Below are 50,029 nucleotides of genomic sequence, written 5' to 3'. Positions count from 1 at the left end.
CAGTAGGTCCAGTTACGCCAGTAGGTCCGATCTCACCAGTAGGTCCAGTCACGCCAGCAGGCCCAATCGCTCCGGTAGCCCCAGTAGGCCCAGTCACGCCGGCAGGCCCGATACCGCCAGTAGCCCCAGTAGCGCCAGCCGGTCCAATTGCACCAGTAGGTCCAGTCACGCCGGCAGGTCCAATAGCGCCAGTAGGCCCAGTCACGCCAGCAGGTCCAGTAGCCCCAGTAGCCCCTGTAACACCTGTAACACCTGTCATACCCGTAGGTCCAGTTGGTCCTGTAATACATCCAGTAGGACCGGTAGGTTTTACCGGCCAAATTGGACAACCTGGTATAGGCCCTGTTTTACAACAACAGGGAAAGGAATGGCATTTATTACAAACTCGATCTAGAAATTTCCCAAAATGCATAGTTTCACCTCCTCTCTCAAGTATCGTATTCTGTGAATGAGAGAGGAGGTAGACACATAACTACTTATTCCCTTTAAAACATAGAGTTATTTTTAAAACTTCGAGAGTTATTTTTAACAGCATGTATTCTACTAGAATGCTTAGCTACAATTTGCCTAAATTTCTTAAGTTAGAGTATCTAGTGTAATTTAGATATCGTCTAGTCCATTAGCTAAAATACTTTCGAAATACCTTTTATTGTGTAAAATTTTAGGGTCATTCGGAATGAAGGAGCTAGCTAATTCATTGTGTGCATTTGCTAATTCGTATTGTTGCAAACGGTCATAAAGCACACAAAGCTGTAAGTGGGGGAGCCAAGTAGTATAGCTTTTATTTTGAAAAGGAGCGTTTGTTTTTTGTTTAATGACAAGTGCTTGTTCGTACCAAAAAATGGCTTCATCATTTCTATTTTGCTCCATGAAATGATAACCTAATCGGCAGCAAGCTTCAGGGCGAGGTACATCATATTCAAAGCTTCGTAAAATAGCACTGAAGTTTTTTTCTGTATCGTTTAAATGAGAAAAGCAATCTGCTAATTTGAAACAAGCTCGAATATTATCTTCCACCCAGCCTAATTTTGAGGTTAAAAATAATTCGTAATAATGAATGGCTTCTTCATAATAACCATGATCTAGTAATTCATTGGCAAAATAAAATGTATCTCGTGGTGATAATGTTTCTCCAGATTCGACTAGTTGCTTATAAATTTCAATATTACGTGTATGATCATGCGTTAATGGTAAGTGACTTACGGCGACATCACTATCAAACAGCATTCCACCCACTTCTAAATATTCATGCACTGCTCCAATCCACTGAAATTTCTTATCTCTTCTTACAAGGCGATATCTTCTTATTAAGGCGTCTACATTACCTTCATGATCAAAACTTAAATGATAATTCATTGAAATAGCATCAATATCAGAAGTCAGTGATTCTTTTAGCGCCTTAAATTTTTCTCGATCTTCCTCTAATAAAACATCGTCCGCATCTAGCCAGAGAATATATTCCTTTGTTGCTTGCTGAAAGGAAAAGTTCCGTGCAGCTGCAAAATGATGAATCCATTTAAAGTCAAAAATTCGATCTGTAAATTGTGCAACGACTTGTTTCGTGCTATCTGTTGAGCCTGTATCAACGATATTAATTTCATCTACTAAATCTTTAACGGATTCAAGACATCTACCAATAACATCTTCTTCATTTTTTACAATCATACATAAGCTGATGGAAATCATGTTATACCTCCTTACCATTATCTTAGTACTATATGTAACAAAGAAAAAATTGGTTAGATGATTGAACGGAGGGAATCGACGCAAAAAATGTGAAATGTATTTTTATGGTTTGTCATAAATTCACCTTCCAAGTTTCACCCGAATTTCACAATTGTGAAGTATAGTAGAGGGGCAGAGGTGATAAAGTTGAAAAAATGGGCATTCTTCATTTTTTCGTTACTACAAATAATATGGTTAGCGGGTTGCGCTGAAAAATCATATGAACCCATTGAGAGAGATCGGAATTTTATAGCTTCATTAAACATACAAGAACCATCATTAGATTTTATTGATGAGGATGGGAATGTTTTTGCAACATGGTTATTTGATAAAGCTTATTCGGGGGCAATACTATTAGGAAATGATCAAATATTATTGTATGGACACCAATTAAATAATATTGACGTCTATACAATATCAACCGGAGAAAAGCTCTATTCAAAAAAAGTAGAGATAGGTACAACAAATGTATACTATGATGACAACATCCAACAATTTTTTATAACAAATAGTAAAACCAATACAGTGACAAGCTTTGATCGAGAAGGAAATGAGCTTGGTTCACAGCAGCTTGGCAATTATCCTATGTCTATGGCATCGTATCAAGATAAACTGTATGTTATAAATTTTAAAGATACAAAATTATCGGTGTTAAATATGAAGGATTTGTCCATTGAACAGGAATGGCCCATTCAAAAATCCTCACATGGAATAGCCATTCTTGAAGAAACACATGAGCTGTGGATTGGTGGACATGGAGAAGGCAGTAAGCCAAATAGTTCTGTTAAAAAATATGATTTATCTACTGGCCAACTGCATGGAGAGATTGACATGCCTCTGATGCCTGTAGGATTAAAAAAGACAAAAGATGCTGTCCTTGTTGTTAGTCATGGTCATAATGAGTTATATGTTGCTAGTTTTGATGGCCATATCAAATGGCATCAAGAGGTTGGCGCAAATCCATTTGTAGTAAACCAGTTTAAAAACTATATTGTTGTCGCTGGCTATGATGATCATACATTGTACTTTATAAAGGACGGCCAGAAGGAAAAAACAGTTGATGTAGGAAAAGGTGCTTTTCAGCTGTTAGTAAGGGAGGAACAATGATGACAACTGTATTAATAGTCGATGATGAGCAGGATATGCGTAAATTAATAGAAATGATGCTCAATAACTCCGATATTGAGACATTTACAGCCGCAAATGGTACAGAGGCATATGATGTGATCGTACGAGAAAAAATTGATTTAGTATTGCTCGATGTCATGATGCCCCATGAGGATGGCTTTGTTGTTTGTCAAAGTATTCGTGCGATGTCCAATGTACCGATTATTTTTCTAACAGCACGTGATGCCAATGAGGATAAGGTAAAAGGCCTTACACTTGGTGGAGATGACTATATAGTTAAGCCATTTACACATGATGAACTTGTAGCAAGGATTTATGCTGTTTTAAGAAGAAGTGGGGCGAATATTACAGAGCTACAGCAAAAGTACGTAATTTTTGGTCCTATTAAAATAGACGAGATTGCACGTAAAGTATCTGTTGATGGTAAGAGTATTCCACTTACTTTAAAGGAATTTGAATTGTTGCATTTATTTATGAAAAATCCGGGTAATGCCTATACAAGAGAGCAATTATTAGAACGTATTTGGGATATTGATTATGTAGGTGGTACGCGCACCGTTGATACCCATATCAAAACTTTACGAATAAAGCTTGGAAAGGATGCGGCTGCGCATATTCAAACCGTTTGGGGAGTGGGCTACCGCTTTGATCCTGGCGAATGAAAAAGATTGCTACTCGCATTTGGTTGTTGATTTTCGCATTTCTCATCATTACCGTTGTCTTTATGTACGTTCTCACAAATTTTTTGTATCAACGTTTATATGTCCAAGATACTGAAGAGACAATGGTGGAAGTTGGCTTGAAGCTACAGACAATGTATAACAATGGCAAGGTTACGGATGAATTTATTGCAGATATTGAACAATTTAACGATTATTCAAATTTAAATATATTTGCAGTAAGAAATCCTCGGGAGTTAAGTGCCTGTGTTCCGTTTGATATAGATTATGAGACACTGATTGGACCAGAAGAAAGACAGAAATTATTATCAGGAAAATACGTGCAAAAAATTGGCTATGAGCCCAGGTTTGATCGACAACTAATTTCAGTAGTGATACCACTCGTAGATCAAAATCGATTAGAGGGTATTATTTATATTTACTTCCCGCTAGCTAAAATTAGTGAGTTAGCTAATAGTGGAGTTATTCTCCTGTTCATTAGTGCCTTTATATTTTTAGTGGTAGCTAGCTATTTGATTTATAAAGGTATTCGACATATTATGCGACCATTAAACGATTTACAACGTGCAGTAGAACAGATGTCCCACGGGAATTATGAGACACGTGTACCTGTCAATTCACGGGATGAAATCGGTAAATTATCTAGTACCTTTAATAAAATGGCAGAGTCGATTCAGCTAGAGGATGAAGCCCAAAAAACATTTCTGGCAACAGTTTCGCATGAATTACGGACACCAATAAGCTATGTTAAAGGCTATAGTGAAGCTATGCAAAATGGCATTATTACAGAAAGCCAAAAAGAAGAAACTATTCAGTTGATTGTCCGTGAGGCGAATCGAATGGAGAGGTTAACAAACGAATTACTTCAACTAGCAAGAACAGAAAATGAACAAACCGACATTGCTTTATATCCTATTCCGCTTGGTGAGACTTTAAGGGAAGTTCAAAAAATACTAACACATCAAGCAGATAAAAAGAACATAACATTACATGTGGATGTAGATGATGCGCTAATTATTGAAGCTGATGAAGTAAAGCTAAAGCAAATTTTTATTAACATTATTGAAAATGCGATTAATTACTCATATGAAAATTCTATTGTGGAAATTGTTGCTGTTGAAAAGACGGGGAGTGCACTCATTACCATTAAGGATTATGGTATCGGTATCCCGTCCGAGGATTTAGCACATGTCACAGAGCGATTTTATCGAGTTAACAAAGCAAGGAGTCGTGCAGACGGTGGTAGTGGATTAGGATTATCCATTGTTGAACAGCTACTAAAGCAGTTACAGGGATCGTTAGAAATTGAAAGTGTTGTAGAAAAAGGCACAACTGTTAAGATACAGTTGCCATTAATGGAGGATTAAAAGATGAAAAGATGGTTATTCGCACTAATTGCAGTACCTACATTATTAGTAGGATGTGGAGAAAAAAAAGAGGCTTTACCAGAACCAGAAGTGCCGCAAATTCCAGATGTAGAAATTTTAACACCAAAAGAAGTATCGCTTAATGAAACAATTGAGCTGGCAGCACATGTAGAACAAGGTGGGCAAAATGTTGATGATGCTGTGGTAGAGTTTGAGGTTTGGGAATCAGGGAAACGTGATGAAGGACAAATGATTAATGGGAAATTAGAAAAAGATGGTGTTTATAAAGCATCGACAACATTTGATCATGACGGTGTTTACTATATGTATGCACATACTACAGCAAACGGTGTTCATAATATGCCAAAGCAACAAATTATTGCTGGAAGCCCTGATATGACACAGGTTTTACCAGAGGATGAAAAATCCAATAACAGCATGGATAATAACATGATGAATCATAGTAATAATTCGTCAGATAATACAGAACATGAAGACGAAAAAAAAGATGAAAAAAATCATCATTAAACGCTTGCTTTTTTTATAAAATAGGAATATGATAATGACCAGATGACCGAAATGGTTTTCTGGTCATTTTTATGAAGTGTACGTTAGATGTACATAACCCAACAAGAAAGGATGTTACTAATGGATCGTAGGCAGGAAATTATTGAAGCAGCTGCAAAATCTTTTACATTGTTTGGCTACAAGGCTACGACGATGGAGCAAGTGGCGAAAATTGCCAATGTCGGTAAAGGTACGATTTATACATTCTTTGCAAATAAAGAAATTTTATTTCAAGAGATTGCAATGTCACTTGTACGTGAAATGAAGGCGGAAGCGGATGCAGTGTTGGATGCATCAGCAAGCTTTATGGATAATGCGCATAATGCTTTAATGAAAATGCTACAGTTCCGTGAAAAACATCTTTTATTTGCAAAGCTTATCGAAGAAGAAAAAGAATTACGAACACCAGCTGTTAAACAGGTGCTACTACAGATAGAGACAGAAATTTTATCGTATGTTGCAGAGTTAATACAAAGACGTATTAATAAAGGTGAAATTAGAGAATGTGATGCAGAGCTTGTTAGTTACTTATTGTTAAAGGCATATCTTGCTTTTGTTGTCGATTGGCATGAGTTACACGGTGATGTGATTCCTGAAGAGAAGATTCTTAATCTTTTTAAGGAAACCATTTTTCGAGGCTTAATCGTAAATTGATTCGATTATTAACAGATAAAGAAATATTGAATCCAGTAAGTTTTTGCAAAATTGTTGAGGTTGATTATTTTTTTTGAATGAAAATGACCAAATGACGTTTTCGGTCAAATAGTTTAGGAGTGAGGATATTATATGATTAAAGCTGAATGGCTGAAGATCTTTAAAACGAGAAAAATGCTTGTCTCAATCATTGCTGTGCTCTTTATCCCAGTAATGTATGCAGGTATGTTTTTATGGGCGTTTTGGGATCCTTATGCAGGGCTGCCTAATCTACCAGTAGCTGTTGTAAATGAAGATACTGGTGCTGAGATGGATGGCGTTAAATTAGATTTAGGGAACACCTTAGTCGATAAGTTGATGGATAGCGAACAATTTAACTTTATAGAAGTTTCAAAGGATGAGGCTGAAAAAGGTTTAAATGGTCGTGATTATTATATGATTCTAGAAATTCCAACAAATTTCTCTGAACATGCTACAACGCTATTAGATGACAAACCATCAAAATTAGTGATGAATTACATTCCAAACGAGGGACTAAACTTCCTTGGTGCTCAAATTGGTGAAACAGCCATGGATCGTGTACGGGCAGAAGTAAATGCACAAGTATCAGCGACTTATGCTGAAAAATTATTTGACTCTATTGCAACACTTGGAGATGGCTTTACAGAGGCGGCAGATGGCTCCCATAAGCTAGATGAGGGTGCACAAAAAGTAGCAAATGGTGCAAAAGATTTAAAAGGGTACTTAGAGCAATTGGCATCAAGTACAGTTGAATTATCTAATGGAACAGATAAACTAACAAAAGGTGCTGGAGATGCTGCAAAAGGTGCGAATGATTTATCTAGTGGTTTAGTCAAACTACAAGATGGTACTGTTCAATTACAACAAGGTGCACAGCAAGCGGCAAATGGTGCTTCTAGTCTAGAACAAGGGTTATCGCAATACACACAAGGTGTTGCAAAAGTTGGTGCAGGTTTAAATACTTTAAACGACAAACAACAACAAATTAGTGCAGGGGCAGCATCTATTGCTGAAAATGCAGGTGCCTTAAACGGTGCAGCAAATCAACTTACAGCTGGTTCTGCAAAAGTTGAAGAAGGTATTACAGCTCTAGCAAATCAATTACAAGGTATGATGGCTTCAATGCCTGAAGAGCAAGCAGCTGTATTAAAACAAACATTAACAGAACTACAAGCAGGAAGTGCTAGTGTGCATAATGGTTTATCATCATTATCTGCTGGAACAGAAAAACTTCAAGCGGGTGCTAATCAAGTAAGCTCTGGTGCAAGTCAAATTGCAGCAGGTCAAGCAGAAGTATTAGCAGGGGCTAATGCATTAACAGCGAAAAGCAGTGCTTTAATGGAAGGTGCCAAAGGCTTACAAGCAGGTAATGCGACATTAGCGGCAAAATTAGGTGAATTACACGCTGGTGTGAATACGGCTGTAACAGGTTCAAAAACGTTAGCATCAGGATTAAATGAATTAGCGAGTGGTACAACAACATTAAATCAAGGTACTTCTACACTTGCGTCAAAATCTGGTGAGCTAGCACAGGGTTCAGCAACACTTGCAGATGGTTCTACTGAATTAGCAGATGGTACATCTACTTTATCTGGCAAATTAGGTGAAGCAAGTGAAAAAGCAAATGAAGTAAAAGCAAATCAAGACACTTATGATATGGTAGGTAGTCCAGTTGAAGTTGAAAAAGAATCTGTTAACCATGTTCCTAACTATGGTACAGGTTTCGCACCATACTTCATTTCTCTTGGCTTATTCGTAGGAGCATTATTAATTTCGATTGTGTTCCCACTTGTTGAACCAGCAATTCGCCCAAAAAATGGAGCAACTTGGTTTACAAGTAAAGTAACTGTATTAGCAGTTGTAGGTTTAATACAAACATTGTTAACGGTAGTTATTGTTAAATGGGGTCTAGGACTTGAAGTGAATAACATGGGCTACTTTATCGTAACAGCATTATTAACTAGCTATGTATTCTTAGCTTTAATTCAAATGCTAGTTTCAATTTTTGGTGACCCTGGACGTTTCATGGCAATTGTCGTGTTAATTTTACAATTAACAACAAGTGCAGGTACGTTCCCACTAGAATTAATCCCATCACCATTACAAGTATTTAACAAGCTATTACCGATGACATATACGGTTCAAGCATTTAAATCAAGCATTTCTACTGGCGATACATCATTCTTAATGCAAAACTATGGTGTTCTAGCTGGATTCTTAGTAGCATTCTTAGCGATCACTTTCGGTTACTTCATGCTACTTCACAATAAACGTTACTCTAAAGTAGCAGAAGAAAACTAATTCATAAAGCACTCACCAAAGTTGGTGAGTGCTTTTTGTTCATGTTAAAGGATTGTCATTGAATCTTATCGACAACATAAAACACCAGCTGATATGAGCGTATCAGCTGGTGTTTTGTAAGTGTAAGAGATTTAATTAAGGGTTCATCAAAATATGATGAAGGGTGTCAATATTGCTACGTGTGGGGCACGTATATGACAATTACAGAATAGGCAAATGCTTATAGGTGGTTACATTTTTCACAAGTGTTGCTGTAGCATTCGCTTTGTTCTTCCATCTTTTCACCGCACTCAGTACATTGCTTTGCAGGTAAATTCTTGAAAAATTCAACTACGTTTTCTAACATTGTGGACTCCTCCTTTAAGTTCATCTGTACTATTACTGTTTCTATATTTTCTAGTGTATTATAACAGATGCGTTTCGTCAACACAAAATGCCTAATTTACGTTAAAATTAAAATGGATATTTTGTGAAGGAGGAAACGTAAACTATGATTTTCGTTGATAATAAAGGGATCCATGATCCACGTATTAATCTTGCTATTGAGGAGTATTTGTTAAAAACAATGGACGTTGAGAAAGAGCCTGTGCTTCTTTTTTACATCAATCAACCGTCCATCATCATCGGGAAAAACCAAAATACAATTGAGGAAATCAATACAGACTATGTAGAGGACAATGGCATTATTGTAGTGCGCCGTTTATCAGGGGGAGGAGCTGTTTATCATGATTTAGGGAATCTTAACTTCAGCTTTATTACAAATGATGATGGCAATAGTTTTATGAATTATAAAAAATTCACACAGCCAGTGGTAGATGCTCTAGCAAAAATGGGTGTCAATGCAGAGCTTTCAGGACGCAATGACATTCTTGCAGAGGGGCGTAAAGTTTCTGGAAATGCTCAGTTTTCTACAAGAGGGCGTATGTTCAGCCACGGCACATTGATGTTCGATACAGAAATTGATGCGGTTGTCTCTGCATTAAAAGTCAAAAAGGATAAGATTGAATCGAAAGGTATTAAATCTATACGTTCCCGAGTAGCAAACATTTCAGAGTTTTTAAAGGAGAACATGACGATAGAAGAGTTTCGCCTTGAGATTTTGAAATCCATTTTCGGTGGAGAAGAAAATATTCGTTATTATGAGTTAACAGAGGAAGATTGGGCAAATATTCACAAGCTATCAGCAGAGCGTTATCAAACATGGGAATGGAACTTTGGGAAATCACCGCGCTTTAACATTCAAAAAACACATCGTTTCCCAACAGGTGGTATTGACATCCGCCTAGAAGTGAACCATGGAGTAATTGAAGAAGCACATATTTTTGGTGATTTCTTCGGTGTAGGTGATATGGCTGATATAGAGCAGCGCCTAATTGGGACAAACTATGATCGAGCGGCCATTGCTAATGTATTAGCAGACATTGATATTCCTACATATTTTGGTGGAATATCAACTGAGGACTTTTTACAATTAATTTATTAAGGAAAATTCGGTTTCGTGTACTATTTTAGCCTAAAGGTTCGCTGACAATTATGTCGTCGAACCTTTTTTTGATACAATATAGAAAGAAAGGAGTGTTGATATGGAAAAACATCGAATATTCATAGTCGAAGATGATGTTAAAATTGCATCGTTACTAGCGGAAACGCTTAGAAAATATCAATACGAAGTTGCAACAATTCAAGAATTTGATCATCTTATTGAAGAATTTACAGCATTTAATCCACATATGGTGCTGCTTGATATAAATTTACCAGCCTATGATGGCTACTATTGGTGTCGTCAGCTACGCCAGCATACAACGTGCCCAATTATTTTTATTTCTGCTCGCTCAGGAGAAATGGACCAAATTTTCGCACTTGAAAATGGGGGAGACGATTTCATTACAAAGCCGTTCAACTATGAGATTGTTTTAGCTAAAATTCGCAGTCATCTACGCCGTACATATGGTGAGTATGCAGCAAGGCAAGAGGAGCGGACAATTAAGCAAGGACAGCTTGTACTTCATTTAGAAAGAATGGAGCTACATAAAAATGATTTAGAAATTCCACTTCAGAAAAAAGAATGTATCATTCTAGAATTACTGATGGGGAATGCGCCAAAAGTCGTGACACGTGAGCAACTTTTAGAGGAGCTGTGGGACGATCAGGCATTTGTTGATGAGAACACATTGAATGTTAATATGACCCGAGTACGTAAAAAATTAACCGATTATAACATATCTTCAACTATTGAAACCGTACGTGGCGCTGGTTATCGATTTATATTAAGTGCGGGTGAACTGTAGTGGGCTGGAAATTATTTTTACGTGATTATGCTTCATTTATAGTGTTCCAGCTTTTATTAGTTGGCTTTATCATGGTCATCTATGGACTAGACGGTTTCCGAAATATTGATACGGCTATATATTCCTTTTGTATTAGCCTTGTACTATTAGCTTCCTTTTTACTTGTCCGTTATTTAATGCGACAACGATACTTAGTGAAAATAACCCAGCTTCCAACAGCGATGGAGGATGTGCTCCAAAAAAATGCGAAGACCCCAGAAGCTATGCAAACTGAGAAATATATGCATGAATTGTATCGTCTTTATCAGCATGAGCTACATGCATTATATGCCAGTCAAAAGAGACATGATCAGTTTATGAATCAATGGGTACATCAAATGAAAACACCAATTTCTGTAATGGAGCTATTATTACAGGATGACCGACCTCTTGATAAAAAGAATATACAGGAGGAAATAGATCGCTTGCGTAGAGGCTTGGACATGGTACTAGTCAATGCGCGTTTAGAAAATTTTGAGGACGATATGCAAGTTGAGCAGGTTGTGCTTAAAGCAATTGTTACTGCAACTGTTAATGAAAATAAACGTTTATTTATTACGAAAAGAGTTTTCCCAGAAATTCATATAGACGATAATCTTATTGTTGCGAGTGATTCAAAATGGCTTCGCTTCATTCTAGGACAATTTATTACAAATGCTGTGAAATATACCTTTGAAGCCAATAAAAAAATTACAATTTCTGCCATAACGAAGGATGACTTTGTACAGCTAGCCATTTGTGATGAGGGAATTGGAATTCCAGCTTCCGATCTGTCACGTGTGACGAAGGCCTTTTTTACCGGGGAAAATGGGCGAAAAACAGGGGAATCTACTGGGATGGGCCTGTATTTAGCCAAAGAAATCTGTGAAAAACTAGGACATGATTTGGCTATTACGTCAGAGGTAGGAAAAGGGACGATTGTGACTGTTACATTTACAAACTAGGGGGCGCTAGAATGGTAGAAGTACGTATTGAAGATTGGGTATTAACGATTGATAAGGAGAAAACAAAAGCTCTTTATATGACTCATATGCAACATGGAGATACATTAGCTTATCAAAATTTCCTCATAGCAAATGAAAAGCTAGGCGTAGAACTACTGCATTTTTCAAATATGCTTGGGTTAAACTTACAACAACCGACATTATTGAATGCATTTCCTGTCGAAGGTCAAAAGATTATGTACAGTGGGTATTATACGGTATGTGGTGAGATTGTAGATGGAGAAATGGATGCTTGGGATGTCATTATTGGAGAACATTGCTTTAGTTTGGTAGAGGAAGAGTCCGTAATGGCATTGATAGAGCCTCATTTTCAAATTGGCTTTGAGGTAGTATTAGAGTGGCTTTTACCACAGCCATTAGAATTAATGAAGAAATAAGGTGAATGAAGGATGCCTATTTTACAAATTAAAGATGTGACGAAAGTGTATGAAGGTAAGGTCACGCACCGTGCTTTAAATCAATTGAGCTTTGATGTTGAAGAAGGTGAGTTTCTAGCTGTTATGGGGCCTTCAGGAAGCGGTAAAACAACATTACTGAATATTATTTCAACCATTGATGAACCGACAAGTGGAGAAATCATACTGGATGGAATGAATCCACATAAGCTGAATGCAACAGAGCTTGCTTACTTCAGAAGAAGACAGCTCGGTTTTGTCTTTCAAGATTTCAATCTTTTGCATATGCTGACGGTTGAAGAAAATATCGTGCTGCCATTAACTTTAGATCAGCAGCCGCTAGAAGTAATGGAGGGACGTCTAGCTAGTATTGTTGAAAAGCTAGACTTAACTTCTTTTCTTCATAAACGTCCAAATGAAATTTCTGGTGGACAGGCACAAAGAACTGCCATTGGGCGAGCACTTATTCATAATCCTAGCCTTATTTTAGCAGATGAGCCAACGGGTAATTTAGATTCGAATTCTTCACGTGATGTGCTAGAACTTTTAACGAAAGTTAATCGTGAGAAACAAACAACGATTGTGATGGTCACGCATGATCCGATTGCAGCAAGCTATTGTGATCGAGTGTTATTCATTAAAGATGGTGAATTTTTCAATGAAATTTATCGTGATGATCGTCGTCAAATGTTTTTCCAACGCATATTAAATGTTTTGAGCTTACTAGGAGGAGGGCAAGTAGGTGACCTTTCGACAATTCGCTTACCGTAATGTCGTGCGGAACAGCCGTATCTATGGTGCCTTTTTCATGGCAAGCTTTTTTTCGGTGGCTGTATTTTTTATCTATTCCATGTTAATGTTTCATCCAGATATTGAACGAGGGATATTAGGCGAAGTATCCCTGATAGGAATGGTGGGTGCAGAAATTGTACTCGTCCTCTTTACATTATTCTTTTTATATTATTCCATGAGTGCCTTTTTAGAGGCTAGATCCCAAGAATTCGCCATTTTATTGCATTTGGGAATGGAAAAGCGCCAGATGAATCGACTTGTTTTTTTAGAAACAATGATCATTGGATCTGGCTCCATCATTGTAGGGATTGTGTTTGGCTTCTCGTTTTCTAAATTCTTTTTTATGATTGTACGAGAAATTTTGCATTTAGATGATTTACCCCTTTACGTTTCCTGGGAGCCATTTTTACTGACAATTGGAGTGTTCACAAGTGCGTTTGTAGTAATTTCATTTATTAGTGTGTACTTCACACGAGAGCGAAAATTACGTGATCTTTTAAAAGGTAGTGATTATTTAAATAGCCTAGCTACCTATTCAAAAATCCGAGCTGTCTATGGTGTTGCTTTAATTTTAACGACATATATTTTAGCGTTTGTTGTAGGACATACTTCTTTGATCGGTTTAACCCTGTTAATCCCATTTTCCGCAACATTTGGAACATATTATTTTTTTAGTGATTCCGTTCCTTGCTTTTTAGATTTAGCCCGGGGAAAACGCAAATATCATTGGCAGCGGTATCGTCTACTATCTCTTGCTGAACAAACTCATATTATGATGGATAATGTAAAAATGTTTTTCGTTGTAACGATGGTATCAACCCTTGCATTTTTATCTGTTGGTGTTTTAGCGACTATGTCCTCCTATACAACCCAATATGATCGGCTAAATCCATTGGGGCTCGTTTATAAAGGGGATGTCGATAATCCATATGAACGAGAGCATATCAATTCATTAAGGCTACAATTAGAGGAGAAGGGTTTATCCTATCAGCTTTCTCGTTTTATTGTAGTGAAGCAAACCTCTTCTTTTACACGCAATGAGGTTGAGGTCTTTCGAGAGTCCGATATGAATGTCTTACTTTCTTCTTACAGCTATCCTTTGTTGAATTTAGGATCTGGAGAGGCAGTGTTTATCCCTTATTCAGAGGATTCACTAAAAAAATTAAAAAATAGAATCGTGCATACCGTGCTAGAGGAAAATAATATACCGATAACGATTGATAGTGTCTATCCAAAAATAGTATTCCCTGGTTCGATTGTAAGTGTCAATTCCATCGTCATCAGTGATGAAGATTTTGCTAAGCTTGTTCGTCCAATTGCTGATCAAGACATTATTCAACCAAGCTATCATTTATTTACGTTTGTGATTCCACAGTGGATGGAGACTAAGGAAATCGGTAAAAATATAGATTATCTAGAGTCTAATTTGTATTTTATTAAGAAGGATAAATTTAGTCCTTTTTACTTTGAGAATGCTGGATTAAATTATTCTTATATACTAGCTACCTACTCACTCTTTACATTAGTAGGTGTTTTAGTTGCCACTGTCTTTCTACTTGCAGCTGGGAGCTTTATCTATTTCAAATTGCATACGTCACTTGAACGAGAAAAGCGCAAATTTGATGTATTAAAGCGTATGGGTTTAACCGATGCAGAGCTTAAAAAGCTTGTTAATCGTCATTTATTTCCTCAATTCTTCTTACCATGGGGTGTCGCGATGATGCATAGTGCCTTTGCTTTTCTAATGGTTCAAGGCATTTTGAGAGACAATGCAAATATTTCGATTGTAAAAGAAGTGTTCTTTGCTTTTGGCTTTTTTGTGTTAATACAAGTCGTCTATTTTTATTTAATTCGTTGGCGCTACATCTCTCATATTCGTTCATGATGTATTTGTTTAAAAGAGCAAAAAATGAATTATTTGACGTAATTTACGACATGAAATAAAAAGACTCATTGTCTTTTAGATATATTTCTTATATAATATTACTGAATAACGATTCATTTTATACGATAAGGGGATGGTGTAATTGAATTTAGTTTCACGTGTTCACCAACAGGCAACAGAACAACCGGAAAAAGTTGCGTATCATTTTATGGGGAAGGATACTACTTACGGGGAATTTGAGCTTACAGTTGGTCGCTTTGCAAAGGGGTTACAAGATTTAGGCGTTGAAAAAGGGGAACATGTGGCGTTTTTACTCGGCAATACGCCTCATTATTTAATTGCTTTGTATGCAACAATGCGCTTAGGGGCAACAGCAATACCAGTCAATCCAATCTATACACCTGATGAAATTTCATATATTTTGCATAATGGGGATGTAAAAGTAGTTATTGCGCTGGATGCTTTGCTACCACTTGTTGAAAAGGGTGTACAAGCTTTTCCGCAAGTAGCATCATTCGTTATTTGTGAAACAACGCCAGATGTAGTAGAAAAAGTGGCTGCTTTATCACCACAAGCACAAGAAAAGACACATTTATTTACACAAATTATCGCTAATGCTTCTCAATCTTTACAGCCTATTGAAGTTGCAGATGACGATAATGCTATCATTTTGTATACTTCTGGTACAACAGGCAGTCCAAAGGGTGCCATGCTGACACATGGCAATGTCTATTCAAATGCTCGTGATGTTGCCCATTATTTAGGAATTAAGGCGGATGATCGTGTTATCGCTACTTTACCGGTATTCCATGTATTTGCCTTAACGGTTGTAGTCAATGCGCCTTTATTAAGCGGAGCTACAGTTTTACTTACACCAAGATTTAGTCCTACAGAAATTTTTGCACTAGCGAGAGAACAAAAAGCAACAGTATTTGCTGGTGTTCCAACTATGTATAATTTCTTATATCAATTACCTGAGGGCAATCCAGAAGATTTCTCGACAATTCGTTTGGCCATTTCAGGTGGTGCCTCTTTACCTGTTGCACTATTACATAATTTCGAGCAGAAATTTAATGTGCGTGTGTCCGAGGGGTATGGCTTATCAGAAGCTTCACCCGTTACATGCTTTAATCCGCTAGATCGTGATCGAAAAGCCGGCTCTATTGGTACTTCCATTAGTAATGTAGAGAATAAAGTGGTTGATGTGAACGGTCAGGAAGTGCCTGTTGGCGAAGTAGGGGAGCTAATTGTACGTGGTCCTAACGTAATGAAGGGCTATTATAAAATGCCAGAAGAAACAGCGATGGCGATACGGGATGGCTGGCTTTATACAGGAGATTTAGCAAGAGTAGATGAGGAAGGGTATTTTTATATTGTTGATCGCAAAAAAGATATGATTATTGTTGGGGGCTATAATGTTTATCCTCGAGAAGTGGAGGAAGTCTTGTTTACCCATAATAATATTGTGGAGGCAGCAGTTGTAGGGTTCCCAGATCCTAACTTAGGGGAAGCCGTTCATGCATATGTTGTACTAAAAGAAGTAGCAGCCACGTCTACAGAGGACCTCCTTTCTTATTGTGCTAAGCATATGGTAAAGTATAAAGTTCCAAAAGTAATCGAGATTTTAGACGAACTTCCGAAGAACACGACAGGAAAAATACTACGTCGTTCATTAAAAGAAAAAGTTTAAACGAGAAAAGCTACTATTGAAAAATGGTAGCTCTTTTTTTGTACATTATTCGTATAATAGTAAAATCAGTTGAGCGTAACTATCTGTAAGTGATAAAATCAAACTTGTGAAATCTTCTACATACTTTTCAAGAGCTTGTCATATAGTGAGGAAGTAATGTAAAAAGACGTACAAAACTTGGAACCCTTTGATGTGGAGCTACGTCAAAGCTTTTAGTAAAAATACTATTGAAAGAGAGCATACAAAAACATGATTGAACTCATTAAAGAGTTAATAAGCTTTATTATCCATATTGATGTACATTTAGAAGAAATTATTCGTGATTTTGGCAATTGGAGTTATCTTATTTTATTTGCGATTGTTTTTGTAGAGACAGGCGTTGTTATTTTCCCGTTCTTACCTGGTGATTCATTGCTATTTGCAAGTGGTACACTAGCAGCTGCAATGGGAGCCTTTGATATGTGGATTCTAATCCCTGTATTTTTAGCAGCAGCTATTTTAGGAGATACGATGAACTATCATATTGGTCATAAGGTAGGAACATCTATACCTCCAAAGAGCCTTCTTGGCAGAGTTGTGAAGAAAGAACGCATGGAGGCAGCAGAAAAATTCTTTAATACTCATGGTGGGAAAACGATTGTTATAGCCCGTTTTATGCCATTTATTCGTACATTCATTCCGTTTGTAGCCGGTGCAAGTAAAATGAACTATAGCTACTTCCTTCTTTATAATATTCTTGGTGCCGTTTTATGGGTTTTCAGCTGTACATTACTAGGCTATTTCTTTGGGAATATTCCTATTATCAAAGATAACTTCTCAATAGTACTTATATTGATTATCTTTATCTCTGTTGTACCTGCAGTAATCGGAGCCATTAAATCCAAAGTTGGTAAATAATAAGGACAGTCCTTGTGATGAAAAAATCACTTGGACTGTCTTTTTTTGGATTAGTAGGACCGTGTTAAATTATATTGAAGTATAAGCATCAGGTTGTAAAAAATGCTATACTTAGAATTACTAGAATATGGAGAAATGGGGGTATCGAAATGGAAGTATTTATTGGCAGACAGCCTATCTTTAATCTTCATGAGCAGGTTGTTGCGTATGAATTATTATATCGTGGCAAAAACGTAAATGCCTTTCCAATGGTTGATTCAGATGCAGCAACTATTGACGTACTTGTGAACTCATTTCTTTCAATTGGTTTTGAAGAAGTAACAAAAGGTAAACCGGGTTTTGTTAATTTTACAGAAAACTTATTGATGAGCTCAATTCATGAATTTTTAAATCCCTCACAGGTTGTGATTGAGATATTAGAAGATGTTCCGCTTACCCCACAGTTAGTTGAACGGGTGATTGAGCTGAAAAAACATGGATTCCAAATAGCATTAGATGATTTTATTATGGAAGAACATGTAGAAGTTTATGATGAACTGTTCGAACAAGTCGACTATATTAAAGTAGACTTTTTAGCTTCATCTATCGTAAAAAGAATGGAGATTGAAAGTGAAGTAAAGGAAAGATTTCCACATATTCAATTACTCGCTGAAAAAGTAGAAACTCGCCATCAATTTGAAGTGGCTAAATCCTCTGGGTATGTATTGTTTCAAGGCTATTTTTTTGAACAACCTCAAATAATACACGCAACAGACATTCCAGCGAATACGATCCAATACATTCATATCATCTCATTACTAAAAGAAGAAGAGCCAAATATTCAACTACTAGCAGAAAATATTGAACGGGACATCTCATTGACGTATAAATTATTACAAATGATTAATAATTCTTCTAAGCGCTCAAAATCTAAAGTACGCTCTATTAAACAAGCCATTGTCCTCCTTGGGATTTCGAATTTACGAAAATGGATTTATTTATTGGCTATGCGAGAAATGGATATAGATGCCGACTCTGATTTATTTAAAGAAGTGATGTGTACATCTTTATTCCGTGCAAAGGTCTGTGAGAAATTAGCGAAGCTTTCCTACAAAAAGAATTTCTCGGAATATTTCTTAGTGGGCATGTTTTCACTAATTGATACATTACTTCAAAGACCGATGGAAGCTATTCTACACCAGCTTCCATTTTCGGAGGATATCACGAATACAATATTAGGTAATGAAACGGACATGACACCTTATTTGGAGTTTAGTATCGCTTTAAGTAAATTAGACTGGGAGCGATTAGAGGAGCTAGCTACACAATTGAATATCCAATTAGTTGATATTGATCAATTATATTATGAGGCCATGGAATGGGCAGAAAAATCATTTTAAATGACTGTACTCTTGTTAAGAAGCTATCTTATTTTCAGGTGAGTTAGCTTCTTTTGTATGTCTACAAGACAGTGCTTTCTTCATCAAGATGAAGTTCTCAATGTGAAAAGTATTTGCTATAATCATCACGTCTTTAAAAAATTCTGATAGTTGAAGTGGGCGTGGGGAAATGAAGCATGATGTGAGAGAAAGCATTGTGGAGTATGTGTATGTGATAGTAGGAGCGGCAATAATAGCTATTGGTTTTAATGTCTTTTTATTACCAAATCAAGTCGCTTCAGGTGGGGTCAGTGGAATTAGTACGATTTTGCATGGTTTATTTGGTTGGAATCCGGGAATTGTTCAATATGCGTTTAATATTCCACTATTTATTGCTGGAGTGTTGTTGCTGGGCAAAAAATTTGGTATTAAATCATTTATCGGTACGATTACGTTACCGTTTATTGTCTTGTTAACAAATAGCTGGGAACCTTGGACTGATAATTCTTTACTTGGAGCTCTTTTTGGTGGAATTGTTGTTGGATTAGGAATAGGACTGGTCTTTAAAGGGAATGCTTCAACTGGTGGCACTGATTTACTAGCGCAAATCATTACGAAATTTACTGGATTATCGCTTGGTACGAGTGTGCTATTAATAGATGGAATCATTGCGATTAGTGCAGCAGTTGTTTTTGATTTAGAGAAAGGTTTGTATGCCTTGATTGGACTTTATGTAACGACAAAAACAATTGATATCATTCAGCTAGGTTTTAGTCAATCTAAAATGGTCTATATTATTACGGTGAAACAAGATGAAGTTCGGCAAGCCATTTATGCTGAAATCAATCGTGGAGTCACGAAGTTACAAGCCATCGGAGGTTATACGGGAGAAGCACGACCAGTTCTTATGGTTGTTGTTTATCAAACAGAATTCACAAAGCTGAAACAACTCATTAAAAGCGTTGACCCATCAGCGTTTGTTATCGTTTCTGATGCGTATGAGGTATTAGGAGAAGGTTTCAAACGTGCATAATTTTGGTATAATGGCGGCGTAAGATAATTATTATGAGGAGGGGTACTAATGAAAAAAGCAATGTTAACATTAGTGTTCGGATCAGCAATCTTTTTAGCTGCATGTGGCGGCGGAGATAAAGAGGCAACTAACAATGAAAGTGCCGCTGCTCCGGATGGTGAAGCAATCGCTATGAAATCTTGTGTTTCTTGTCATGGTGGCGAGCTACAAGGTGCGACTGGACCAGCATTAAACGATGTAGGTTCTCGTTTATCAGAATCAGAAATTTTAGATATTATTAATAATGGTAAAGGTGGCATGCCTCCTGGAGTTGTTAAAGGGGCAGATGCTGAGGCAGTTGCTAAATGGTTAGCTACTCAGAAATAATACTATTCAAAACTAGCGGACTGGAGAGCCGCTAGTTTTTTTGTTAAGAGTAAATACATTTCTTTTATACATAGACATGCTAAAATAAGGAGAACCTTATCCATTGATTGGAGGCTTTTTCATTGGTCGTAGTATTAACAAGAGATGTTATGGAGAAATTTAAGTTAGAGTTATTAGCTGGTGAGGAAGGGATCGGCAGAACAATAGTGACAAGTGATATTTCAAGACCTGGACTTGAAATGGCAGGTTATTTTACACATTATCCTGCTAATCGTGTACAATTGCTTGGCAAAACAGAGCTATCTTTTTTTGAAATGCTGCCAGCAGATGTCAAGCTAGAGCGTATGCGTTTGCTTTGTTCGCAAGATACGCCTGCTATTATTATTTCTCGAGATTTAGAAGTGCCAGAGGAGCTTATACAAGCTTCCAACGAAAAGCATGTTCCAGTTTTTAAAACACATATGACGACAACAAAATTTTCGAGTAGATTGACAAACTACTTAGAGGGACGCCTAGCACCAATGACAGCAGCCCATGGTGTACTCGTCGATGTGTATGGAATTGGTATTTTAATTATTGGGAAAAGTGGCGTAGGTAAAAGTGAAACAGCACTTGAGCTTGTAAAAAAGGGTCATCGATTAGTAGCAGATGACTGTGTAGAAATTCGTCAAGAATCGGAAAACTTATTAATTGGTAGTCCACCACCTTTGTTGGAGCATTTATTAGAAATACGTGGTATTGGGATTATTGACATTATGACACTATTTGGTGCGAGTGCAGTGCGTCCATATAAACGTATTACACTGATCATTGAGCTGGAAATTTGGGACCCGCAAAAAGTTTATGATCGATTAGGCTTAGAAGAAGAGAAAATGAAAATAATTGATACTGAGCTGACAAAATTAACAATCCCAGTACGCCCAGGGCGCAATGTCTCCGTTATTATTGAAGTAGCTGCGATGAATTATCGCTTGAAGAAAATGGGAGTTAATGCAGCTGAGGAATTTTCAAGACGCTTAGATGAAGTCATTTCGTCGAATGATGTGTTAGACGATTAATACAAACAAACAAACCATCCATGATTAATGACATATTGAGAGGGGTAGAAGATGGATTTATTACTATTACAGATTAACCCGATTGCTTTCCATTTAGGGCCAATTCCAGTGCGTTGGTATGGATTGCTGATTGTGTCGGGAATCATTTTAGCCTATGTTGTCGGGCAGAGAGAGGCTGTTAAGAGAGGATTGCCTGAAGACTTCCTTGCAGACTTGTTATTATGGGCAGTGCCAATATCCATCATCTGTGCACGTATTTACTATGTGTCAATGCGATGGGATTACTATAGTGAAAATCCCGGGAAAATCATTGAAATATGGAATGGCGGTATTGCCATTCATGGTGCCCTCATCGGGGCATTTGTCACAGCTTACATATATACTCGTATAAAAAATGTAAGCTTTTTACGAGTAGCGGATATTGCAGCACCAAGTATTTTAATCGGTCAGATTATTGGTCGATGGGGCAACTTTATGAACCAAGAGGCCTATGGTGGAGAGGTATCTAAAGCATTTTTAGAAAATCTCATGCTGCCAGATTGGATTATCAATCAAATGTATATCGAAGAATTAGGTTCGTATGTACATCCGACGTTTTTATATGAATCCGTCTGGAACCTTATTGGGCTTATTATTTTACTTGTTTTACGCAAAGTAAATTTAAATCGTGGGGAAATTTTCTTTAGTTATTTAATTTGGTATTCAATTGGTCGTTTCTTTATTGAAGGAATGCGTACAGATAGTCTGTATCTTGTAGGCGATTTACGCTCAGCGCAGGTTGTATCTATTATTGGGATTATCGTTGGACTTGGAGCGATTATTTATCGCAGAATAAAGGTAAAACCAGCCGTGAAATACTTGGAAAACAAATAAGGGGATGTAAAAAATATGGCTGTAAAAGCTCTACTATTCGACTTTGATGGAACTTTACTTAATACAAATGATTTAATCATTCAAACATTTATGCATGTGTTAAATGAGCGATTTCCCGGGCAATATTCGCCAAAAGACTGCTTGAAATTCATTGGTCCATCCCTGAAACAGACATTTAATGACATTGCTCCAGGTGAAGAGGAGGCTTTAATAGCAAAATATCGCGCTTGGAATATAGAACATCATGATGAACTTGTGAGCCAATACCCTGATGTAGTAACAACGCTAGAACAATTAAAAGCACAAGGTATTCGCTTGGCCATTGTTTCGACGAAACGTAATGATACCATTGATCGAGGACTTTCAATACTAGGTGCTACAAATCTATTTGATGTCCGTATTGGCACAGACGATGTGAAAAATGTAAAGCCTGATCCAGAGCCAGTCCTACTAGCTTTGGAGCGCTTAGGGATAGACAAGGAAGACGCAATTATGATTGGAGATAATTCGCATGATATTGAAGCGGGTCATCGTGCAGGAGTAAGAGCAGCAGGTGTTGCTTGGGCGATTAAAGGTGAGGCATACTTACAGCAATATCAACCAGAATATATGCTTCAGCATATGACGGATTTATTTGATATTGTGAAAGAGGGGTAAGTTAGATGGCGCGTAAAACAGAACGTTACCGTGTTGAAGGAGCTAATTCGCTTTGGAATATTTATGACACGGTGTCCTTTTGGAAGGTGATGAAGTGTTTCATTGTCATTCAAATCGGACGCTTCACACCATTTTTACGTGTGAAAAACTGGTTATATCGTACATTTTTAAATATGACAATTGGCGAGCGAACTTCATTAGCGTTGATGGTTATGCCAGACACTATGTTTCCTGAACGTATTTTCATTGGAGAAAATACGGTAATTGGTTTTAATACGACCATTTTAGCGCATGAATATTTAATAGAAGAATACCGTTTAGGTGATGTTCATATTGGTAATGAAGTCATGATTGGAGCAAATTCAACGATTTTACCTGGTGTAACAATTGGAGATGGTGCTATTGTTTCAGCCGCCTCCCTCGTACATAAGGATGTACCAGCAGGTTGTTTAGCAGGAGGAAACCCTATGAGAATTATTTATACTGCTGAACAAATGGCAGAGCGTAAGCGTAATGAAGTTGTAGAGTGGAGTACGCCACAAAAGTAGAAAAACTCACGTTGTATGGAGACATACTTCGTGAGTTTTTTTAGTATAAAGGCTATCCAGAACACTTGTAGGCATAGCTTTTATTGTGATGGTCCATGAAAGTGCTTCGTCATAATATAGTCCAAATACACATATTGTTTAAATTTAAAGAAATGATGTTATGGGTTCGTACACCATACAATGTATATAATTAACAGAAAAATAAGTATTTAAAGATTGTGAAAATAGAGAAGATAACGTTGACTGTTTAAGCAAAATAAGTTAGAATTCTTTCATAATCTAATTCTCTAATACTCTAGTGAATTAAAGTGTGATATAAGGATGTGACCATATGTCTTCATTAAAAATGTTTGAAAAACCACTTGGAATGCGTGATACATTCCCGCAAATCTATGAGAAGGTTGAAGCCGTTAGACATGCAGGCAGAGACTTTTTATATAAAAGGGGTTATGAGTTTATTAAAACACCTGCTGTGGAATATTTCGATACGGTCGGGAAAGCTTCAGCGATAGCGGATGCTCATTTATTTAAATTGGTGGATAGTCAGGGGAACACACTAGTATTGCGACCAGATATGACAACGCCTATTGCTCGAGTAGCAACATCGAAATTATTGAAAGAAATGATTCCACTACGCCTTGCGTATTTCGCAAGTGTTTTTCGTGCTCAAGAAGCTGAGGGAGGAAGACCAGCAGAGTTCGACCAGATGGGGATTGAGTTAATAGGTGATCAATCCGTATTTGCTGATGCAGAAGTCATTGTTACAGCAATGGAGCTATTGAAGCATTTTAAATTAGAGGAATTTAAAGTGACAATTGGTCATGCAGGCATCCTTCATTGCATTTTACAAGATTACACAGAGAGTAACGAGCAACAAGCAATACTAAGAGCTTTGCTTGTCCAACGGAATTATGTAGGGTTTGAAGAAGCGGTGGAGTCATTTGATTTGCCAAAAGCTAAAACCGATGCTCTCCTCCAGTTTATAGAAGAAGCAATGAATGTAAGGGATATTCGGGATATTGAAAAATATGTACGTAAAAATGATGCGTTAGAGTATATGCAGCAGCTTGCTCAGCTACTAGAAATGGCTGACTTAGCTGAACATGTTACTTTTGATTTCACACTTTCGAGTCATATGAGCTATTACACTGGCATGCTTTTTGAAGTATTTGCGGTAGGGAGCGGTTTTCCGTTAGGGAATGGTGGCCGTTATGATGGCTTGCTAGGGGTATTTGGTTCAAAGGTTGGTGCGACAGGTTTTAGCATTCGAGTTGACCGATTATTAGAAACGTTAAATGGGGAGTCAGAGAAACAACAGGAAGCAACCGTTGTGCTCTTTGAGGAAGAACAATTCGAGGCAGCATTGTTAAAGGTCAAAGCATTGCGAGCAGCAGGGAAATTGGCTACTTTACAGTTACGTAGCAGCCTAGTAGATGAAGCAGCCTATTTAGCTTACTTTACAGAAGTGGTGGTTGTAGGACAGGAGGAAATTGGCAGTGAATGAATTAACGATTGCAATGCCAAAAGGGCGAATCTTTGAAGAGGCCTATCGAATGCTATTAGAGGCAGGTTTTAATTTACCAGCAGAAGTAGAAATGTCACGTAAATTAATGATTGAAATACCAGAGGAAAAAATTCGCTTTATTTTATCAAAGCCAATGGACGTTCCTGTCTATGTTGAACATGGTGTTGCTGATATTGGGATTGCTGGAAAGGATGTTTTGTTAGAACAGCAGCGTGAGGTTCATGAATTACTCGATTTAAAAATTAGTAATTGCTATATCGCATCTGCAGGTTTGCCAAATACATCAATGAATGAAATTGCACCTCGAATTGCTACGAAATATCCGAATATCGCTATGAAATATTATAAGGGAATTGGAGAGCAAGTAGAAATTATCGAACTTAATGGATCTATTGAATTAGCACCGATGATTGGTTTAGCGGATCGTATTGTCGATATTGTTTCTACTGGGCGTACACTAAAAGAAAATGGTTTAGTAGAGTACGAATTTATTACTGCCGTTTCTTCACGATTAATAGCAAACCCTGTAAGTTATCGTATGAAGGGTGAGCGTATTATGGATCTTGTCAAGCGATTGAAAAAATGTGTGAATGAGCACAAAAATAATCAAATTTAGTTACATATAAGGGACTAAAGGGGTTTAATTCGATGAAAATAATAAAGCTTGCAAAAGGTATTTCTTTAAAAAGGCCACTTGAAGGAGGAAATGAGGAACAGCTAAATGTTGTGAGACAAGTCTTATCTGAGGTGAAGAAACAGGGAGATGCAGCGATACGATTCTATACTGAAAAATGGGATGGCTATGCTCCTGAAAGCTTGCGTGTTACAGAGAAGGAAATTGCAGAAGCTGTAAATGCTCTTGATCAACAACTGTATAGCGATTTAGCAGAGGCTGCTGAAAATATTCGATTATACCATGAACAACAAATACGTACAGGCTACCATATGGAGTTGGGAGATGGTTCTTGGTTAGGACAACGAGTGACTGCTTTGGATGCAGTAGGGTTGTATGTTCCAGGTGGTACTGCAGCATATCCATCATCGGTATTAATGAATGTGATTCCGGCTCAGGTTGCTGGCGTGCAGCGTATTGTCATTACTTCTCCTGCTAATCAGAGCGGGAAATTACCAGCAGGTGTACTTGTAGCAGCTCATCTTTTAGGCATAAATGAAATCTATAAAGTTGGTGGAGCACAAGCGATTGCTGCACTTGCATACGGTACAGAAACAATTGCTCCAGTCGATAAAATTACAGGCCCTGGCAATATTTTCGTAGCTCTGGCCAAACGGGAGGTGTTTGGTGAGGTAGCGATTGATATGATTGCGGGACCTAGTGAAATTGCGGTGTTGGCTGACGACACAGCCTACCCTGATGAAATTGCTGCTGATCTTTTATCACAGGCAGAGCATGATGTATTAGCTTGTGCCATCCTCGTAACGACTTCGGAACAACTAGCGAAAAAGGTTGCTGAGGAAGTAGACAAGCAATTGAAGACTTTACCACGTCAAGAAGTGGCACGGGCTTCCATAGAAAAATTCGGAGCAATTTATGTTGCTGACACTTTAGCAGATGCAGTGGAAGCGATTAACACGTTAGCACCTGAGCATTTAGAAATTCTTACAGAAAATGCAGAAGTTATTGCTGAGCAAGTAAGACATGCGGGTGGTATATTTATTGGCCGATACAGCTCAGAGCCTGTTGGAGATTACTTTGCAGGGACAAATCATGTGCTACCAACCAATAGCACGGCTCGTTTTGCAAGTGGCTTAAGTGTTGATGATTTTGTGAAAAAATCAAGTATTGTTTATTATAGCGGAAAAACATGGGAAGAAAATGCACCGAAAATTGCACGTCTAGCGCGTATGGAAGGCTTAGAGGGTCATGCGCGTGCAGTGGAATCACGCGGATGGGAGAAGGAATAGGACAATGGTAGAAAAGAAACGATATGCAAAAGTAGAACGTACCACAAATGAAACGCAAATTACAGTAGCAATTGATTTAGATGGTGAAGGCCAAGCAACTATTCAAACAGGTGTTGGATTTATGGACCATATGTTAGATTTATTTATCAAGCATGGACTATTTAATGGAACTATCCAAGCGAATGGTGATACTTACATCGACGATCATCATACAACAGAAGATCTTGGTATTGTCTTAGGCCAAGCTATTCGTGAAGCACTTGGTGATAAAAAAGGTATTAAACGCTATGGTACAGCATTTGTGCCGATGGATGACGCACTAGCACAGGTTGTAGTAGATTGCTCCAATCGACCACATTTAGAGTATCGAGTGCCACCATTAAAAGAAAAAGTAGGGACGTTTGATACAGAGTTAGTGCATGAATTTTTATGGAAATTTGCGCTAGAAGCACGTATGAATGTTCACGTCATAGTACCTTATGGAAACAATACACATCATATTATTGAGGCAATTTTCAAAGCACTAGCACGTGCTATTGATGTTGCAGTAGAAATTGATCCACGTGTTAAAGGTGTACCATCGACTAAGGGGCTGTTAACGTGAAAATAGGCGTGATTGATTATGGTATGGGTAATTTATTTAGTGTAGAACAGGCATTAAAGCGACTAGGTTGTGAGGTTGTTGTGTCTGCTGATGAAAAGATGCTAGATACGACAGATGCGCTTTTATTACCAGGAGTTGGCGCATTCCCTGATGCTAGAAAGCGATTAGCAGAAACAAAGCTAGATTGTTATTTACAAAAGGCGTATAGCGAAAATCGCCCCTTATTGGGAATTTGTCTAGGCATGCAATTATTATTTGAGCAAAGTGATGAAGTAACGCCAACAAAAGGGTTAGGATTTTTTAAAGGGTGTATTACCCGCTTTACCGGTATGACAGAAGACCAGCTATACCGGGTGCCACATATGGGGTGGAATGAGCTGATATTAACGAATCAGCCGGCATGGTTGAACAATGAAATAGCAGCGAAGCATGTTTATTTTGTTCATTCCTATTATGCAAAAAATATAGAGGAATCAGAGCTTGTTGCCTATGCAGATTATTATGGCATGAAAGTGCCAGGTATTGTGACAAATGGTTCCGTGACAGGCATGCAATTTCACCCTGAAAAGTCAGGGGAACTAGGTATTTATTTATTAGAGCAATGGCTGAAAGGTGTGAAAGTATGCTAACGAAACGTATTATCCCATGTCTTGATGTGAAGGAAGGTCGGGTTGTAAAGGGCATACAATTTGAATCTATTCGTGATGCAGGTGATCCAGTAGAGCTTGCGCAGTTCTATGATGAACAAGGGGCAGATGAGCTTGTCTTTCTAGATATTTCTGCTTCACATGAAGGTCGCCAAACGATGGTAGACGTTGTTCGTCAAACAGCTGCTACACTTGCCATTCCTTTTACAGTAGGTGGTGGTATTCGTACATTGGATGATATGAAACGTATTTTACGTGCGGGTGCTGATAAAGTATCAATCAATACTTCTGCTTTGGAGCGACCAGCCCTTATCCAAGAAGGCTCCGATTTCTTTGGTGCACAATGTATCGTAGTAGCAATTGATGCTCGCTATAGTGAAGTGGACGGCACGTGGATGGTTTATACACATGGTGGGCGTAACAAAACAGCTTGGTCGGCTATTGATTGGGCAAAGGAAGCTGTACGTTTAGGAGCAGGTGAAATTTTATTAACAAGCATGAATCAAGATGGAGAAAAGTCCGGTTTTGATTTAGCTTTAACAAAAGCGGTACGAGAGGCAGTAACAGTCCCGGTTATTGCTAGTGGTGGAGCAGGACATGCCGAGCATTTTTACGAAGTATTAGCACAAGAGGTAGATGCAGATGCTGCACTGGCAGCTTCGATCTTCCATTACAAGGAAACAAGCGTAGCACAAGTAAAAGAATACCTACGTGAAAAAGGAGTGGCAATAAGATGATAGAGAACATCCAATTCGATGAGCGAGGTCTTGTTACAGCTGTTGTACAAGATGCCAATACAAAAGAAGTGCTAACGGTAGCTTATATGAATCAAGAGTCATTGGCTAAAACAATTCAATCAGGAGAAACTTGGTTTTATTCTCGTTCGCGCCAAGAGCTTTGGCATAAAGGGGCTACAAGTGGTCATACGCAACAAGTAGTATCCATAAAAGCAGACTGTGATCAAGATGCCTTAGTGGTGGAAGTTCTACCAGCTGGACCAGCCTGTCATAACGGTACAACTTCTTGCTTTACGGAGGTTATTCAACAATATGATAAGGTAGGCTCCGTGGACATTATCTCTAAACTTGCACGTGTGATTGAAAAGCGTGAGCAGGAAATGCCAGAGGGAGCATATACTACATATTTATTTGATAAGGGTATTGATAAAATCTGTAAAAAGGTTGGAGAAGAAGCGACGGAGGTTGTCATAGGGGCTAAAAACCGAGATGCTGAGGAAGTAAAATGGGAGGCAGCTGATCTGCTGTATCACCTTCTCGTTTTACTGCAAGAACAAAAGATAAGTATTTATGATGTACTACATGTGTTGGAAAAACGTCACGAGGAGAAATAACAGCATATTATTGATTGTATGGTATAATAGAGATTACTGTGTAAAGGAACGTGAAATACGTTCCTTATTTCTTGTTTCGGAGGAAATATATTGGAAAAGAAACGTCAAAATGAGACTCAATCGAATATAGTGTCGTTCATTCCAACAGGCGACTATTATTATAAAAAATCAATTCAAGCTATGAACAGTGGTCAAATGAATAAGGCTTATAAATATTTACAGCGTGCGGTAGATTTAAGTCCTGATGATCCAATGATTAACTTGCAGCTAGCCATAGTAGAGTTAGAGGGTCAACGTTTTGAGGAAGCGTATGATCTGCTTCGTCATGCTTATCAAATTGATCCAGATAATCCTGAAATCATATTTTATATGGCAGAGGTATCTGGGTGTGTAGGCATAATGCATGATGCTAAACGCTTTGCGGAAGAATACTTAAAGTTAGAGCCAGAAGGTGCTTATGCGGATGAGGCAGCAGAAATATTAGAATTCGTCGCTTTTGAGCAGGACGATTTAGAAGAACTTGAAGGCTCAGGTGAGGATTTATATCGCCAGGAGCAGGCTCGTCGTTGTATGGAAAAGGGAGATTTCCCAGAAGCTATTAATATTTTAGAAGATTTAATTGAAGATCGCCCAGCATTTTGGTCTGCCTATAATAATTTAGCGCTCGCTTATTTTTATGTTGGAGAAGAAGAACAAGCAAAAGCTCTCTTACATACAGTGCTACGTGAAAATAAGGGCAACTTACATGCGCTATGTAATTTAACGGTGATTGCGTATTATGAAAAGAATGAAGAAGACTTACAAGCGCTATTAAATGTGCTTGTTAAAATTCAGCCTTATACATGGGAGCATCGTTATAAGCTTGGAGCGACATTAGCCTTAATAGGGCAATACGAATTAGCCTATAAGTGGTTACGCAGTATGCAAAAGAGAGGCTATGTTGGAGATGCAGGTTTTTACTTTTGGTTATCCCATGCTGCATATTTCTCAGATCATGTGGAGATTTCGAAAAGTGCTTGGGATCAGCTTCTAGAGCTAGATCCAGACAAAGAAGGCTTTGAGCCATGGCGCCAACAGGAGAATGAATTTGCTCTGGATGCCTTGGAGCATGATCGTGATTTTATTGTTGAAAAATTAGAAAGTTCTTATACAAGTGAACGTATTTTTGGGTTGTTTTTATTGAAAGGAACTGCCCATAAGCAAGAAATTATCGCCCATCCGAAATGGGTCAATATTGAACAATTAGGCTCATTCGAGAAGTTATTTTTGGCTTACGCACTGGGTCATGAATTTGATAAGAAAAATAAAGTAGAAGCAAGCTTTTTACGTGCAGTCCATGTGTCAGAAATTTTATTAGAACAGTATGGAAAGCTATCATCACTGATTGTTCCAATGTTTCAGATGTGGTTTGTACTTTGTGAACAAGCTTTAGTACAAAATTATCGTTTTACTAATCCTGCAGCGATTGCGGGAGCAAATGACTATTTGTTTAAATCTTCACAGATGCTCAAAGTAACAAAAAAAGAAATAGCTCAACAATATGGGGTTTCTGTTTCCACTTTAACGAAGTATATTGATGAAATCTTAACATTTTTACCTGATAGTCATAATTAGCGTGTGAGCAACATAGTTGAATAACTTTATACTTTCACATACGATGAACATACTAACGTTATCACCAATATTCCTTGGCGACATTGCGTTTTATAACCGTCCTATCCGCCAAGGGCTTTATCTTCTTCAATAGGTGACGTTACACTTAATGAAGATAAAAAGTATTTTGTTTAGGGGGAAGTATTTATGTCGGAAGAAAAAATTTATGATGTAGTAATCATTGGTGCAGGTCCTGCAGGGATGACTGCTGCTGTCTATACATCTCGTGCAAATTTATCAACATTAATGATTGAACGTGGTATTCCTGGTGGGCAAATGGCTAACACAGAAGAAGTAGAAAATTACCCAGGTTTTGATACAATTTTAGGGCCAGAGCTTTCTACAAAAATGTTTGAGCACGCTAAAAAATTTGGTGCTGAATATGCCTACGGTGATGTAACAGAAATCATTGATGGTGAAGAATATAAAACCATTAAATCAGGTGCAAAAGAATATAAAACACGTGCCATTATCATTACAACAGGAGCAGAGTATAAAAAAATGGGTGTGCCAGGTGAAAAAGAACTTGGCGGCCGTGGCGTCAGCTACTGTGCAGTATGTGATGGGGCATTCTTTAAACAAAAAAATCTAGTCGTTGTAGGTGGAGGAGATTCAGCTGTTGAAGAGGGTGTTTATCTGACTCGCTTTGCTGATAAAGTCACAATTGTCCACCGTCGCGATAAATTACGTGCTCAAAAAATTCTGCAAGATCGTGCTTTTGCTAACGACAAAATTGATTTCATTTGGAATGCAACTGTAAAAGAAATTAATGAGGCTAATGGTAAAGTTGGTAGTGTAACACTACAATCAACTGTTGATGGTACAGAATCTGAATTTGCAACAGATGGTGTCTTTGTATACATTGGAATGTTACCTTTAACTAAACCATTTGAATCATTAGGTATTTTAAATGATGCTGGTTATATTTTGACAAATGACAATATGGAAACAACAATCCCAGGTATTTTTGCTGCTGGAGATGTTCGTGAAAAATCACTTCGTCAAATTGTCACAGCAACAGGTGATGGTAGTATTGCTGCACAAGCTGTACAGCATTATGTAGAAGAACTATTAGAAAAAATTAATGCCTAACATGGCTTTTAAGGAAAAAAATACAATTTTAATGTGGTTTTAATATTGCTGTAACTTGAATGACATATAAAAGGTGTATGATTAAACATGTAATTAGCAATCCCCCTTTTATTTTGTTAGTAGGTTGTTTCCGCCTCAATAGGTGGGAGCAACCTACTTTTTTATTTGTATTGATCATGATGTTATTTACATTGTTTTACTAAATGAAGAGAACACCTCTTAAGCGTCATCTAGCGGAATGACGATCATTCCAGTAAGGATATTTAATTTATAAAAAGCGTAAGTTATGCCCACAAATAATTCACAATGCTTGAATAAAACTAAATTGTTAATTGTCTTTGCTAGAGAGTTGTAAATGAGGACAAATCTTGCAAGGTCTTGCTATAATGGAGAGTAGAATGCAAAAGTGATTAGAGGTGTGCCTATGCAAAGAATTGCAAATTTAATTGCCGTAAAAGACGGTAAAGTATTATTACTTCAGAAACCAAGACGAGGCTGGTATGTTGCTCCAGGAGGCAAAATGGAGAGCGGTGAGTCTATCTTTGAGGCTGCTGTCCGTGAGTTTCAAGAAGAGACAAATGTTACACCTTTGAATGTTCATTTAAAGGGTGTTTATACAATGATCATTAAAGAAAACAATGATGTTGTGGACGAATGGATGCTCTATACATTTGTTGCAAAGGATGTAGAAGGTATACCATTTGAAGAAACGAGAGAAGGCAAGCTTGCATGGCACCCAGTTGAGGATTTAGCACATTTGCCAATGGCTGAAGGAGATCGAACTAATTTACAATTTGCCGTTTCACAAACAGGTATTCAATATGGCACGTTTGACTATACAACGAATTTTGAATTACTTCATCAGAAAATACAAATATCAAAAGAACAATAAAGGAGTTGCATGACAGTGGTGGTTGAAAGCCAACAAAGTACACATGAATTGGTTATTATTACAGGAATGTCTGGAGCTGGAAAGACCGTGGCTATTCAAAGCTTTGAGGATTTAGGGTATTACTGTATTGATAATTTACCACCTGCGTTACTTACAACTTTTTTAACTCTGCTAAGAGATTCTGGTAAAAATAGTACGCGTATCGCGGCGGTAATGGATATGCGTGGTGGCGATTTTTTTGATGCTCTAATTGGCGCATTAGACCATATACTAAAAGAAGGCGATATTGTAGCTCGTATTTTATTTTTAGATGCAGACGATGCCACATTAGTCAGACGCTATAAAGAAACAAGGCGTGCCCATCCATTAGCAGTAAATGGTTTACCATTAGATGGAATCAAACATGAACGTGCACTCTTATCTGAAGTAAAAGGCCGTGCTAATTTCGTTTATAACACATCTAACATGAAGCCAAAGCAACTGCGCGAAAGAATTGTCAAAGAATTTGCTAGTGATGCGGATACTATTTTTACTGTTAACATCATGTCCTTTGGCTTTAAGCATGGTATGCCCATTGATGCTGATTTAGTATTCGATGTGCGTTTTCTTAAAAATCCATATTATGTGGAGGAACTGCGTCCTAAAACGGGTCTTCAAACAGAGGTATCCTCTTATGTTTTAGCTTTGGAAGATACACAAATACTCATCCAAAAACTAACGGATTTATTAGACTTTATGATTCCTCTTTATCGACAAGAAGGTAAATCTCAACTTGTCATTGCTTTCGGTTGTACTGGGGGGCAGCATCGCTCAGTGACGTTAGCAGAATTTTTTGGTGCCTATTTTGCAGGCAAGGAAAATACGGTTATTACGCATCGTGATATTAATCGTAGAAAGGAATGAGTGAATGGGGAAAAAGCAAACAAAGCTTGTGGTAATAGGTGGTGGCACAGGACTTTCTACGTTACTGCGCGGGCTTAAGCATCATCCATTTGATATTACTGCTATTGTAACAGTGGCAGATGATGGTGGTTCTTCTGGCCGTTTACGTGATGACTACGATATTCCACCACCTGGTGATGTTCGCAATGTCATTGCAGCATTATCAGATATTGAGCCACTTGTTGAGCAAATGTTTCAGTACCGTTTTTCAGCATCAGAGGATTTACGAGGACATTCTTTGGGAAACTTAATGCTTACAGCTCTTACTGATATTACAGGCGATTTCAGCCATGCTATAAGTGAAATGGGAAAGGTTTTAAAAGTTCATGGTCGCGTTATACCAGCTGCAAATAAAAAAATAAACCTACATGCTGTGCTAGAGGATGGTTCAATTATCGAAGGAGAATCCAAAATACCAACAGCAACAAAGCGCATTAATCGCGTTTTTTTAGTACCTGAAAATGTGCAACCGTTACCAGAAGCTATTCGTGCCATACATCGTGCAGACTATATTTTAATCGGTCCTGGAAGCTTGTATACAAGTATCATTCCCAATTTGCTTGTGAAGGAGATTGGTGAAGCTGTAGTGAAAGCAAAAGGAAGAAAAATATATGTTTGTAATTTAATGACGCAAAAAGGTGAAACCATTTCTTATACAGCAGGCGATCATGTAGCAGCCATACATAAGCATGTTGGCAACGATTTTATTGATTCTATTTTAGTAAATGATGAAGAACTGCCAATTCCAGTAAAAGAACTGTATAAAGAAGAAAGAGCTGAACCAGTAACATTTGATGTGGCAAAGCTTGAAAGTATGGGTTTAGAGGTAATTAAACGTGACATTGCGACTATTAGGCAGGATGGAACTGTTCGACATAATGCTGCAAATGTTGCAGAATGGCTAGTAGATTACGCTGATATTTACCATCAAAAGGTAAATAGACCGATTATAGAAACATAATACGTTTATTGTATATGGTAAGATAACATATACATAGAAATATGATTGAAAGGGGGGCGTGATATGTCTTTTGCTTCTGAAACGAAAAAAGAACTGACGCAAATAGAAGCGGACAATCATTGTATGAAAGCAGAAGTTTCTGCCCTAATTCGTATGAATGGTTCATTATCCTTTGCAAATAAACAACTAAGCTTAGACGTGCAAACTGAAAACGCTGCAATAGCTAGAAGATTATATACGATTATGAAAAAGTTATATCCATACAATGTGGAATTACTAGTTCGCAAGAAAATGCGACTTAAAAAAAATAATGTGTATATATGCCGTGTAAGAGAAGGTGCACGTGAGCTGTTAATTGATTTAGAAATCATCTCAGACGACTTTCAATTTAATCATACAATCTCGAGAGAGCTCATTAAAAAGAGTGGACAAAAAAGAGCGTATTTAAGAGGTGCATTTTTAGCAGGAGGTTCTGTCAATAATCCAGAAACATCAGCCTATCATTTAGAGATATATTCTTTATATAAAGAGCATGGTGAAGCATTAATGGATTTAATGAATGAATTTGAGCTCAATGCTAAAACAATTGAACGGAAAAAAGGTTTTGTGACGTATTTAAAGGAAGCAGAAAAAATTTCAGATTTCCTTAATATTGTTGGTGCCCACCAGGCTATGATGAAGTTTGAAGATGTTCGGATATTGCGAGATATGCGCAATAGTGTCAACCGTATTGTAAACTGTGAAACAGCCAATTTAAATAAGACCATAGGTGCTGCATTACGGCAAGTGGAGAATATTCGATTTATTGAAAATTCGATTGGCCTTGATCAACTGCCAGAGAAGCTTCGTGAAATAGCACGTCTACGTGTAGAATACCAAGATGTTACGTTAAAAGAGCTTGGTGAAATGGTTTCCAGTGGAACGGTTAGTAAATCAGGCGTTAACCATCGATTAAGAAAAATTGACGAAATTGCGGAAGCATTAAGACGCGGTGAAAAAATAGGTGGTTAAGTTTTCATACTTTTCAGGTATGAATGTCATGCGTAATCGCTTATTGTTCTTTTGCTAGTAAGTAAGGTAAGATAAAACTAATAGATGAACGGTAGTGAAGGGGAGTTTTGAGAATGATTGAGAGAAGAGTCCAGGTCAAATTAAAATTAGGACTACAAGCTAGACAAGCAGCACTATTTGTGCAAGAAGCAAATCGTTTTAGTGCTGATATCTTTCTAGAAAAAGATGAGAAAAAAGTAAATGCGAAATCCATTATGGGTGTCATGAGTCTAGCTGTCGCTAAAGGTACCGAAGTTACTTTAAGCAGTGAAGGCAACGATGCCGAGCAAGCGGTTACAGCATTGGCAACACTTATCGAAAAAGAAGATTAAACATTTGTAATATTATCGAACATAAAGGCACCACAGAGCAATTCTGTGGTGCCTTCATGTTGTTGAATAAATGTTCCGTTCCGCCCGCGTCCTTTCCCCAGAGGCGTCCGATGAGCCGCTTCACTCATTACGTTCGCTCCTTATCTCATTTGTGACGTTGATCCTCTAGGAGTAACGCTTAAAATGAGTAGGGAGAACATTATCACCTTTCACAAAAAAATTTATTTTTCAACACAATAAAGGCATCACAGAGCAAATCTGTGATGCCTTCTGTTTTTTATTTATTATCGCTACGATGCATAATATGGTCGATTAAACCGTATTCTTTAGCTCGCTCAGCAGTCATGAAGTTATCACGATCTGTGTCTCTTGCAATGACTTCAAGTGGTTGACCAGTGCGTTCAGATAAAATGCCGTTTAATTTTTCACGTAAGAATAAAATACGTTTAGCAGCAATTTCAATTTCCGTCGCTTGACCTTGTGCACCACCTAGTGGTTGGTGAATCATGACTTCTGCATTTGGTAATGCAAAACGTTTACCAGGTTCCCCAGCAGCAAGTAAGAATGCTCCCATTGACGCAGCCATACCAATACAAATTGTTTGAACCTGTGGCTTAATAATTTGCATTGTGTCGTAGATAGCCATACCAGCCGTAATTGATCCACCTGGTGAATTGATGTAAAGAGAGATATCTTTATCTGGATCTTCTGCTTGTAGGAAAAGAAGCTGTGCGACAATAGAGTTAGCTACATTGTCATCAATAGCACTTCCTAAAAGGATAATACGGTCTTTAAGCAGACGTGAGTAAATATCGTATGCACGTTCACCACGACTTGTTTGTTCAATAACTGTAGGAATTAAATTCATGTTAAATCCTCCTTAAAAAACTAAATTCGAATACCTTTGCTGAAATTTCCATTGTTATTTCAGCTGTATCCTTATCATACACATTATAGTCAGGGAAGGTCAAATATTAACCCTGCTAAAGTGAAATTAAAAAAAATATATTGTTTTTGCATTCTATGGTTGTATTTTGTGAGATACGTTTGTATAATAGTTAAGGTTATAAGTTTAAAGTACAGGACACTATTTTGCAGGTATGCTTCAAAAATGAGGATTATCTACATCATGCTTTTCGTAAGCCTAGAGTGAGTACTTTTTTTTTGTGCTTTTGCCCTCGTGGTGTAATGGATAACACGTAAGATTCCGGTTCTTGCACTGGGGGTTCGATTCCCTCCGAGGGCGCCATTTTACTGATTATAGATATACTTGTTATAGCTCGTCTCCTAATAAGTAGTTTAGCAGCCTGCTTAGTGGAGATAGAGAGGAAAAAGTAAGGGAATACTGTCCTAGTTGGCATTATTCCCCTATTTGTTCCTTTCAAACCTTCAAAAAAGCAACAACTCCAAATTATTTTTTAGTGAACATACTGTACGTGGACTAGTCATAGTCAAAAAAAGAATCCTTTCTGAGGGGATTCTTTTTTTTTGCCAAAATTTATCGAAAATTGGCATCGTTTATATTGTATATATATTAGTTTTAGGTTTGATTTCTTGTTATTTATACATGTTTTATCTAATTATATGCATTTAATATAAATTTATATGAAAAAATATTTAGTTTTATGTGAAAAGTTGTTGTCTAATTACTATAATGTTAATATAATTGACCTAATAGTCTAACATTTCCGAATTGCGAAAAATAATACGCATTTCGGAATATTATCGAAACAGGGGGAAAAACAATGAAAAAAACAGGATGGATGTTATTGATGATGATAGCAGCTTTAACATTAGCACTTGCAGGTTGCGGAACAAAAGATGATGCATCCTCAGGTAGTACACCTTCAGAAGATGGCGGAGATGGGAAGAAAGTATATAAAGTAGGTACAGAGGCTACTTTTGCACCTTTTGAATCTGTTGACGATTCAGGGAAAATTGTAGGGATTGATGTCGATATTTTACAAGCTATTGCGGATGAAATGGATTTTGAGGTTGAATGGAGTAATATTGGTTGGGAGCCTGTTTTCCAAACAATTAAAAATGGCGAAACAGATATCGGTGCTTCTGGGATCACAATTACGGAAGAGCGTAAAGAATCATTTGATTTTACAGAACCATACTATGAATCTCAATTACTAATCGTTGTTAAAGAAGATTCAAAGATTAAGTCATTAGAAGAACTAAAAGATAAAAAGGTATCCGTTCAAATTAATGCTACTGGTCATATGGCAGCGAAAAAGTTACAAGGTGAAGCAAGTACAAATATTATGGCTTTTGAAAGTCAGCCAATCGCTATTCAAGAGATGTTAAATGGAAACGTTGATGCAGCTATTGGAGATAATGCAGTAGTTTATGAATATATTAAAGCTCATCCAGATCAAAAACTAAAAGTAATTGAAGATGATGCATTCGAAAAAGAATACTATGGCTTTATGGTTCAAAAGGGGAATAAAGAGCTATTAGATAAATTAAATGAAGGTCTTAAAAAGATTAAAGAAAACGGAAAATTAAAAGAAATTACAGGTACGGATTTTCAGTAATAAATGAGTAGAGTGATGCCACTAGCACAGCTACTGTGCTGGCGGCTCATTTAATTTTCGTAACTTTAAAGGGGAATGGGGTTTTCGGATGGACATCTTTGACCTACGCTGGGACATTGTCTGGAACTACCGAGATATGTTTATACGAGGTATTGGCGTAACACTTATTTTGACACTTAGTGGTTATTTTGGAGGTATTCTATTAGGTCTATTTTTGGGCCTAGGAAAATTATCGAGTAAAAAATGGATTTATTGGCCATCTAAACTATATATCGATTTATTCCGTGGAACACCAATGCTTGTGCAAATTTTGTTAATACACTTAGCAGTGATTCCAACAATCTTTGGTCATTCTTTAGGCTATATGGTTTCAGGGATTACAGCACTAATTTTAAACTGTGCAGCTTACAATGCGGAAATCTTCCGTGCAGGTATTCAAAGTATTGCAAAAGGGCAAATGGAGGCAGCTCGTTCTCTTGGTTTAACGCATAACCAGGCGATGCGAAAGGTCATTTTACCGCAAGCATTTAGACGCATGATTCCACCGTTAGGGAATGAATTCATTGCATTATTAAAAGATTCATCATTAGTAACAGTTATTGCAGCACCAGATATTTTATATGCTAGTAAAGTAGTAGCAGGTGCAAGTTTCCGCTTCTGGGAACCGTACATCGTTGCTGCATTACTATACTTAGTTTTAACATATGGTGTAACGAAGATTGTCGCATTTATCGAGAAACGTTTTAGCAATAGTTATGTCCCTCGTAAAGCAGAAGGGCGGGAAGCAAGATGATAAAAATTGAGAACCTACACAAATATTTTGGCAAGCTTGAAGTATTAAAAGGAATCGATTATGAAATTCAAGAGAAACAGGTTGTCTGCGTCATTGGACCATCTGGTTCAGGGAAAAGTACATTTTTACGCTGCATCAATATGCTTGAAGAAGTGACAGATGGTGCTATTTATATTGAAAACGTAAAAATAAATGATCCTAAAACGAATATCAATGAAATTCGAGCTGAAGTTGGCATGGTGTTTCAACAATTTAACTTATTCCCTCATATGACAGTTCTCGATAATGTAACGATGGCACCTATGCAAATTCGTAAAATGAGTCGTCCAGATGCTGAAGCACTTGGACATGAGCTATTGAAAAAGGTTGGACTCGACAGCAAGGCTTATAATTATCCTGAGCAGCTTTCAGGTGGTCAGCAGCAGCGTGTAGCCATTGCACGTGCCTTAGCAATGAAGCCCAAAGCCATTCTATTTGACGAGCCTACTTCCGCACTCGATCCAGAAATGGTAAAAGAGGTGCTAGATGTAATGAAAAATCTAGCTGCTGAAGGGATGACAATGGTTGTCGTTACCCATGAAATGGGGTTTGCTCGTGAAGTGGGCGATCGAGTTGTCTTTATGGATGGAGGCTTTATCGTAGAAGAAGGCTCTCCGGATGAATTGTTCGGCAATCCGCAAAACGAACGTACGAAGGCATTTTTAGGGAAAGTTCTATAATTAAAAAGACAGTCCATGGTGAGAATTACACCATGGACTGTTTTTTAATGAAGGGGATTAGATGTTGTGTCGTATGCATTAAGCATCGTTTGCATATCCTGTTCAGAGTACTGAGGCACCTGATAATAGCCATGCATATTTTGGTAAATCGATAATTCGTAAGCCATTTCGATGCAGTTTGGAATACTATCAGCAACAACACGACGAACAACAGGGTTTGTTGTCTCCATCGCCGCAGTAGTCATACATTTAGCTGCCCCTTTTTGAGCACCAAGTAAGAAACCAGAAATGGCTTCATCATTAATTTCATTGGCATTTTGCATTGGCTTTTTAGGTTGACCAGCATTTAAGCCGTATTTAAAGTCATTACCTGTCTCCATTTGATAACGCCCTGTTGGCACAGATGGATCATGTCCAGTTTTAAAGGACTCCACAATTGTATTGTACATACCTAGAGTGAAGTTATATTGGCGATCCAAAATGCTTAGTAGCTCTGGATCCTTTACATGTGGGCGTAAAATAATGGCTTGGTTCATACCAGCAATAATTTCGCCGATCGTTTCATGTATGTCCATCATTTCATGGCCACCATGATTTAGGCTATGTTGTTGATTGAAATTTGTTTGATTTGATGATTCGTTATAAAACGATTGTGACAAAAAAAACGCCTCCTCAAAGATATTTTGTTGCAGTATTTAGTATGTCGAGTCCATTCCATTTCATACGGTATAAATGTAAAAGCAAAAATGTAGACTAATGACAGAAGGAAAAGGAAGTTGAGGAGGCATTAAAATTTGAAAAAATCGTTCGGACCTATTGCTGTCATTGTTATTATTTTTGTGGTAATCGCTCTATTATTCATTCCTAAATATAATAGCCTGGTGTCGGCAGAGGAAAATGTTGATTCAAAATGGGCTCAAGTTGAGAATCAGCTCCAACGCCGTTTTGATTTAATCCCCAATTTAGTAGAATCTGTAAAAGGTTATGCCAATCATGAACAAGAAGTCATAACAAGTATAACGGAAGCACGTGCGCAAATGGGGAGTGCTAATTCACCGCAGGAGCAAGCTGTGGCAAATGATGCTTTAACTGGCGCACTAAGCAGATTACTTGTAGTAGTGGAAAATTACCCTAATTTAAAGGCCGATGCAAATTTCCGTCAGTTAATGGATGAATTAGCAGGCACAGAAAATCGTCTAGCTGTAGCACGTGAGGATTATAACAATGAGGTACAGCAATTTAATAAGCATGTTAAACGTTTCCCGGGTAATTTAGTTGCAGGGATGTTTGGATTCGAGCAAAAAGAATACTTTAAAGCGGCCGCAGGGGCTGACAAGGCGCCATCAATCGATTTTAGTCAATCATCAGGTACACACTAATGAAACGTTATATTGTACAGATTATCATCGTTTGCTCGGTGCTTCTTTTTTGTACGAATATGACGAAAGCAGCTATGCCATCACCAATGAAAAATACGTATATCCATGATTTTGCCAATGTTTTATCTGCAAATGTCAAAGAACAATTAAATCATTATTCAGAGCAGTTAGATCAAGGCACGGGTGCTGAGATTATGGTTGTCACAGTGGATAGTCTCAGCGGGCAGGAGCCGAAGATGTATGCAACCAAAATGATTCGCTCATGGGGAATAGGTGACAAAGAAAAAAATAATGGTGTCCTAATACTAGCCACTTTTGGTCAGGGTGAAGGCAATAATGATGTGGTAATAGCTGTTGGTCAGGGACTAGAGGGACCATTACCAGATGGTAAGCTAGGACGTATTTTAGATCATGCATTTTACCCATCTGCGAGTGAGGGAAACATTGATCAAGCCTTCCAAGCTACATATGCTGAAGTATTTCGCACTGTTGCGGAAGAGTATAATTGGAATGGTGAAGTACCTGTAGGAGCTAACGAGGGTGAAGATATGCCTGTTTGGTTAATCATCTTAATCATAATTGTTGTCCTCATCATATATTCGTTCTTTTCGAAAGGCGGTGGTGGTCCAAGAGCTGGGGGCTTTGGTGGTTTTCCTGGAAGCTTTGGTGGAGGTCGATCGAGTGGTGGAGGCTTTGGAGGCTTTGGTGGAGGATCTTCTGCAGGAGGAGGAGCAAGCAGAAAATTCTAATCTGTCTGTATTAGCGAACTAATCATATTAGTTCGCTTTCCTTATGGATATATTTAGTGACCTTATTCATTGACATTAATTACATTATTGGTATAATTTGGGTATATCGACAATCGGTATAACGTAAACTGATATAAGGAGGAATCATTTTGAAAAAAAGATTTTTATCTGCATCATTAGCGATAATATTAACAACATCTGTGGTCATTCCTACAACACTACAAGAAGTACGTGCTGCAGATGAAACGAACAGTGTCGTGGTAGCACAGGAGGAACGCATTTCAGCACAGGAATTTTTGAATTTAGCTGTAACAGCTTTAACATTCCAGCACGGATCAGAACCAATGCGCCAACAGATTATTGGGCAATGGGTAAAGGCTGGAGAGCTAACAGATTTAAGTTCGATGATAAAACGTGATGAGGTTGCTCGTATTTTAGTAAGGGCTATAAATAAAGAAGAGAAAGAAGCATCACTTGCTGAGTATTTAGAAAAGGCGAATAAACTTGGTTTATTTAATGGTGTGGTAAGTACTGAATTTATTTCTAAACAAGATGCAGTAAAAATTTTAAACAATGCAAATCAGATAAAGAATGGTTCTAATAATGAAGGAGTAAAGGAAATTTCTGTAGAGGATTTCATGAAAAATCCTGGGAATTTCGGTTATGAACTTTCACCAGATGGAAATTACATTACGTTTGCCTCTGCATGGGAGAGTCGTTCTAATGTGTTCGTGAAAAAAATGAATGATGATAGTGAGCCGATACGTGTCTCAAGCTCAAAAGATCGTGATATTGCAGGTTTTTTCTGGAAAGATGATACTTTACTTTATTTAAAGGATAAAGGAGGAGATGAAAACTTCCATATTTATTCTACAACATTTAATGGGTCAGAGGAAAAAGATTTAACTCCGTATCCAAACGTAACAGTTGGAATTTTAAGTGGTCTACAGGGTGTGAAAGATGAAATATTGATCATGATGAATAAAGAGGATGCCACTGTTTTTGATGTGTACAAGCTCAATGTAAAAACAGGGGAAACGACTCATGTTGCAAAAAACCCTGGCAATATTACAAGCTGGTTAGCAGATCGAAACGGTAATGTGCGTGTTGCCGTTGCTTCAGACGGTGTGGCAGGCACAATTCTTTATCGAGATTCTGAAAAGGATGAATTTAGACCATTTATTGAAGTTGAGGCTGGAGATGAAGTAATGCCAGTAGCTTTCTCGAAAGACAATCAATACATTTACGCAACATCGAATAAAGGTCGGGATAAGGTAGAAGTAGTAAAATATGATTTAAAAGGTAAAGAAGAAGTTATCATGTCAAATGATGAAGTAGACGTCTCAGGTATACTATATAATGCAGATCAAGATAAATTGTTATATGGTGCATATATTACTGATAAAACAAATTATCAATTCTTTGACGAGGATTTTGAAAAATTATTCCGTAAAATCCAAAACAAACTTGGTGTGCCTGAAAGTGAATTAGGTATTAATGATTACAATAAAGAGATGACAAAATTTATTGTTAGTGTTTCTAGTGATACCGTTTATGGACAATATTATTATTATGATTCCACTACGGACGAATTAAAAGAATTGGCCACTCTAAGCCCTTGGTTAAACCCAGAGGAGCTTGCTGAAATGCATCCAATTTCATATAAGAGTCGAGACGGCTTAATAATTAACGGTTATTTAACTTTGCCGAAAAATAAAGAGGCAAAAAATCTCCCTCTTATCGTGAATCCACACGGTGGACCATGGGCTCGTGATATGTGGGGCTTTAACCCAGAAGTACAATTATTAGCAAACCGTGGCTATGCAGTACTACAAGTGAATTTCCGTTCGTCAACTGGCTATGGGAAGGAGTTCCTTCAAGCTGGTAATAAGCAATGGGGTCTAAAAATTCAAGATGATATTACAGATGGCGTACAATGGGCTATTGATCAAGGTATTGCAGATCCAGAACGCATTGGTATTTATGGTGCATCCTTTGGTGGTTATGCAACACTAGCTGGTATTACGTATACACCTGATTTATATGCTGCAGCGGTTGACTATGTAGGCGTTTCTAACATTTTCACATTATTAAATACCATCCCGCCATACTGGGAAACTATGCGTGACATGTTTTATGAACGAGTAGGTCACCCAGAAAAAGACAAAGAATTATTAACAGCTGTTTCACCTATCTTCCATGCGGATAAAATTAAAACACCTTTATTTGTCGCTCAAGGCGCAAATGATCCACGTGTCAATAAAGCAGAATCTGATCAAATTGTAGAAGCTTTACGTGCTAGAGGTGTCGACGTAGAGTATATGCTTAAGGATAATGAAGGACATGGCTTTGCGAATGAAGAAAATAGAATTGAATTCTATAATGCTATGGTGAAATTCTTCGACAGTCACTTAAAATAACATGAAAAACGAAAGGCATTGATGTGTAGCTTGCTCGCACTCGATGCCTTTTGTTGATTATAGTAGGTGAATGGTATTTGGGTAAGGCTTCTTACGTTCTAATGAAGAAATACATTGAGCTAGTTCCTCAATGCCGTGATGAATGAATTGCTCATCCACTTGAGAGATACTTAAACGAATCAGATTATCCCTTTTAAATTCTGGTAAAAACATTCTAGAAGCATCATCCATGAAAATATTTTTATTTTTTAATAGGTGCACTGTCTGCTTAGCACTCACATTGTCAGGAAGAACGATTGACAGATAAAAGCCTGATACAGGTTTCGTGAAGTTAGTATGACTTGGAAGTAATGATTCGCAAGCCTCCTGTAAAGCCTTCATTTTTCCTACATAAAGTGCTTTTATCGTTTTAATATGGCTATTAAACATACCACTTTTTAAATAAATATCTAAGGCACCCTGTGAGAGAACAGCGCTATTGAAATCTGCACTAAATTTATAACGCAAGAAATGATTCATCATTATAGTTGGGAGTACGACAGTAGCAACTCTGAGGCCAGGGAGAAACACCTTTGAAAAGCTTTTAATATAAATAATTCTGCCAGAAGGATTATAAGCGAACAATGGATCCGATTTAGAGTCTGGATCCAAATCTCCTAAAAAATCATCCTCCACAATATAAACATCATATTTTTCTGCTAGTTCTACAATTTTTCTTTTTTCAGCATTTGTATAGCTATGACCGAGAGGATTTTGGAATCTCGGCACTATATAGAAAAACTTGATATCATTATTGCGAAAAATATATTCGAGTCGCTCTAAATCAATACCCTCCATCGTCAAATCAATCCCAAAGGTAGTAGCCTGATGTAGGTGAACAGATTCTATAAAACCGAAATAGGTAGGCTGTTCAATTAATATATTACTTTTGCCATTCGGAAATGGCATGGACACTAATAAATGTAAGGCTTGCTGAGAGCCTGAAACGATAAATAAGCGATCAGGATCGGTAAAGACCTGCAAGCTTTGTAAATACTTCGTTATTTGAACACGAAGAGAGTAAAGGCCTTGTTGGTCACTATAACTAAATAATTCTTCCTTATAGATATCGATGGCTTGATTGATACAATGCTGAAATTCAATATAAGGCATAATCGTTTTGTCTGGACCTGCAGACAAAAAATCAACGACATATTGTGATGTGGTTGGCTGCTCTAATTTATTCACAACATAGTAACCGCTTTTTGGAATGGAAAAAATAAAATGTTCCTTTTCCAGCTCATTGTACGCTCTGATTACTGTATTTTTACTACAGGAAAATTGCTCAGCTAATTGTCGAACAGAAGGGAGCTTACTACCTGTAGTGAGTAAGCCGTTTGCCATCTTATCTTTTATGTCCTCGATAATCCCCAAATATTTAGCCTCCAATTCGTTTCCCCCCTTATCTGTACCAGGACAGTTGCTAGAAAATTCTGTTTATTTTTGATGTAGTACCTCTTACTATTGATTATACCAGGGACAGATAGGGAGAAAAATGGAAGGATGAGAATTATGCCGGATAAAAGAAAGGAAAAAATAGGCTTGTTGTTAGGTGTTGTTGGAGTAATTTGCTTTAGTTTAACATTACCTGCAACAAGTATAGCGGTACCGTATTTTGGTACTACAATCGTTGGGTTGGGGAGAGCAGTAATCGCTGGGATTATTGTAGCCATTGTGTTGCTTGTAAGAAAAGAAAGGCTACCTTCTGCAAGGCAATTTAAGAGCTTAATGATTGTCTCCTTTGGAGCGGTGTTAGGATTTCCGTTGCTTACTTCTTGGGCGATGACCAGTTTGCCTGTATCTCATGGCGCAGTAGAATTAGCATTATTACCTTTAGCAACTGCAGGTTTTGCTATCTTTCGAGCAGGTGAACGACCCTCATTAAAATTTTGGCTATCAAGTGTCATTGGGGCGATAGCAGTCATCATCTATGCTAGCTATCTAGGCTTAGGGCAATTACATATGGCGGATTTAGCCCTATTAGCGGCAGTGCTAATACTAGGTCTTAGCTATGCGGAAGGAGGACAATTATCCAAGGAACTAGGTAGTTGGCAAGTTATTGCATGGGCCATTCTAATAGCAGGTCCTTTTTTTATCATTCCAGTTTTTTTAAGCTTTACAGCAGATATGCTACAGGCCCCTGCAACAGCATGGCTTAGCCTGTTCTACTTAGCCGTTGTCAGCCAGTTTTTAGCATATGTTGCTTGGTATGGCGGAATGGCTATGGGAGGCATTGCAAGAGTGAGTCAAATTCAATATGTACAGCCATTTTTAATGATCCTTTTTGCAACTCTTTTTTTAAATGAATCTATCACATCATTTACAGTCGTTGTAGCAATGATTGTCGTACTTTCAGTCATTGTGGGCAAAAATACGACGGTTAAGCAAAAAGAATCTAAACCTGTTCCATCAAAAGCCATCAATGAATAGAAGCATTTCTTTATCACACTTTTGTTTATAATAGAGTGGGAGGTGCTATTCATGATTGTAAAATTTTTTAGTCGAGCCAATTGTCCATTATGTGTAGAGGGGTTGCAAACATTAAAGCTTGTTCAGGAAGATGTTCCATTCGAAATTGATATGATCGATATTGAACAGGATGATTTCATACATGAAAAATATATGCTAATGATTCCCGTAGTTGAAAAAGATGGTGTTGTCATCCAGTATGGTCATTTAGATTATGCCACGTTAATGGAGCAATTAGGCAGTTAAGTTACCAAACGTATAAAGAGTTATTAACGGTAAAAATGACTAGAATGTTAGCTGTAATTCACACAATTCACAAATTGTTCAATGAAAGCGTTTTGAAATTGAACAGTTTGTGAAGACCTTCACATTAGACTTTCTTTTCATAAAAATCGGAGTAGAATAGGTATCAAGTAAGAAGTTGTTATAAAACAGTTAATCAAATGTATCACAGGTTTTAGTGGTTGTTATATTACAAAAATGGATGATGTGAAGGGAGATTTTACAATGTGGGTTATTACAGTTTTTGAGAAAAAGGATGTTCGAATTTTTGAATTTACAAATAAAAATGAAGCAACAAAAGCTTTAGAAGGATTTAAGAAAAACGCAATTTTATCTTTCACAAAATAAGTTCCCCAAAGTCTCGTAGCCGTTTTTATTGGCTATGGGACTTTTTTTCATCCAAAACTAGACAATTACTTGCGCTTTAAAAAAATGCATATTATAATAAAATCATAAGTGGGACACAAAATAATATAGTGGGATGAAAAATAACCCACAACTATTGATAAGGGAGTAGATAAATATGTTAACTGTTCCAGAGGCGCAGCAAAGGCTACTTCCTGAAATGTATCCGCTTCTGCAATCAAGGTATCGAATTTTGCAAGCCGTTCAACTTATGCAGCCAATCGGACGACGCACACTTGCTGATTCATTGAAAATGACAGAAAGAGAAATTCGTAAAGAAACAGATATTTTACGTGAACAAGGGTTAATAGATTCGCAAAAGTCGGGTATGGTATGTACAGAAGATGGAGAAATTGTTATTGAGAAACTAAGAGCTATTGTTTATGAATGGTCTGGTTTAACTCAGCTTGCTAAAAAGCTCGAACAACATTTCGGTATCCATCGTGTTGTCGTTGTTCCTGGTGACTATAATGAAGACGATACAATCCTATCCTTGCTTGGCAAAGAAGCAGCACTTCAATTTATGTCCTCAGCTTTTGATGGGCAAATAGTAGCTGTCACTGGTGGGAAATCCGTTGCCTCTCTTGCACAATTTTTGCATCCTGTGGATCTTCAAAAGAAGATAACTTTTGTTGCTGCACGGGGAGGAATTGGACATGAAATGCAAATGCAGGCCAATACACTTGTTGCAACCTTTGCTATGCAAATGGAAACACAGTACCGCACTTTATTCTTACCAGAGCATTTAAGTGAGCAGGCTTATCAAGCGATGTTGACAGAGCCGATGGTAACAGAAATGATGGCATTTTATGATCAAGCAGATTGTGTCATTCATGGGATCGGCTCAGCAGAGGAAATGGCCATTCGTCGTAATTCATCTCCTGAGGATTTGCGAATTTTAGAGGAAAAAGGCGCTGTCAGTGAGGCATTTGGCTATTACTTTAATGCTGAAGGAGAAATCGTGCATCGTATCCGCACGATTGGTATTCAACTTGAGCAGGTTCAAAACAGTCAGCAAGTCATTGCAGTGGCTGCAGGAAAACAAAAAGTCAATGCCATGCTTTCTTATTTTAAAGTGGCGCCAAAGCAAACAATCTTTATAACAGATGAAGCAGCTGCAAAAGCAATTGCTGCTAATTTAGAAAATAACCATCGATGATGGGGATCATATCAAACATGTCACTCGATCTCAAAAAGTGTTGGAACACTTTTTGAATGAGCATAAAACAAATTTAATGTTCCTACTATTAGGGACAGACAATACACATTATTGGAGGAATTAACAATGGCATTAAAATTAGCGATTAATGGATTTGGACGTATTGGACGATTAGTATTTCGTGAGGCAATGAAGCATGATGAATTCGAAGTAGTGGCTGTCAATGACTTAACAGATGCTGGTCAGCTTGCACACTTATTGAAATATGATTCAGTACACGGTATCTATGATGCTGAAGTCAATGCAGATGAAGATTCTTTCGTAGTAAATGGTCGACGCGTAAAAGTATATGCTGAAAAAGATCCAGCACAATTACCATGGGGCGAATTAGGTGTAGACGTAGTTCTTGAATGTACAGGACGTTTCCGTTCAATGGAGGAAGTAGGAAAGCACATTGAAGCAGGTGCTAAAAAAGCTATTCTATCTGCACCAGCTAAAGGGGCAATGCCTACATTTGTTATGGGTGTAAACCATGAGGACTATAACCCAGCAACTGATGATGTGATCTCCAATGCTTCTTGTACAACAAACTGTCTTGCACCAGTAGCTAAAGTGTTAGATGAGAAATTTGGTATTGAACGCGGTATGATGACAACAATTCACTCTTATACAAATGACCAACGTATCCTTGACTTCCCACACTCTGATCCACGTCGTGCACGTGCTGGTGCGGTGTCTATGATTCCAACAACAACTGGTGCAGCAGTAGCTGTT

Annotated in this window: 52 protein-coding genes, 1 tRNA gene and 1 pseudogene; 47 read left to right on the top strand and 7 right to left on the bottom strand. The window is 37.7% G+C overall.

From position 1 onward, the window contains the following. Together RT445_RS05050 and RT445_RS05045 are read right to left on the bottom strand one after the other, a co-directional pair. Positions 1 to 412, bottom strand: a pseudogene (locus RT445_RS05050) (collagen-like protein); the annotation flags it as partial. 188 nt (positions 413 to 600) lie between these two features. Further along, a complete protein-coding gene (locus tag RT445_RS05045) occupies positions 601 to 1,686 on the bottom strand; it encodes a glycosyltransferase (protein WP_312506048.1) in 1,086 nt (361 codons plus the stop codon). A 177-nt stretch (positions 1,687 to 1,863) separates the two neighbouring features. Between RT445_RS05045 and RT445_RS05040 the strand changes: the two genes are divergently transcribed. The 6 genes from RT445_RS05040 (at position 1,864) to RT445_RS05015 (ending at position 8,443) form a co-directional block, all read left to right on the top strand. Then, the gene (locus tag RT445_RS05040; protein ID WP_312506047.1) at positions 1,864 to 2,832 is read left to right on the top strand and encodes a YncE family protein; all 969 of its coding nucleotides are present in this window, start codon (positions 1,864 to 1,866) and stop codon (positions 2,830 to 2,832) included. Next, entirely contained in the window at positions 2,832 to 3,515 is a 684-nt protein-coding gene (locus RT445_RS05035) for a response regulator transcription factor (protein WP_274797378.1), read from the top strand. Before RT445_RS05040 ends, RT445_RS05035 begins: the two co-directional genes overlap by 1 nt. Next, complete coding sequence (locus RT445_RS05030; protein WP_312506044.1) at positions 3,512 to 4,900, top strand: sensor histidine kinase; 1,389 nt, start codon at positions 3,512 to 3,514, stop codon at positions 4,898 to 4,900. Before RT445_RS05035 ends, RT445_RS05030 begins: the two co-directional genes overlap by 4 nt. Positions 4,901 to 4,903: 3 nt before the next feature. Beyond that, positions 4,904 to 5,428: a FixH family protein gene (locus tag RT445_RS05025; RefSeq protein ID WP_274794415.1), complete on the top strand. Its 525-nt coding sequence runs from the start codon at positions 4,904 to 4,906 to the stop codon at positions 5,426 to 5,428. Positions 5,429 to 5,548: 120 nt separating this feature from the next. Further along, positions 5,549 to 6,121 (top strand): TetR/AcrR family transcriptional regulator, encoded by a 573-nt coding sequence (locus RT445_RS05020; protein WP_274794414.1) that lies wholly within the window; start codon positions 5,549 to 5,551, stop codon positions 6,119 to 6,121. A 132-nt stretch (positions 6,122 to 6,253) separates the two neighbouring features. Then, positions 6,254 to 8,443, top strand: coding sequence for a YhgE/Pip domain-containing protein (locus RT445_RS05015; protein WP_274794413.1), 2,190 nt, complete (start codon positions 6,254 to 6,256; stop codon positions 8,441 to 8,443). A gap of 220 nt (positions 8,444 to 8,663) precedes the next feature. Here the strand turns inward: RT445_RS05015 and yhfH are convergent, their stop codons facing one another. After that, positions 8,664 to 8,789 (bottom strand): protein YhfH, encoded by a 126-nt coding sequence (gene yhfH / locus RT445_RS05010; RefSeq protein ID WP_004230455.1) that lies wholly within the window; start codon positions 8,787 to 8,789, stop codon positions 8,664 to 8,666. 144 nt (positions 8,790 to 8,933) lie between these two features. Between yhfH and lplA the strand changes: the two genes are divergently transcribed. The 29 genes from lplA (at position 8,934) to RT445_RS04865 (ending at position 36,298) form a co-directional block, all read left to right on the top strand. Beyond that, on the top strand, positions 8,934 to 9,926 hold the full coding sequence (lplA, locus tag RT445_RS05005; protein ID WP_312506041.1) for a lipoate--protein ligase: 993 nt from the start codon (positions 8,934 to 8,936) through the stop codon (positions 9,924 to 9,926). Between the two features lie 100 nt (positions 9,927 to 10,026). Further along, entirely contained in the window at positions 10,027 to 10,731 is a 705-nt protein-coding gene (locus tag RT445_RS05000; protein WP_312506040.1) for a response regulator transcription factor, read from the top strand. Next, positions 10,731 to 11,714: a sensor histidine kinase gene (locus tag RT445_RS04995; protein WP_274794410.1), complete on the top strand. Its 984-nt coding sequence runs from the start codon at positions 10,731 to 10,733 to the stop codon at positions 11,712 to 11,714. The genes RT445_RS05000 and RT445_RS04995 overlap by 1 nt, the downstream gene beginning before the upstream one ends. 11 nt (positions 11,715 to 11,725) lie before the next feature. After that, positions 11,726 to 12,151 (top strand): hypothetical protein, encoded by a 426-nt coding sequence (locus RT445_RS04990; protein ID WP_312506037.1) that lies wholly within the window; start codon positions 11,726 to 11,728, stop codon positions 12,149 to 12,151. Positions 12,152 to 12,163: 12 nt separating this feature from the next. Continuing rightward, positions 12,164 to 12,940, top strand: coding sequence for an ABC transporter ATP-binding protein (locus RT445_RS04985; RefSeq protein ID WP_312506035.1), 777 nt, complete (start codon positions 12,164 to 12,166; stop codon positions 12,938 to 12,940). Then, positions 12,912 to 14,846, top strand: a complete 1,935-nt coding sequence (locus RT445_RS04980; RefSeq protein WP_313469947.1) for an ABC transporter permease — start codon at positions 12,912 to 12,914, stop codon at positions 14,844 to 14,846. Before RT445_RS04985 ends, RT445_RS04980 begins: the two co-directional genes overlap by 29 nt. A 142-nt stretch (positions 14,847 to 14,988) precedes the next feature. Beyond that, complete coding sequence (locus tag RT445_RS04975; RefSeq protein WP_312506034.1) at positions 14,989 to 16,536, top strand: fatty acid--CoA ligase family protein; 1,548 nt, start codon at positions 14,989 to 14,991, stop codon at positions 16,534 to 16,536. Positions 16,537 to 16,788: 252 nt separating this feature from the next. Further along, entirely contained in the window at positions 16,789 to 17,433 is a 645-nt protein-coding gene (locus RT445_RS04970) for a VTT domain-containing protein (RefSeq protein WP_274797377.1), read from the top strand. A 149-nt stretch (positions 17,434 to 17,582) separates the two neighbouring features. Next, the gene (locus RT445_RS04965; RefSeq protein WP_312506033.1) at positions 17,583 to 18,812 is read left to right on the top strand and encodes an EAL and HDOD domain-containing protein; all 1,230 of its coding nucleotides are present in this window, start codon (positions 17,583 to 17,585) and stop codon (positions 18,810 to 18,812) included. Between the two features lie 169 nt (positions 18,813 to 18,981). Further along, positions 18,982 to 19,824, top strand: coding sequence for a YitT family protein (locus tag RT445_RS04960; protein WP_274794404.1), 843 nt, complete (start codon positions 18,982 to 18,984; stop codon positions 19,822 to 19,824). Between the two features lie 48 nt (positions 19,825 to 19,872). After that, positions 19,873 to 20,190, top strand: coding sequence for a cytochrome c551 (gene cccB, locus RT445_RS04955; protein ID WP_274794403.1), 318 nt, complete (start codon positions 19,873 to 19,875; stop codon positions 20,188 to 20,190). Positions 20,191 to 20,312: 122 nt separating this feature from the next. Continuing rightward, positions 20,313 to 21,248, top strand: a complete 936-nt coding sequence (hprK, locus tag RT445_RS04950) for an HPr(Ser) kinase/phosphatase (RefSeq protein WP_274794402.1) — start codon at positions 20,313 to 20,315, stop codon at positions 21,246 to 21,248. 51 nt (positions 21,249 to 21,299) lie between these two features. Beyond that, positions 21,300 to 22,121 (top strand): prolipoprotein diacylglyceryl transferase, encoded by an 822-nt coding sequence (lgt, locus tag RT445_RS04945; RefSeq protein WP_312506031.1) that lies wholly within the window; start codon positions 21,300 to 21,302, stop codon positions 22,119 to 22,121. Between the two features lie 15 nt (positions 22,122 to 22,136). Next, complete coding sequence (gene ppaX, locus RT445_RS04940; protein ID WP_312506029.1) at positions 22,137 to 22,778, top strand: pyrophosphatase PpaX; 642 nt, start codon at positions 22,137 to 22,139, stop codon at positions 22,776 to 22,778. 5 nt (positions 22,779 to 22,783) lie between these two features. After that, complete coding sequence (locus tag RT445_RS04935; RefSeq protein ID WP_274794399.1) at positions 22,784 to 23,326, top strand: acyltransferase; 543 nt, start codon at positions 22,784 to 22,786, stop codon at positions 23,324 to 23,326. Between the two features lie 331 nt (positions 23,327 to 23,657). Next, on the top strand, positions 23,658 to 24,830 hold the full coding sequence (locus RT445_RS04930) for an ATP phosphoribosyltransferase regulatory subunit (protein ID WP_274794398.1): 1,173 nt from the start codon (positions 23,658 to 23,660) through the stop codon (positions 24,828 to 24,830). Next, the gene (gene hisG / locus RT445_RS04925; protein ID WP_274794397.1) at positions 24,823 to 25,467 is read left to right on the top strand and encodes an ATP phosphoribosyltransferase; all 645 of its coding nucleotides are present in this window, start codon (positions 24,823 to 24,825) and stop codon (positions 25,465 to 25,467) included. Before RT445_RS04930 ends, hisG begins: the two co-directional genes overlap by 8 nt. Positions 25,468 to 25,499: 32 nt before the next feature. Then, a complete protein-coding gene (hisD, locus tag RT445_RS04920) occupies positions 25,500 to 26,774 on the top strand; it encodes a histidinol dehydrogenase (protein WP_312506025.1) in 1,275 nt (424 codons plus the stop codon). A 4-nt stretch (positions 26,775 to 26,778) separates the two neighbouring features. Continuing rightward, positions 26,779 to 27,378, top strand: a complete 600-nt coding sequence (hisB, locus tag RT445_RS04915) for an imidazoleglycerol-phosphate dehydratase HisB (protein ID WP_313469940.1) — start codon at positions 26,779 to 26,781, stop codon at positions 27,376 to 27,378. Beyond that, complete coding sequence (hisH, locus tag RT445_RS04910) at positions 27,375 to 28,007, top strand: imidazole glycerol phosphate synthase subunit HisH (RefSeq protein WP_274794394.1); 633 nt, start codon at positions 27,375 to 27,377, stop codon at positions 28,005 to 28,007. The genes hisB and hisH overlap by 4 nt, the downstream gene beginning before the upstream one ends. Beyond that, the gene (gene hisF / locus RT445_RS04905; protein WP_274794393.1) at positions 28,001 to 28,762 is read left to right on the top strand and encodes an imidazole glycerol phosphate synthase subunit HisF; all 762 of its coding nucleotides are present in this window, start codon (positions 28,001 to 28,003) and stop codon (positions 28,760 to 28,762) included. The genes hisH and hisF overlap by 7 nt, the downstream gene beginning before the upstream one ends. Further along, complete coding sequence (gene hisIE, locus RT445_RS04900) at positions 28,759 to 29,376, top strand: bifunctional phosphoribosyl-AMP cyclohydrolase/phosphoribosyl-ATP diphosphatase HisIE (protein WP_313469936.1); 618 nt, start codon at positions 28,759 to 28,761, stop codon at positions 29,374 to 29,376. The genes hisF and hisIE overlap by 4 nt, the downstream gene beginning before the upstream one ends. Before the next feature lie 90 nt (positions 29,377 to 29,466). Continuing rightward, positions 29,467 to 30,990: a tetratricopeptide repeat protein gene (locus RT445_RS04895; protein WP_274794391.1), complete on the top strand. Its 1,524-nt coding sequence runs from the start codon at positions 29,467 to 29,469 to the stop codon at positions 30,988 to 30,990. A gap of 186 nt (positions 30,991 to 31,176) precedes the next feature. Continuing rightward, positions 31,177 to 32,121, top strand: coding sequence for a thioredoxin-disulfide reductase (gene trxB / locus RT445_RS04890; protein ID WP_274794390.1), 945 nt, complete (start codon positions 31,177 to 31,179; stop codon positions 32,119 to 32,121). Between the two features lie 424 nt (positions 32,122 to 32,545). Next, positions 32,546 to 33,013 carry an NUDIX hydrolase gene (locus RT445_RS04885; protein ID WP_274794389.1) on the top strand — a complete coding sequence of 156 codons (468 nt, stop codon included), beginning with the start codon at positions 32,546 to 32,548 and terminating at the stop codon, positions 33,011 to 33,013. A gap of 9 nt (positions 33,014 to 33,022) precedes the next feature. Continuing rightward, entirely contained in the window at positions 33,023 to 33,916 is an 894-nt protein-coding gene (gene rapZ, locus RT445_RS04880) for an RNase adapter RapZ (protein WP_274794388.1), read from the top strand. Positions 33,917 to 33,920: 4 nt separating this feature from the next. Further along, on the top strand, positions 33,921 to 34,916 hold the full coding sequence (locus tag RT445_RS04875; protein WP_274794387.1) for a gluconeogenesis factor YvcK family protein: 996 nt from the start codon (positions 33,921 to 33,923) through the stop codon (positions 34,914 to 34,916). 63 nt (positions 34,917 to 34,979) lie between these two features. Beyond that, positions 34,980 to 35,927, top strand: coding sequence for a DNA-binding protein WhiA (gene whiA / locus RT445_RS04870; protein WP_274794386.1), 948 nt, complete (start codon positions 34,980 to 34,982; stop codon positions 35,925 to 35,927). Positions 35,928 to 36,040: 113 nt separating this feature from the next. Continuing rightward, complete coding sequence (locus RT445_RS04865) at positions 36,041 to 36,298, top strand: HPr family phosphocarrier protein (protein WP_274794385.1); 258 nt, start codon at positions 36,041 to 36,043, stop codon at positions 36,296 to 36,298. Here the strand turns inward: RT445_RS04865 and RT445_RS04860 are convergent. Together RT445_RS04860 and clpP are read right to left on the bottom strand one after the other, a co-directional pair. Next, positions 36,295 to 36,426 carry a hypothetical protein gene (locus RT445_RS04860; RefSeq protein ID WP_313469932.1) on the bottom strand — a complete coding sequence of 44 codons (132 nt, stop codon included), beginning with the start codon at positions 36,424 to 36,426 and terminating at the stop codon, positions 36,295 to 36,297. The two genes, RT445_RS04865 and RT445_RS04860, sit on opposite strands and share 4 nt — an antisense overlap. 149 nt (positions 36,427 to 36,575) lie before the next feature. Then, entirely contained in the window at positions 36,576 to 37,166 is a 591-nt protein-coding gene (gene clpP, locus RT445_RS04855) for an ATP-dependent Clp endopeptidase proteolytic subunit ClpP (RefSeq protein WP_004228025.1), read from the bottom strand. A 306-nt stretch (positions 37,167 to 37,472) separates the two neighbouring features. On the opposite strand from clpP, the gene RT445_RS04850 reads away from it, so the two are divergent. The 4 genes from RT445_RS04850 to RT445_RS04835 all read left to right on the top strand — a co-directional run bounded on the left by RT445_RS04850 (position 37,473) and on the right by RT445_RS04835 (position 40,353). Beyond that, positions 37,473 to 37,547 (top strand) — tRNA-Arg (locus RT445_RS04850). A gap of 496 nt (positions 37,548 to 38,043) precedes the next feature. Next, the gene (locus RT445_RS04845) at positions 38,044 to 38,841 is read left to right on the top strand and encodes a basic amino acid ABC transporter substrate-binding protein (RefSeq protein ID WP_313469930.1); all 798 of its coding nucleotides are present in this window, start codon (positions 38,044 to 38,046) and stop codon (positions 38,839 to 38,841) included. A gap of 88 nt (positions 38,842 to 38,929) precedes the next feature. Further along, positions 38,930 to 39,634, top strand: a complete 705-nt coding sequence (locus RT445_RS04840) for an amino acid ABC transporter permease (protein ID WP_274794382.1) — start codon at positions 38,930 to 38,932, stop codon at positions 39,632 to 39,634. Further along, the gene (locus tag RT445_RS04835) at positions 39,631 to 40,353 is read left to right on the top strand and encodes an amino acid ABC transporter ATP-binding protein (protein ID WP_274794381.1); all 723 of its coding nucleotides are present in this window, start codon (positions 39,631 to 39,633) and stop codon (positions 40,351 to 40,353) included. Before RT445_RS04840 ends, RT445_RS04835 begins: the two co-directional genes overlap by 4 nt. 44 nt (positions 40,354 to 40,397) lie before the next feature. On the opposite strand, the gene RT445_RS04830 is transcribed toward RT445_RS04835, so the two are convergent. After that, on the bottom strand, positions 40,398 to 41,012 hold the full coding sequence (locus RT445_RS04830; protein ID WP_313469928.1) for a spore coat protein: 615 nt from the start codon (positions 41,010 to 41,012) through the stop codon (positions 40,398 to 40,400). A gap of 135 nt (positions 41,013 to 41,147) precedes the next feature. On the opposite strand from RT445_RS04830, the gene RT445_RS04825 reads away from it, so the two are divergent. The 3 genes from RT445_RS04825 to RT445_RS04815 all read left to right on the top strand — a co-directional run bounded on the left by RT445_RS04825 (position 41,148) and on the right by RT445_RS04815 (position 44,901). Continuing rightward, positions 41,148 to 41,732 carry a LemA family protein gene (locus RT445_RS04825; RefSeq protein WP_274794379.1) on the top strand — a complete coding sequence of 195 codons (585 nt, stop codon included), beginning with the start codon at positions 41,148 to 41,150 and terminating at the stop codon, positions 41,730 to 41,732. Next, on the top strand, positions 41,732 to 42,481 hold the full coding sequence (locus tag RT445_RS04820) for a TPM domain-containing protein (protein ID WP_313469926.1): 750 nt from the start codon (positions 41,732 to 41,734) through the stop codon (positions 42,479 to 42,481). The genes RT445_RS04825 and RT445_RS04820 overlap by 1 nt, the downstream gene beginning before the upstream one ends. 149 nt (positions 42,482 to 42,630) lie before the next feature. Further along, positions 42,631 to 44,901, top strand: a complete 2,271-nt coding sequence (locus tag RT445_RS04815) for a S9 family peptidase (protein ID WP_274794377.1) — start codon at positions 42,631 to 42,633, stop codon at positions 44,899 to 44,901. A 57-nt stretch (positions 44,902 to 44,958) separates the two neighbouring features. Here RT445_RS04815 and RT445_RS04810 read toward each other — a convergent pair whose 3' ends face one another. Further along, positions 44,959 to 46,329, bottom strand: a complete 1,371-nt coding sequence (locus RT445_RS04810; RefSeq protein WP_312506011.1) for an aminotransferase-like domain-containing protein — start codon at positions 46,327 to 46,329, stop codon at positions 44,959 to 44,961. 123 nt (positions 46,330 to 46,452) lie between these two features. Between RT445_RS04810 and RT445_RS04805 the strand changes: the two genes are divergently transcribed. The 5 genes from RT445_RS04805 to RT445_RS04785 form a co-directional block, all read left to right on the top strand. Further along, the gene (locus RT445_RS04805) at positions 46,453 to 47,370 is read left to right on the top strand and encodes a DMT family transporter (protein WP_312506009.1); all 918 of its coding nucleotides are present in this window, start codon (positions 46,453 to 46,455) and stop codon (positions 47,368 to 47,370) included. 51 nt (positions 47,371 to 47,421) lie between these two features. Beyond that, entirely contained in the window at positions 47,422 to 47,655 is a 234-nt protein-coding gene (locus RT445_RS04800; RefSeq protein WP_274794375.1) for a glutaredoxin family protein, read from the top strand. Between the two features lie 261 nt (positions 47,656 to 47,916). After that, entirely contained in the window at positions 47,917 to 48,039 is a 123-nt protein-coding gene (locus RT445_RS04795) for a hypothetical protein (protein ID WP_255250346.1), read from the top strand. Positions 48,040 to 48,214: 175 nt separating this feature from the next. After that, positions 48,215 to 49,255: a sugar-binding transcriptional regulator gene (locus RT445_RS04790; RefSeq protein WP_274794374.1), complete on the top strand. Its 1,041-nt coding sequence runs from the start codon at positions 48,215 to 48,217 to the stop codon at positions 49,253 to 49,255. A gap of 126 nt (positions 49,256 to 49,381) precedes the next feature. After that, positions 49,382 to 50,029, top strand: a 648-nt coding sequence (locus RT445_RS04785) for a type I glyceraldehyde-3-phosphate dehydrogenase (protein ID WP_313469922.1), incomplete at its 3' end; no start/stop codon positions are given.

This window comes from Lysinibacillus sp. (assembly GCF_032093475.1).
GTDB classification, from domain to species: Bacteria; Bacillota; Bacilli; order Bacillales_A; family Planococcaceae; genus Lysinibacillus; species Lysinibacillus irui.
This window is presented reverse-complemented; position numbering and strand designations above follow the sequence as displayed.

What these genes read in the sequence shown, in the direction of transcription:
- RT445_RS05045 (WP_312506048.1), bottom strand. Translation starts at nt 1,686, where the DNA reads ATGATTTCCATCAGCTTATGTATGATTGTAAAAAATGAAGAAGATGTT.
- RT445_RS04930 (WP_274794398.1), top strand. Translation starts at nt 23,658, where the DNA reads ATGTCTTCATTAAAAATGTTTGAAAAACCACTTGGAATGCGTGATACA.
- RT445_RS05030 (WP_312506044.1), top strand. Translation starts at nt 3,512, where the DNA reads ATGAAAAAGATTGCTACTCGCATTTGGTTGTTGATTTTCGCATTTCTC.
- trxB (WP_274794390.1), top strand. Translation starts at nt 31,177, where the DNA reads ATGTCGGAAGAAAAAATTTATGATGTAGTAATCATTGGTGCAGGTCCT.
- hisD (WP_312506025.1), top strand. Translation starts at nt 25,500, where the DNA reads ATGAAAATAATAAAGCTTGCAAAAGGTATTTCTTTAAAAAGGCCACTT.
- RT445_RS04935 (WP_274794399.1), top strand. Translation starts at nt 22,784, where the DNA reads ATGGCGCGTAAAACAGAACGTTACCGTGTTGAAGGAGCTAATTCGCTT.
- hisIE (WP_313469936.1), top strand. Translation starts at nt 28,759, where the DNA reads ATGATAGAGAACATCCAATTCGATGAGCGAGGTCTTGTTACAGCTGTT.
- rapZ (WP_274794388.1), top strand. Translation starts at nt 33,023, where the DNA reads ATGACAGTGGTGGTTGAAAGCCAACAAAGTACACATGAATTGGTTATT.
- RT445_RS04805 (WP_312506009.1), top strand. Translation starts at nt 46,453, where the DNA reads ATGCCGGATAAAAGAAAGGAAAAAATAGGCTTGTTGTTAGGTGTTGTT.
- lplA (WP_312506041.1), top strand. Translation starts at nt 8,934, where the DNA reads ATGATTTTCGTTGATAATAAAGGGATCCATGATCCACGTATTAATCTT.
- RT445_RS04795 (WP_255250346.1), top strand. Translation starts at nt 47,917, where the DNA reads ATGTGGGTTATTACAGTTTTTGAGAAAAAGGATGTTCGAATTTTTGAA.
- ppaX (WP_312506029.1), top strand. Translation starts at nt 22,137, where the DNA reads ATGGCTGTAAAAGCTCTACTATTCGACTTTGATGGAACTTTACTTAAT.
- RT445_RS04860 (WP_313469932.1), bottom strand. Translation starts at nt 36,426, where the DNA reads ATGAGTGAAGCGGCTCATCGGACGCCTCTGGGGAAAGGACGCGGGCGG.
- RT445_RS04840 (WP_274794382.1), top strand. Translation starts at nt 38,930, where the DNA reads ATGGACATCTTTGACCTACGCTGGGACATTGTCTGGAACTACCGAGAT.
- RT445_RS05035 (WP_274797378.1), top strand. Translation starts at nt 2,832, where the DNA reads ATGACAACTGTATTAATAGTCGATGATGAGCAGGATATGCGTAAATTA.
- RT445_RS04885 (WP_274794389.1), top strand. Translation starts at nt 32,546, where the DNA reads ATGCAAAGAATTGCAAATTTAATTGCCGTAAAAGACGGTAAAGTATTA.
- RT445_RS04875 (WP_274794387.1), top strand. Translation starts at nt 33,921, where the DNA reads ATGGGGAAAAAGCAAACAAAGCTTGTGGTAATAGGTGGTGGCACAGGA.
- RT445_RS05025 (WP_274794415.1), top strand. Translation starts at nt 4,904, where the DNA reads ATGAAAAGATGGTTATTCGCACTAATTGCAGTACCTACATTATTAGTA.
- RT445_RS05020 (WP_274794414.1), top strand. Translation starts at nt 5,549, where the DNA reads ATGGATCGTAGGCAGGAAATTATTGAAGCAGCTGCAAAATCTTTTACA.
- RT445_RS04845 (WP_313469930.1), top strand. Translation starts at nt 38,044, where the DNA reads ATGAAAAAAACAGGATGGATGTTATTGATGATGATAGCAGCTTTAACA.
- RT445_RS04865 (WP_274794385.1), top strand. Translation starts at nt 36,041, where the DNA reads ATGATTGAGAGAAGAGTCCAGGTCAAATTAAAATTAGGACTACAAGCT.
- RT445_RS04790 (WP_274794374.1), top strand. Translation starts at nt 48,215, where the DNA reads ATGTTAACTGTTCCAGAGGCGCAGCAAAGGCTACTTCCTGAAATGTAT.
- hisB (WP_313469940.1), top strand. Translation starts at nt 26,779, where the DNA reads ATGGTAGAAAAGAAACGATATGCAAAAGTAGAACGTACCACAAATGAA.
- RT445_RS04960 (WP_274794404.1), top strand. Translation starts at nt 18,982, where the DNA reads ATGAAGCATGATGTGAGAGAAAGCATTGTGGAGTATGTGTATGTGATA.
- RT445_RS05015 (WP_274794413.1), top strand. Translation starts at nt 6,254, where the DNA reads ATGATTAAAGCTGAATGGCTGAAGATCTTTAAAACGAGAAAAATGCTT.
- cccB (WP_274794403.1), top strand. Translation starts at nt 19,873, where the DNA reads ATGAAAAAAGCAATGTTAACATTAGTGTTCGGATCAGCAATCTTTTTA.
- RT445_RS04985 (WP_312506035.1), top strand. Translation starts at nt 12,164, where the DNA reads ATGCCTATTTTACAAATTAAAGATGTGACGAAAGTGTATGAAGGTAAG.
- hisF (WP_274794393.1), top strand. Translation starts at nt 28,001, where the DNA reads ATGCTAACGAAACGTATTATCCCATGTCTTGATGTGAAGGAAGGTCGG.
- lgt (WP_312506031.1), top strand. Translation starts at nt 21,300, where the DNA reads ATGGATTTATTACTATTACAGATTAACCCGATTGCTTTCCATTTAGGG.
- whiA (WP_274794386.1), top strand. Translation starts at nt 34,980, where the DNA reads ATGTCTTTTGCTTCTGAAACGAAAAAAGAACTGACGCAAATAGAAGCG.
- RT445_RS04990 (WP_312506037.1), top strand. Translation starts at nt 11,726, where the DNA reads ATGGTAGAAGTACGTATTGAAGATTGGGTATTAACGATTGATAAGGAG.
- RT445_RS04965 (WP_312506033.1), top strand. Translation starts at nt 17,583, where the DNA reads ATGGAAGTATTTATTGGCAGACAGCCTATCTTTAATCTTCATGAGCAG.
- clpP (WP_004228025.1), bottom strand. Translation starts at nt 37,166, where the DNA reads ATGAATTTAATTCCTACAGTTATTGAACAAACAAGTCGTGGTGAACGT.
- RT445_RS05000 (WP_312506040.1), top strand. Translation starts at nt 10,027, where the DNA reads ATGGAAAAACATCGAATATTCATAGTCGAAGATGATGTTAAAATTGCA.
- RT445_RS04835 (WP_274794381.1), top strand. Translation starts at nt 39,631, where the DNA reads ATGATAAAAATTGAGAACCTACACAAATATTTTGGCAAGCTTGAAGTA.
- yhfH (WP_004230455.1), bottom strand. Translation starts at nt 8,789, where the DNA reads ATGTTAGAAAACGTAGTTGAATTTTTCAAGAATTTACCTGCAAAGCAA.
- RT445_RS04800 (WP_274794375.1), top strand. Translation starts at nt 47,422, where the DNA reads ATGATTGTAAAATTTTTTAGTCGAGCCAATTGTCCATTATGTGTAGAG.
- RT445_RS04820 (WP_313469926.1), top strand. Translation starts at nt 41,732, where the DNA reads ATGAAACGTTATATTGTACAGATTATCATCGTTTGCTCGGTGCTTCTT.